At 59.6% G+C, this 55,099-nt stretch carries 52 protein-coding genes and 1 tRNA gene; 24 read left to right on the top strand and 29 right to left on the bottom strand.

Features of this window, described 5'->3' with window-relative positions:
* The coding region (locus tag BT204_RS26050) for an RHS repeat domain-containing protein (RefSeq protein ID WP_139271552.1) at positions 1-2,366 on the bottom strand (2,366 nt) is incomplete at its 3' end.
* A 273-nt stretch (positions 2,367-2,639) separates the two neighbouring features.
* On the opposite strand from BT204_RS26050, the gene BT204_RS26045 reads away from it, so the two are divergent.
* The gene (locus tag BT204_RS26045) at positions 2,640-3,725 is read left to right on the top strand and encodes a DUF1615 domain-containing protein (protein WP_034127058.1); all 1,086 of its coding nucleotides are present in this window, start codon (positions 2,640-2,642) and stop codon (positions 3,723-3,725) included.
* On the opposite strand, the gene BT204_RS26040 is transcribed toward BT204_RS26045, so the two are convergent.
* The gene (locus BT204_RS26040) at positions 3,726-4,520 is read right to left on the bottom strand and encodes a DUF4349 domain-containing protein (RefSeq protein WP_072448762.1); all 795 of its coding nucleotides are present in this window, start codon (positions 4,518-4,520) and stop codon (positions 3,726-3,728) included.
* Positions 4,521-4,677: 157 nt separating this feature from the next.
* On the opposite strand from BT204_RS26040, the gene BT204_RS26035 reads away from it, so the two are divergent.
* Positions 4,678-5,100, top strand: coding sequence for a PaaI family thioesterase (locus tag BT204_RS26035; RefSeq protein WP_072448760.1), 423 nt, complete (start codon positions 4,678-4,680; stop codon positions 5,098-5,100).
* Positions 5,101-5,342: 242 nt separating this feature from the next.
* Here the strand turns inward: BT204_RS26035 and BT204_RS26030 are convergent, their stop codons facing one another.
* From BT204_RS26030 to BT204_RS26020, 3 genes are read right to left on the bottom strand one after another with little or no spacing between them, the layout of a single operon-like run.
* Positions 5,343-6,524, bottom strand: a complete 1,182-nt coding sequence (locus BT204_RS26030) for an acetyl-CoA C-acetyltransferase (protein WP_057710150.1) — start codon at positions 6,522-6,524, stop codon at positions 5,343-5,345.
* A gap of 11 nt (positions 6,525-6,535) precedes the next feature.
* Entirely contained in the window at positions 6,536-7,195 is a 660-nt protein-coding gene (locus tag BT204_RS26025) for a CoA transferase subunit B (protein WP_005786928.1), read from the bottom strand.
* 31 nt (positions 7,196-7,226) lie between these two features.
* Positions 7,227-7,925: a CoA transferase subunit A gene (locus BT204_RS26020; protein ID WP_003190329.1), complete on the bottom strand. Its 699-nt coding sequence runs from the start codon at positions 7,923-7,925 to the stop codon at positions 7,227-7,229.
* A gap of 133 nt (positions 7,926-8,058) precedes the next feature.
* Here BT204_RS26020 and BT204_RS26015 point away from each other — a divergent pair, with 133 nt between their 5' ends.
* On the top strand, positions 8,059-8,961 hold the full coding sequence (locus BT204_RS26015; RefSeq protein ID WP_034127061.1) for a LysR family transcriptional regulator: 903 nt from the start codon (positions 8,059-8,061) through the stop codon (positions 8,959-8,961).
* Between the two features lie 58 nt (positions 8,962-9,019).
* Here the strand turns inward: BT204_RS26015 and BT204_RS26010 are convergent, their stop codons facing one another.
* From BT204_RS26010 to BT204_RS25980, 6 genes are all read right to left on the bottom strand, one after another.
* Positions 9,020-9,349 carry a hypothetical protein gene (locus BT204_RS26010; RefSeq protein WP_072448758.1) on the bottom strand — a complete coding sequence of 110 codons (330 nt, stop codon included), beginning with the start codon at positions 9,347-9,349 and terminating at the stop codon, positions 9,020-9,022.
* Positions 9,350-9,944: 595 nt separating this feature from the next.
* Positions 9,945-10,790 carry an NAD-dependent protein deacetylase gene (locus BT204_RS26005; protein ID WP_054922038.1) on the bottom strand — a complete coding sequence of 282 codons (846 nt, stop codon included), beginning with the start codon at positions 10,788-10,790 and terminating at the stop codon, positions 9,945-9,947.
* A 9-nt stretch (positions 10,791-10,799) separates the two neighbouring features.
* Entirely contained in the window at positions 10,800-11,240 is a 441-nt protein-coding gene (locus BT204_RS26000) for a CBS domain-containing protein (RefSeq protein WP_034127063.1), read from the bottom strand.
* Positions 11,241-11,369: 129 nt separating this feature from the next.
* A complete protein-coding gene (locus BT204_RS25995) occupies positions 11,370-13,319 on the bottom strand; it encodes a DNA topoisomerase III (protein WP_072448766.1) in 1,950 nt (649 codons plus the stop codon).
* 221 nt (positions 13,320-13,540) lie between these two features.
* Complete coding sequence (locus BT204_RS25985) at positions 13,541-15,163, bottom strand: MFS transporter (RefSeq protein ID WP_072448755.1); 1,623 nt, start codon at positions 15,161-15,163, stop codon at positions 13,541-13,543.
* A gap of 94 nt (positions 15,164-15,257) precedes the next feature.
* Complete coding sequence (locus BT204_RS25980; RefSeq protein ID WP_072448753.1) at positions 15,258-16,925, bottom strand: GMC family oxidoreductase; 1,668 nt, start codon at positions 16,923-16,925, stop codon at positions 15,258-15,260.
* A 128-nt stretch (positions 16,926-17,053) separates the two neighbouring features.
* Here BT204_RS25980 and BT204_RS25975 point away from each other — a divergent pair, with 128 nt between their 5' ends.
* Positions 17,054-17,947 (top strand): LysR family transcriptional regulator, encoded by an 894-nt coding sequence (locus tag BT204_RS25975; RefSeq protein ID WP_034127066.1) that lies wholly within the window; start codon positions 17,054-17,056, stop codon positions 17,945-17,947.
* Positions 17,948-18,079: 132 nt separating this feature from the next.
* On the opposite strand, the gene BT204_RS25970 is transcribed toward BT204_RS25975, so the two are convergent.
* The 4 genes from BT204_RS25970 to BT204_RS25955 form a co-directional block, all read right to left on the bottom strand.
* Positions 18,080-19,939 (bottom strand): DUF3857 domain-containing transglutaminase family protein, encoded by a 1,860-nt coding sequence (locus BT204_RS25970; protein ID WP_072448741.1) that lies wholly within the window; start codon positions 19,937-19,939, stop codon positions 18,080-18,082.
* Between the two features lie 147 nt (positions 19,940-20,086).
* Positions 20,087-21,187, bottom strand: a complete 1,101-nt coding sequence (locus BT204_RS25965; protein ID WP_072448739.1) for a DNA alkylation repair protein — start codon at positions 21,185-21,187, stop codon at positions 20,087-20,089.
* A 19-nt stretch (positions 21,188-21,206) separates the two neighbouring features.
* A complete protein-coding gene (locus BT204_RS25960) occupies positions 21,207-22,553 on the bottom strand; it encodes a glutamine synthetase family protein (RefSeq protein WP_072448736.1) in 1,347 nt (448 codons plus the stop codon).
* Between the two features lie 11 nt (positions 22,554-22,564).
* A complete protein-coding gene (locus BT204_RS25955) occupies positions 22,565-23,122 on the bottom strand; it encodes a helix-turn-helix domain-containing protein (RefSeq protein WP_072448734.1) in 558 nt (185 codons plus the stop codon).
* 269 nt (positions 23,123-23,391) lie between these two features.
* Between BT204_RS25955 and BT204_RS25950 the strand changes: the two genes are divergently transcribed.
* The 3 genes from BT204_RS25950 (at position 23,392) to BT204_RS25940 (ending at position 25,691) form a co-directional block, all read left to right on the top strand.
* Positions 23,392-23,883, top strand: a complete 492-nt coding sequence (locus BT204_RS25950) for an REP-associated tyrosine transposase (protein ID WP_054922054.1) — start codon at positions 23,392-23,394, stop codon at positions 23,881-23,883.
* A 217-nt stretch (positions 23,884-24,100) separates the two neighbouring features.
* Positions 24,101-24,409 carry an RcnB family protein gene (locus BT204_RS25945; protein WP_054895758.1) on the top strand — a complete coding sequence of 103 codons (309 nt, stop codon included), beginning with the start codon at positions 24,101-24,103 and terminating at the stop codon, positions 24,407-24,409.
* A gap of 88 nt (positions 24,410-24,497) precedes the next feature.
* Positions 24,498-25,691 carry an MFS transporter gene (locus BT204_RS25940; RefSeq protein ID WP_034127072.1) on the top strand — a complete coding sequence of 398 codons (1,194 nt, stop codon included), beginning with the start codon at positions 24,498-24,500 and terminating at the stop codon, positions 25,689-25,691.
* Here the strand turns inward: BT204_RS25940 and BT204_RS25935 are convergent.
* Both BT204_RS25935 and BT204_RS25930 read right to left on the bottom strand, forming a co-directional pair.
* Positions 25,654-25,926 (bottom strand): DUF1652 domain-containing protein, encoded by a 273-nt coding sequence (locus BT204_RS25935; RefSeq protein ID WP_003190355.1) that lies wholly within the window; start codon positions 25,924-25,926, stop codon positions 25,654-25,656. The genes BT204_RS25940 and BT204_RS25935 overlap by 38 nt on opposite strands.
* A 102-nt stretch (positions 25,927-26,028) precedes the next feature.
* Entirely contained in the window at positions 26,029-27,525 is a 1,497-nt protein-coding gene (locus BT204_RS25930) for a PAS domain S-box protein (RefSeq protein WP_014717983.1), read from the bottom strand.
* A gap of 203 nt (positions 27,526-27,728) precedes the next feature.
* Here BT204_RS25930 and BT204_RS25925 point away from each other — a divergent pair, with 203 nt between their 5' ends.
* The 9 genes from BT204_RS25925 to BT204_RS25885 all read left to right on the top strand — a co-directional run bounded on the left by BT204_RS25925 (position 27,729) and on the right by BT204_RS25885 (position 39,939).
* Positions 27,729-28,697, top strand: coding sequence for a hypothetical protein (locus BT204_RS25925; protein ID WP_019821429.1), 969 nt, complete (start codon positions 27,729-27,731; stop codon positions 28,695-28,697).
* A 78-nt stretch (positions 28,698-28,775) separates the two neighbouring features.
* A complete protein-coding gene (locus tag BT204_RS25920; protein WP_034127075.1) occupies positions 28,776-29,396 on the top strand; it encodes a transglycosylase SLT domain-containing protein in 621 nt (206 codons plus the stop codon).
* A 258-nt stretch (positions 29,397-29,654) separates the two neighbouring features.
* Entirely contained in the window at positions 29,655-29,999 is a 345-nt protein-coding gene (locus BT204_RS25915; RefSeq protein ID WP_034127076.1) for an FKBP-type peptidyl-prolyl cis-trans isomerase, read from the top strand.
* An 11-nt stretch (positions 30,000-30,010) separates the two neighbouring features.
* On the top strand, positions 30,011-30,610 hold the full coding sequence (locus tag BT204_RS25910; RefSeq protein WP_034127077.1) for a GNAT family N-acetyltransferase: 600 nt from the start codon (positions 30,011-30,013) through the stop codon (positions 30,608-30,610).
* 650 nt (positions 30,611-31,260) lie between these two features.
* Positions 31,261-33,966: a magnesium-translocating P-type ATPase gene (gene mgtA / locus BT204_RS25905; protein ID WP_054895754.1), complete on the top strand. Its 2,706-nt coding sequence runs from the start codon at positions 31,261-31,263 to the stop codon at positions 33,964-33,966.
* A gap of 163 nt (positions 33,967-34,129) precedes the next feature.
* Entirely contained in the window at positions 34,130-34,846 is a 717-nt protein-coding gene (locus BT204_RS25900; protein WP_003190369.1) for an MgtC/SapB family protein, read from the top strand.
* A 288-nt stretch (positions 34,847-35,134) separates the two neighbouring features.
* The gene (locus tag BT204_RS25895; protein ID WP_034127079.1) at positions 35,135-35,761 is read left to right on the top strand and encodes a response regulator transcription factor; all 627 of its coding nucleotides are present in this window, start codon (positions 35,135-35,137) and stop codon (positions 35,759-35,761) included.
* Between the two features lie 6 nt (positions 35,762-35,767).
* The gene (locus BT204_RS25890; protein ID WP_072448732.1) at positions 35,768-39,382 is read left to right on the top strand and encodes a transporter substrate-binding domain-containing protein; all 3,615 of its coding nucleotides are present in this window, start codon (positions 35,768-35,770) and stop codon (positions 39,380-39,382) included.
* A 134-nt stretch (positions 39,383-39,516) separates the two neighbouring features.
* A complete protein-coding gene (locus BT204_RS25885) occupies positions 39,517-39,939 on the top strand; it encodes a hypothetical protein (protein ID WP_054922070.1) in 423 nt (140 codons plus the stop codon).
* 124 nt (positions 39,940-40,063) lie between these two features.
* Here BT204_RS25885 and BT204_RS25880 read toward each other — a convergent pair whose 3' ends face one another.
* A complete protein-coding gene (locus BT204_RS25880) occupies positions 40,064-41,143 on the bottom strand; it encodes a 3-deoxy-7-phosphoheptulonate synthase (protein ID WP_072448730.1) in 1,080 nt (359 codons plus the stop codon).
* Between the two features lie 617 nt (positions 41,144-41,760).
* Between BT204_RS25880 and BT204_RS25875 the strand changes: the two genes are divergently transcribed.
* Together BT204_RS25875 and BT204_RS25870 are read left to right on the top strand one after the other, a co-directional pair.
* On the top strand, positions 41,761-42,510 hold the full coding sequence (locus BT204_RS25875; RefSeq protein WP_054895750.1) for a carbon-nitrogen hydrolase family protein: 750 nt from the start codon (positions 41,761-41,763) through the stop codon (positions 42,508-42,510).
* Positions 42,511-42,957 (top strand): GNAT family N-acetyltransferase, encoded by a 447-nt coding sequence (locus BT204_RS25870; protein WP_057978354.1) that lies wholly within the window; start codon positions 42,511-42,513, stop codon positions 42,955-42,957. It begins immediately after the preceding gene.
* A 35-nt stretch (positions 42,958-42,992) separates the two neighbouring features.
* Here BT204_RS25870 and BT204_RS25865 read toward each other — a convergent pair whose 3' ends face one another.
* A complete protein-coding gene (locus BT204_RS25865; RefSeq protein WP_044273192.1) occupies positions 42,993-43,232 on the bottom strand; it encodes a DNA-binding protein in 240 nt (79 codons plus the stop codon).
* An 82-nt stretch (positions 43,233-43,314) separates the two neighbouring features.
* Between BT204_RS25865 and BT204_RS25860 the strand changes: the two genes are divergently transcribed.
* The 5 genes from BT204_RS25860 (at position 43,315) to BT204_RS25840 (ending at position 47,027) form a co-directional block, all read left to right on the top strand.
* On the top strand, positions 43,315-43,680 hold the full coding sequence (locus BT204_RS25860) for a helix-turn-helix domain-containing protein (protein ID WP_054895748.1): 366 nt from the start codon (positions 43,315-43,317) through the stop codon (positions 43,678-43,680).
* Between the two features lie 151 nt (positions 43,681-43,831).
* Positions 43,832-44,473 carry a response regulator transcription factor GacA gene (uvrY, locus tag BT204_RS25855; RefSeq protein ID WP_003190387.1) on the top strand — a complete coding sequence of 214 codons (642 nt, stop codon included), beginning with the start codon at positions 43,832-43,834 and terminating at the stop codon, positions 44,471-44,473.
* 1 nt (position 44,474) lies between these two features.
* Positions 44,475-46,298, top strand: a complete 1,824-nt coding sequence (gene uvrC, locus BT204_RS25850) for an excinuclease ABC subunit UvrC (RefSeq protein WP_019821446.1) — start codon at positions 44,475-44,477, stop codon at positions 46,296-46,298.
* Positions 46,299-46,330: 32 nt separating this feature from the next.
* The gene (pgsA, locus tag BT204_RS25845) at positions 46,331-46,891 is read left to right on the top strand and encodes a CDP-diacylglycerol--glycerol-3-phosphate 3-phosphatidyltransferase (protein ID WP_003190391.1); all 561 of its coding nucleotides are present in this window, start codon (positions 46,331-46,333) and stop codon (positions 46,889-46,891) included.
* 60 nt (positions 46,892-46,951) lie between these two features.
* Positions 46,952-47,027, top strand: a tRNA-Gly gene (locus tag BT204_RS25840).
* A gap of 209 nt (positions 47,028-47,236) precedes the next feature.
* On the opposite strand, the gene yecR is transcribed toward BT204_RS25840, so the two are convergent.
* From yecR to BT204_RS25820, 4 genes are all read right to left on the bottom strand, one after another.
* Positions 47,237-47,539: a YecR family lipoprotein gene (yecR, locus tag BT204_RS25835; protein WP_054922080.1), complete on the bottom strand. Its 303-nt coding sequence runs from the start codon at positions 47,537-47,539 to the stop codon at positions 47,237-47,239.
* Between the two features lie 74 nt (positions 47,540-47,613).
* The gene (locus tag BT204_RS25830) at positions 47,614-48,030 is read right to left on the bottom strand and encodes a hypothetical protein (protein WP_057978349.1); all 417 of its coding nucleotides are present in this window, start codon (positions 48,028-48,030) and stop codon (positions 47,614-47,616) included.
* 42 nt (positions 48,031-48,072) lie between these two features.
* The gene (locus tag BT204_RS25825; RefSeq protein WP_057978347.1) at positions 48,073-48,681 is read right to left on the bottom strand and encodes a hypothetical protein; all 609 of its coding nucleotides are present in this window, start codon (positions 48,679-48,681) and stop codon (positions 48,073-48,075) included.
* A gap of 275 nt (positions 48,682-48,956) precedes the next feature.
* Positions 48,957-49,256: a hypothetical protein gene (locus BT204_RS25820; RefSeq protein ID WP_054922084.1), complete on the bottom strand. Its 300-nt coding sequence runs from the start codon at positions 49,254-49,256 to the stop codon at positions 48,957-48,959.
* A gap of 359 nt (positions 49,257-49,615) precedes the next feature.
* Here BT204_RS25820 and BT204_RS25815 point away from each other — a divergent pair, with 359 nt between their 5' ends.
* Entirely contained in the window at positions 49,616-49,903 is a 288-nt protein-coding gene (locus tag BT204_RS25815) for a helix-turn-helix domain-containing protein (protein ID WP_072448728.1), read from the top strand.
* A gap of 49 nt (positions 49,904-49,952) precedes the next feature.
* On the opposite strand, the gene BT204_RS28240 is transcribed toward BT204_RS25815, so the two are convergent.
* From BT204_RS28240 to BT204_RS25785, 6 genes are all read right to left on the bottom strand, one after another.
* Positions 49,953-50,177, bottom strand: coding sequence for a hypothetical protein (locus BT204_RS28240; protein ID WP_232241649.1), 225 nt, complete (start codon positions 50,175-50,177; stop codon positions 49,953-49,955).
* 597 nt (positions 50,178-50,774) lie between these two features.
* Positions 50,775-50,951: a hypothetical protein gene (locus BT204_RS27980; protein WP_172415513.1), complete on the bottom strand. Its 177-nt coding sequence runs from the start codon at positions 50,949-50,951 to the stop codon at positions 50,775-50,777.
* 534 nt (positions 50,952-51,485) lie between these two features.
* On the bottom strand, positions 51,486-53,306 hold the full coding sequence (locus BT204_RS25800) for a phospholipase effector Tle1 domain-containing protein (protein WP_204840109.1): 1,821 nt from the start codon (positions 53,304-53,306) through the stop codon (positions 51,486-51,488).
* Positions 53,303-53,794, bottom strand: a complete 492-nt coding sequence (locus BT204_RS25795) for a DUF3304 domain-containing protein (protein ID WP_072448726.1) — start codon at positions 53,792-53,794, stop codon at positions 53,303-53,305. Before BT204_RS25795 ends, BT204_RS25800 begins: the two co-directional genes overlap by 4 nt.
* A gap of 190 nt (positions 53,795-53,984) precedes the next feature.
* Positions 53,985-54,890, bottom strand: coding sequence for a DUF4123 domain-containing protein (locus tag BT204_RS25790; RefSeq protein ID WP_202889068.1), 906 nt, complete (start codon positions 54,888-54,890; stop codon positions 53,985-53,987).
* A partial coding sequence (locus BT204_RS25785) for a DUF2345 domain-containing protein (RefSeq protein WP_139271549.1) occupies positions 54,887-55,099 on the bottom strand: 213 nt, incomplete at its 5' end. The genes BT204_RS25785 and BT204_RS25790, both read right to left, overlap by 4 nt.

The raw sequence follows: 55,099 nt of genomic DNA, 5'->3' as shown, positions 1-55,099 counted from the left end.
TAGTCAGTAACCTCTCCATCGGGATCGGTCCTACGCGTAACATCGCCTTGCTCATTACGCTCATATTTCCAGACCGCCTCCCCACGCCTGACAACCCGTACAAAACCGTTGTCATGCTCGTAGGACGTTGGCTCATCATCCCGCGGAAACAGCGCCACCAAGCGTCCGGCATCGTCGTACTGATAGGCCGTCACCGCGCCCATCGGGTCTTGCTCGACGGTCAGTCGGCCCTGGTCGTCGTAGGATTTAAAGTGCGTGGCGCCGTCCGGATCAATCCTCTGCACCAGCCGCGCCCGCTGGTCATGGACATACACCTCCTGGCTACCATCGGCGTTATGCACGGTGACGCGCCCGTCATCGCCCCAGGCATAACGCGTGTCCATCTGCGAAAAACTCGCCCAATGCCGCACGCAGCGCGCCGCCTTGCCCGCGTGTTCCCATTCCCAAAAGAAACTCGCGCCACCGGCCAGTTGGCGTTCAAGAATGACGTGCTGATCGTCGTACCGATAACGCTCGCTTTCCCCGACAGCATTGGTCGCGCAGACCAGTCGGCCAGCTTCGTCATAGGTGTAGGAAACGATGTTCTGCTCGGTTTCCCAAACGTAGGGCTCACGCCCTTTGGCGCGATGAACCTGGTAGTCCACCGCGACGATGCGGTCCAGCTCATAGCGCAGTAGTAGGGAACGACCAGCACCGTTATCCAGCCGCTCAATCCGTCCTGAGCGATCACGGCAAATGCGCAGACGGTTGTCATACGCATCGCTGATGGAAACCAAGACACCGTTACGAAAGTGATAAAACCGCGACGCCTGGGCCAGCACCAGTTCATCAGGCGCCGAACCCAAGTAGATCGCCGCTTCGGCCAGGCTGTTAGTAATCGCCGGTCGAGCTGAAGTCGGCAAGGGCAGGGTGGTCGAGCGGTTCTCATGATCGGTCCACACCACCGAATCGCCCGACACCGCAAGCCGATGGGCCAGCCCATGACTCCAACCAAACCCCAACCCACAATCCACATCCACCGCACTGGTGCGATACAGCCGCGTCCACGCAAACGGCAAAATCCCGTCCAGTGCGCCGTCGGTGAGTATCAGCAATTCCTCGCCGGTGACCATCGACACCGGGCAGCCGTTGGTAACGGTCTTGTCCGCTGGCGCCGCCGCATCGCCTTTAGGATTTGAAGCCACCGCCGGCACATCATCGACAGGCTCCTGACGGACCAATGTCGTGCGCTGGGCCTTGCCGCGCACCATCGGCACCGGGTTCGAAACCAGTGTGTCGCCTGCCTTCAAGGGCACCACTGGCACTACCTTGACCGGCGTCGCCGCACTGCTCAGCAACACCGGCTTTGCGGCCTCCACATGCGCCCCTAACCCTGGCCCCACCACTTGCTTGGCCAGCAATTCCAACAACGCCCGCGCCCGCCCGGATTTAACGTGACTGAGCACACGAGCCCCCAATCGCACCACCACGCCCATCCCACCCAAGACGCGAATCAGCAGTAGATTGATCAGCACCTCACCGGTAATTTCACCCCACAGTTCCGCCATCTCTGGCGGCGGGAGCATGCGCATCCAGCTGACCAGCGCCGACAGGTAGATAAACAGCAGCGGCTCGTCACTGAGTACCAACAAGCCCTGGGCTATCGCATCACTGCCCAGGGTCAGCAGTTCGTCGAGCTCAGTTTGCGAAAGGTAGTGCATTAGCTTTTCGCTGTTGGGCTTGAGGTCCGCCAGCAGCGCAGACAGTTCGCCAATGTTGTCCCACAGGCTGTAAAGCGCCTTGCCCAATCCACTGACAAAGGCCGCCTCCAGCAGGCGGCGCCGCTCAAGCGGGCGGGCGTCTGTGTAGTTTTTCCACTGGGCCTGGAAGGTGTCGGTCCACTCTTTGTGCAGCCGGGCTTCCAACGCTGTGATCACTGAGTGGTAGGACGTATACAGCGCCTTGAGGTGATCCTGGGAAACGTTGGGGTAGAAACTCACCCGGTATTGCTGGTTGCGATCGCACTCGGTGACTTCGAGGATGCCACTGGGGCCGATGGTCTTATGGAGGGGCTCGCCCAGCGGGCCGCCGTTTGGATCAACGCGTTGCACGATCACCGGGGTGTTGCCGATGGGTACGAACCTCGTGCTCTGGAACATATGCACCAGGGTCAAGGTACCCGTGGCCTGGCAGGTGGCGACGGTGCTGCTGGGAAACAGGGAGCGATTGACCGGGGCAACCAGCGCGACGTCATCCCCGACCTTGAACACCTGTTCGACGTCCAGCGCGGAGAAGCTCCAAAAGCTTTTGGCCCACTCGTCAAAGGTGTTCAAGCAATCGCGAAAGTCACGGAAGACGCCCTCGACGTCGACCGTTTCCACGTTCATTGGCGTCAGCGCCAGCCTGCCAATGGCCGGGTTCAAGTGGCGGCCCCGTCAACCGCACGCGTCACGAAAAAAACCATCTGCACTCCCTCGCACTGTTTGATCAGGCGAGGGACTTTGCAGAGGTTTGCCGGGGTGAGGAGTAGAGCTTATCCGGCAGTTGTGTGGGATGTTTCAGTTACTGCCACGCACTGGGTTCGGCATGCCGACGAACCCCGGTTAGACTTACCTGTCGATATCAGCACTGCCCGGCCCGTCGTTAACCAAGGAAGCCTCATGTATTCAACGCGTCTGCTGCTCTGCCTTATTCCTTTACTGGTACTGGCCGGGTGCTCAACTTCCCGTGGCCCCCAGCAGCCCGAGCGCAGTGAAGCCGAGGTGAAGGCGCAGATCGTGCGCCTGCTGCCGGCCAAGGTCGCGGACCGCAACGGCTGGGCCCAGGACATCTACACCGCGTTCGACACCCAGAAAATCTACCCCAGCACCGAAAACATCTGTGCGGTGCTGGCGGTGACCGAGCAGGAGTCCACCTATCAGGTCGACCCGCCAGTGCCGGGCATGGGCAAGATCGCCCAGGATGAAATCTTGCGCCGTGCCGGCAAGGTGCACGTGCCGGCATTCGTGGTGCGCAGCGCCTTGCAACTGCGCTCGCCCACCGGCAAAACCTACGCCGACCGTTTGAATGCCGCCCGTACGGAAAAGGACCTGAGCGCGATTTTTGACGACTTCATCAGCATGGTGCCCCTGGGCAATACGCTGTTTGGCGGGTTCAACCCGGTACACACTGCTGGCCCCATGCAGGTCAGTATCGACTTTGCGCAGAAACAGGCGCGGGGTTATCCCTACACGGTGGACGGCACGATTCGCCGCGAAGTGTTCACCCGTCGCGGCGGCATGTACTTCGGCATCGCCCACTTGCTCGGTTACCCGGTGAGCTACGATCAGCCGCTGTACCGCTTTGCCGATTTCAATGCCGGTTGGTACGCCAGCCGCAATGCCGCGTTCCAGGCCGCGGTCAGCCGTGTTTCAGGCAAAGAGCTGGCGCTGGATGGGGATTTGATCCGCTATGGCTCATTGTTGCCCGGCACCACCGAGTTGGCGGTGCGTTCACTGGGGGCGAAGTTGGATATGCGCAACCCGAGCATCCGCAGCCAACTGGAGCAGGGCGAGCAGTTGGATTTCGAGGACACCACCTTGTACAAGCGCGTCTTCGCCTTGGCTGACCAGGCGGCCGGCAAGCCGCTGCCACGGGCGATCCTGCCGGGTATTGTGCTCAAGAGCCCGAAGATCACCCGCAACCTGACCACGGCCTGGTTTGCCAAGCGCGTGGATGAGCGCTACCAGCGCTGCATGAAGCGCTGATCAACTGCGGCGCTTGACGAACCGGCGCCACAAGCCCACCCACAACCACACCACCGGGAACGCCAGGATCACGAAGGGCAGCACATAGCTGGCACGTTCCAGGGCGTCTGCGGTGCCGTTCACCAGGTTGTCTCCCAGGTTGCTGAACATCCGGGTGAACCTTGACACCTGGTTGGCGCCGTCCGAGGAGCGGAAGTTCAAGGTCATGCGGTTGGTGTCGAGGCGGCGTTGCTGGCCGGCGGCAACCTGGGCCAGTTCCTGCAGCTCGTTTTCAATGCCGGCTTGCTCTTTGCTCAGGACGATCAGGTCGCTGACGGTGATGTCCTTGCGCTTGGCCAGTTCATCGAGGCGTTGCTGCTGGGCTTGCAGGCGGTCCTGGCGACGGCGCACATCCGCCACGGCATCGGCCAGGTCTTCGGCAGTGGTGATGCGCTGGCCGAGCTTACCGCCTTCTGCCGCCAGGGCGACCATCGGTTCCACACCCGTGGGCGCGATTCGCAGGATGATCTGGCCGCCTTGGCCGTCTTCGGTGATGCCAAGGATATTGCAGGCACCAAAGCGCGCCGTTTCGCACGCCTCACGAGTGGCCTGCATACGCGGCGCAAGCAGGGCGCCGGGCAGGGCCAGGGCCAATTCATGCTCATAGGCCAGTTGCGCCCCGGCCTTGCCCTGTTCGCCATTGATGACGGTGGCGCGAGAGTGGTCCGTGGGGGAACAACCGGCCAAGGCCAGGCCGGCAAGCAAGATCAACAGCGGCGCGCGAAGCGGGTGGGAGTTGCCGTCCAGGTGGCGCATGGCGTTTCCTTGAAATGTGCAGGAGAAATTGGCCGAGATTAAAGCGGGTCTGGCCCATTAACGCAAAGCATTGCCCGGGATTTGCCCGGCTGATGGTGGTGGCTGTCGGGTCGGGGCTGGCGTACACCTCAGGCCTCACCCCAGGGAAGCATCCGCCATGAACGTTCAGACTGTCCCCCAAGGCTTTGTCCCGTTGCCGCGCAGCAGTCCGTTGCTGGAACTGCTCGGCCCGGCGTATTGCCGTGGCGAAGGTTTGCAATTGGAAGTCGGCTTGCGCGCCGATCATCGTCACGCCAATGGGCGCGGTACGGTACATGGCGGGGTGCTGGCGACGCTGGCCGATATCGGCATGGGGTACGCCATGGCGTTTTCCAGTGAGCCGCCGTTGCCGTTGATTACCGCCAGCATGACCGTGGATTACCTGGGCGCCGTGCAGGTAGGGGAGTGGATGGTGGTGCGTCTGGAAAGCCACAAGCGCGGACGGCAGATGGCGTTCGCCACGTTGAGTTTGCAGGTGGTGGAGCGGGTGGTGCTGCGGGCGAGCGCGGTGTTCGCGGTGCCGCAAGCTGACAGGCAGTGAGATCAAATGTGGGAGCTGGCTTGCCTGCGATAGCGGTGTGTCAGTTAGCAATGGTCTGACTGATAGACCGCTATCGCAGGCAAGCCAGCTCCCACATTTTGATCGAGTTCATTCAGGGGGATCGATATAAAGAAAAGGCCTGGCTTTTCGTGGAGCCAGGCCTTTTCTATGTTGCTCTATTGGCGTGGGGCTGCTACGCAGCCCAACGGGAGCAAGCTCCCTCGCCACAATAGCGATCCGATTCAGTTGCGTTCGAGCGCCAGGGCGACACCTTGGCCGCCGCCGATGCACAGCGTTGCCAAACCTTTCTTGGCATCGCGCTTGATCATTTCGTGCAGCAGGGTCACCAGTACGCGGCAGCCTGAAGCACCGATCGGGTGGCCGATGGCGATGGCGCCGCCGTTGACGTTGACCTTCTGCGCGTCCCACTCCAGCTCTTTGCCCACCGCCAGTGATTGCGCGGCGAAGGCTTCGTTGGCCTCGATCAGGTCCAGGTCCGCAAGCTGCCAACCGGCCTTGTCCAGGCAGCGGCGGGTGGCCGAGACCGGGCCGATGCCCATAATGGCCGGGTCGACGCCCGCGTTGGCGTAGCTGGCGATACGCGCCAGTACGGGTAGGCCGAGTGCCTTGGCTTTGTCGGCGCTCATCAGCAGCACGGCCGCAGCGCCGTCGTTCAGGCTGGAGGCGTTGCCGGCGGTGACGCTGCCGTCTTTCTTGAACGCAGGCTTGAGCTTGGCCAGGGATTCGGCGGTGGTGCCGGCGCGGGGTTGTTCGTCCACCGCGAAGGCCACCGGGTCGCCTTTGCGCTGGGGAATCAGGATTGGCGTGATCTCATCGGCAAAGCGTCCGGTTTCGATAGCGGCGGCAGCTTTTTGCTGGGAGGCGGCGGCAAAGGCGTCCTGGGCTTCGCGGCTGATGCCGTACTTGTCCACCAGGTTCTCAGCGGTGATACCCATGTGGTAATCGTTGAACGCATCCCACAGGCCGTCGGTGATCATGCTGTCGATCATCTTCGCGTGGCCCATGCGCAACCCGGTGCGTGCGGCAGGCAGTACGTACGGGGCCAGGCTCATGTTCTCCATGCCACCGGCAATGATCACCTCGGCGTCGCCGCAACGAATGGCCTGGGCGCCCAGGTGCAGGGCCTTGAGGCCCGAGCCGCAGACCTTGTTCAGGGTCAGGCTCGGCACGGCATGGGGCAGGCCGGCAAGGATCGAAGCCTGGCGCGCCGGGTTCTGGCCGCTGCCTGCGGTGAGCACCTGGCCGAGGATCACCTCATCCACTTGCGCCGGGTCCAGGCCGGTCTGCTCCAGCAAGCGACGGATCACGGCGGCGCCCAGTTCCGGGGCCGGAATGTTCGCCAGCGAACCTTGGAAGCTGCCCACGGCGGTGCGGGTGGCAGCAACAATCACGACGTCTTGCATGGAATCTGTCCTCACTGGAAGTGCATTTCTGGAACGTGGTCCGGGACGATCAGTTTACCGGCGGTCTTGCTCACAATCTCTTCAACGCTGACGCCAGGTGCGCGTTCCTTGAGGACAAAAGCGCCATTTTCGATTTCCAGGTACGCCAGGTCCGTGAGTACACGCTTGATGCAGTTGGCACCGGTCAGCGGCAGGCTGCATTGGCTGAGCAACTTGGACTCACCGTCTTTGGATGCGTGAGTCATGATCACAATGATGTTTTCTGCGCCGGCCACCAGGTCCATGGCACCGCCCATGCCCTTGACCAGCTTGCCGGGGATCATCCACGAAGCGATGTTGCCCTGTACGTCCACTTCGAATGCGCCCAATACGGTGAGGTCGACATGCCCACCGCGAATCATCGCGAACGACTCGGCGGAAGAGAAGATCGAGGCGCCGATGCGTGCGGTGACGGTCTGCTTGCCGGCGTTGATCATGTCGGCGTCGATGGTTTCTTCGGTCGGGAACGGGCCCATGCCAAGCAGGCCGTTTTCCGATTGCAGCATCACTTCCATGCCGTCGGGGATGTAGTTGGCCACCAGGGTCGGAATGCCAATACCGAGGTTCACGTAGTAACCGTCCTGCATCTCGCGGGCAACGCGTTGAGCCATTTGTTCGCGGGTAAGCGCCATGATTGTTTCCTCTTGTTGTTCTGGACGGGGATTATTTGCGGACGGTGCGCTGTTCAATGCGCTTTTCGAAGGTGCCGCAGATGATCCGGTCGACGTAGATGCCAGGGGTGTGGATCTGCGCCGGGTCCAGCTCGCCCGGTTCGACGATTTCCTCGACTTCGACCACGGTGATCTTGCCGGCGGTGGCGGCCAGCGGGTTGAAGTTCTGGGCGGTGTGACGGTAGATAACGTTACCGAAGTGGTCGGCTTTCCAGCCTTTGACGATGGCAAAGTCGCCGGTGATGGACTCTTCCATCAGATACGGGCGACCCTTGAATTCGCGGGTCTCCTTGCCTTCGGCAACGGGGGTGCCGACACCGGTGGCGGTAAAGAAGGCCGGGATGCCGGCACCGCCTGCGCGCATTTTTTCTGCCAGGGTGCCTTGAGGAGTAAGCACCACCTCAATCTCGCCGCTGAGCAGTTGTTTCTCGAAGAGGGCGTTTTCACCCACGTAGGAAGCGATCACTTTGCTGATCTGCTTCTGTTCCAGCAGCACGCCCAGGCCGAAGCCATCGACGCCGCAGTTGTTGGAAACCACCGTCAGGTCGCGGGTGCCTTTGCGCTTGATTTCGGCAATGAGGTTTTCCGGAATGCCACACAGGCCAAAACCACCGGAGAGCACGGTCATGCCGTCTTCCAGGCCTGCCAGCGCTTCTTCATAGGACGCCACGCGTTTATCGAAACCTGCCATATGCACCTCTTTTATTGTTTGTGGTCCAGCCAGTGAGTTGAGTGTTGCGCCAGCGGATTGATTTGTTAAGTTGTTTTTTAAGGTTGATTGATTTAGAAAACAGCATAGTTCAATCGTCGTCCGGAGCTGCGTCATGACCGTTAAACAGATGCGTGCCTTTCTCGCCGTCGCGCAAAGCCTGAGTTTTGCCGCGGCCTGCGAGCGTTTGCACCTCTCTCAATCGGCGTTGAGCTTGACCATCAAGGGCTTGGAAGAAGGCTTGGGCGGGCGCCTGTTCAGCCGTAATACCCGTAACGTCGCGCTGACCCCTGAAGGCGAGTCCCTGCTGCCCCTGGCCCGCCGGTTGATTGCCGATTGGGACAACGCCGAAGACGAACTGCGCCAGCGTTTTACCTTGCAACGTGGCCGCGTCACGGTGGCCGCCATGCCCTCGTTCGCGGGGAACCTGTTGCCGCCGATCCTGAAGATATTCCGCGCCCGTTACCCTCAGGTGAACGTGACGGTGCATGACCTGATCAATGAACAGGTGCTGGAGATGGTGCGCGACCGTCAGGTGGAGCTGGGGGTGGCGTTCGAGCCATCCGATGGTTCGTCATTGGCGTTCACGCCGTTGTACCTGGATCGCTTTGTCGCCGTGGTCCCGGGGGATTCACCCTTGGCACAGCGTGCTGAAATCGACTGGAAAGCCTTGTTGGAGCAGCCGTTCATCACCCTGCAGCGGCCTTCCACTGTGCGAGTGATGCTGGAAGAACACCTCGGTGCCTTGCAGATGAAACTGCCCGTTGCCTTGGAAAGCCATCAACTGGCGACGGTGGGCAAGATGGTTGCCAGCGGTTTGGGGGTTAGTGCAGTGCCAGCGTTATGCGCCAGGCAGATGGAGGAGGCGGGAGCCCATTGCATTACCTTGACTGGCCCGGTGATCGAGCGACCAATTGGGGTGCTGACCAAGCCGGGGCATGAACTGTCGGCGGCGGCGCAGGTGCTGTTTGATATCTTTCGGGATGAGGCGGGGAAGGGCAGGTTTCCAACTTTTTAAATCAGTAAATACAAATGTGGGAGCTGGCAAGCCAACTCCCACATTGATTGAGTACTACTTAGTAGTAACGGTCGATCACTTTAACTTGCGAGCTGTCTTTGAAAGACGCCCAGGCATTGTTAAGTGTGTCGAACACTTGCTCGATAAAGTTGCGATCAGCGGCGGCCTTCTTGCCGACATAACCCTGGCCACGGCGGTACATCTTCAGGCGCGCCGCCAGCTCATGGTTGTTACGGTCAAACTCGGCTTCTTCGGTATGGGGCGCCAGGCAGTCAATTTGCACTTCGCCCGATTTGCCAATCCACAGGATATGGTCGTCGAGTGTGTCTTTCTGCGCTGCGAACATCTCAGCCAATTCATCGATAGTTGGTTGGTTGTTCAAATTCATGTGTAAGCCCCTTGACCAGTTGGCGATCTATCAGTTGATTCGTTAATACCAGTAAGTTGTCTCCGGTCACTAAAACCGGGCGTCAGCGACGGGCTGCCGAATACGGGCAGGGTCTTGAAGCTGATGCATGTAGTCTTGCTGATGAACTGCTACGCAATGCTCTGATTGCGAAGACAAGCCGCGTTTGAGCGCCTTGTACCTGTCCCTTCCGGGGCCGGTCACTTCATCAATCTGCCTTGTGGGCAGTGCACATCCGGAAAAACAGCTCGGCGGTCAGACGAGCCTGTTCGAAACGCTTGTTACCAACGCTCCCGATCCGAGAGACGTCTAGATCATGCAAGGACAAAAAGGTTACGTCAACGGTTATGTAGTGATTATTTTTGCTCACTACATAAATTGCCGTGGGGACGGGGGAATACGCGAAAACGTGACTTGGGCGTCATTTTCTGTGCGGTGGGTCGCGGGATTTTGGTGGCGGATTTACGCCGAACCCTGTGGGAGCTGGCTTGCCTGCGATGGCGGTGCGTCAGTGGGTACATGTATGCCTGACACACTGCTATCGCAGGCAAGCCAGCTCCCATATGTTGATGTGTCGCTATCTCAATCTCTCGGTCAATAAGGGTAACAGTTGCTCGCAAGACGCCTGGATCTTCACCTGCAACAACTCATCCCCCCGAGTCTTGCCCAGGTTGATGGCAATCACCGGCTTACCCTGTTCAACCATCGCCTTGCACAGGCGAAACGCCGAATAGGCCATCAGCGACGACCCCACCACCAACAGCCCTTCGGCATGCTCTACCGCCGTCATTGCCTTGAGCGCCGTCGCCGGCGCGACGTTTTCGCCAAAGAACACCACATCCGGTTTCAGCCGTTCGCCATTGCAGTGCGGGCAGCGGGGTACCTGGAAGTGCTGTTCAAACGCCGGATCAAGCAAGGTGTCGCCATCCGGCGCTTGCACCGCATGAACCTGTGCCATGTGCGGGTTATCGACCTCCATCTGCCGCTGGATCACGTCGCGCTCGCTGCGCAGTTGGCAATCCAGGCACAGCACCCGATGCAAGCTGCCATGCAGCTCGATCACATCCTGGCTGCCGGCCTGGTCATGCAGGGTGTCGACGTTCTGCGTGATCAGCCCGCTGATATGGCCACGGTGCTGCAGCGTCGCGAGCGCCAGGTGGGCCTTGTTCGGCTGGGCAATGCGCACCCGTGGCCACCCCAGCATCGCCCGCGCCCAGTAGCGGCGCCGCGCCTCGGGAGTGGCGAGGAACTCCTGGTACATCATCGGTGGCTTGCCCCGGCGTACACCTTCCCCGTCCCGGTAATCCGGGATACCCGAAGATGTACTTATCCCTGCGCCGGTCAGCACCAGGAAACGCCGGCCGGACATGGCCCGGTGCAGAGTATCGAGGTGGTCTTCCTGATGGTCCAGCGTGTCGAGCATGGGTTCCCCCTATTCGCCGCGGATGTACTGTTCCAGTTGCTGGATCAAGGCCGCTTGTTCGGCAATTGCTTCCTTGACCAGGTCACCGATAGACAGCAGGCCCAGCAGTTTGCCGTCTTCGACCACCGGCAGGTGGCGCAGGTGACTGTCGGTCATGATGTTCATGCATTCCTCGACACTCTTGTGAGTATCCACAGTGATCACCGGCGAGCTCATCACCTCATGGACCTTGGTGGTAACTGACGAGAGGCCCTTGAGCATGATTTTACGTGCGTAATCCCGTTCACTGATGATGCCGACCACCACGTCATCCCTGACCACTGGCAAGGCACCGACGTTTTTCTCCGACATCCGCACCAGCGCTTCAAATACGGTGTGGTCCCATTTGATCGTGTGGACGTCCTGGTTTTTCTGGTCCTTGGCTTTCAGCAGTTGTGCAACGGTTTTCATGGCGGCCACTCCGGTGTTGTTGTTGGTAGTCCAGATCCCCTACAGAATCCTAGACCGAACCCGCCGGAGCAAGGGCCAATGCGGCGTTAAACCTGTCGAAAAACGTCATGTGCCAGTCTTTTTTGGTATTTATCCCGCATTTGCCGGCTTTTTTCCGCGCTTGGGGTTGGTGCCAGCTTTACGTGGGGCGGCCTTGCGCTTCTTTTTCCACGGCGTCGCACCTCGGCCAGCCGGGCTGGCGGGGCCAGTGATAGTCATGCGCATGCCGTTACAGCGTGCCACCTGCTTGCTCATCCAAGCCGCTTGCTTGGCGACGAATTCCTCCAGGCTCATTTCGCCGCTTTGCACCATGTCCAGTGCCTGTTCCCAGATGGCGGTGGTGCCGGGGTCGGCGATGGCGCGGGGCACCGCGTCGATCAGGCTGAACGCGGCCGGGGTTGCTGACAGGGCCTTGCCGTTTTTCACCAGATAACCGCGATCCAGCAAGCCCTGGATGATCCCGGCGCGGGTGGCCTCGGTGCCGATGCCAGTGGTGTCCTTGAGTTTTTGCTTGAGCAACGGGTCCTCCACCAACTTGGCGACGTTTTTCATGGCCTTGATCAGGTCGCCTTCGGTAAAGGGCTTGGGCGGCTGGGTCCACAGGTCTTTGAGGTTGACCTTGGCCACGGCGTAGTCGTGGCCCTGCACCAGCGTCGGCAAAGCTTGGGGCGCAGGCGCTTCGCGACCTTTGGCGGGTGCCAGCGCTTCGGGCAAGGCGCGTTTCCAGCCCGGTTCAATAATGACTTTGCCCACCGCGCGCAACGCCTGGCCGGCACAGTCGAAATCGGCCTGGGTGCGGTCGTATTCATGGTTGGGCAGGAACTGCGCCAGGTAGCGCGCACGAATCAGCGTATAGACCGCACGGTGCTTGCCGGTCAGTTGGCTGACCTCCTTGCCGGCTCCGGTGGGGATGATGCCGTGGTGGGCGCTGACTTTCGCGTCGTTCCAGGCCCGCGAACGGCGCCGAGGGTCGATGTGCGACATCAGCTCGTTGACCGCCGTGTCCGCACGGCCCAGCGCCGCAAGGATCTTCGGCGCTTCACTGTGCTGGCTCAATGGCAGGTAGCCGCAATCGCTGCGCGGGTAGGTGATGGCCTTGTGGGTTTCGTACAGGGATTGGGCGATATCCAGGGTTTCCTGGGCACCCAGGCCGAGCTTCTTCGAACAGATCTCCTGCAAGGTGCCGAGGTCGAAGGGCAGGGGCGCCACTTCGCGGATGCGCTCGGTACGCAGCTTCACCAGCCGCGCCGTGGCGGCGTTGAGCATGGCGTCGGCGGTGTCCCGCGCCAGTTGCGGGTTGAGGCAACGGCCCTGGTCGTCACAGGCATCCTCAGGGGCGCGCCATTGGGCGGTGAAGGTGATGTGATCGTGGCGCAGGTCGACATCAATGGCCCAGTAGGCCACCGGCACGAAGTCGGCAATGCTGCGATCACGGTCCACCACCAGGCGCAGGGTCGGGGTTTGCACCCGGCCTACCGGGAGTACGCCCTGGTAACCGGATTGGCGCCCCAGCAGGGTAAACAGGCGGCTCATGTTCATACCTATCAGCCAGTCGGCGCGCGAGCGCCCCAGGGCCGAGTGATACAGGCTGAAGGTTTCTGCACCGGGTTTGAGCGCCGCCAGGGCCTTGCGAATGGAGGCGTCGTCAAGTGCCGACAGCCACAACCGCTGGATCGGCCCGCGGTAGCGGCAGTGTTCCACCAGTTCACGGGCGATCATCTCGCCTTCACGGTCGGCGTCGGTGGCGATCACCAGTTCCTGGGCTTCCCCCAGCAAGCGCTTGACGGCCTTGTATTGGCTGGCGGTCTTGGGCTTGACCAGCATCTTCCACTTTTCCGGGACGATCGGCAGGTCGGCCAGCACCCAGCGTTTATATTTGGCGTCGTAGGCATCGGGCGGTGCGGTCTCCAGCAGGTGGCCGATGCACCAGGTGACCGTGACTCCATTACCCAGCCAGCACCCATCGCCGCGGCGGCTGGCGCCGAGCACGGCCGCGATATCCTTGGCCTGGGAGGGTTTTTCACAGAGGTACAGCCGCATGGTCATCACATCAGATCGGGTTGATGCCTTGCAGGATGCTTATTTGAAGGGGTTTGAGCAACCATTATCTGTATGGATGTACAGCAATTTGTGTGGGTGCCATACGCCGCTGTAGGAGCGAGCTTGCTCGCGAAGGTCGTTAACGATGACGCGGGGCGCCTGGTGCCCCGCGTTGCTCTCAGGTTCTTCGCGAGCAAGCTCGCTCCTACAGGGCAGAGGTATCAGTTGTTTTCGATATCCACGTGCCGGGTTTCCTTGAGGCAGAACAACCCGACGATCAGGCTCACGCCCGTCACCACCACCGGGTACCACAACCCATAGAAGATATCGCCGGTGTACACCACCAAGGCAAACGACACCGTCGGCAGAAACCCGCCAAACCAGCCGTTACCGATGTGGTAGGGCAGGGACATCGAGGTGTAGCGGATGCGCGTCGGAAACAGCTCAACCATCAGCGCTGCCAACGGCCCGTAGCACATAGCAGCGATGAAGATCAGCACCACGATCAGCACCACCACCATCAGCTTGTTGACCTGGGCCACATCCGCCGATGACGGGTAACCGGCCAGGGCCACGGCGCCACGCAGGGCCGCTTCATCAAAGCCGTCGATACGCACATCGCCGACGCTCACTTGCACCGGGCTGCCCACAGGGGCGGCGGCGCTGCTGTAGGGCAGACCCTGTTTGACCAGGAAGGTCTTGACCTTGTCGCACGGGCTGTCAAAACGGGCCTTGCCCACCGGGTCGAACTGGAAGGTGCAGGTGGCCGGGTCGGCCAGTACGGTGATCGGCGCCTGTCGGCTGGCCTGGTCCATTGCCGGGTTGGTGTAGTGCGCCAGGCCCTTGAAGATCGGGAAGTACAGGGCGGTCGCCAGCAGCAGGCCGAGCATCAGCACTGGCTTGCGCCCGACCTTGTCCGACAGCCAACCAAACAGGATAAAGAACGGCGCGCCAATTACCACGCTGATGATCAACAGCATATTGGCCAGGGCCGGGTCCATGCGCAGGAATTGGGTGAGGAAGAACAGCACATAAAACTGCGCCGCGTAGAAGGTCACCGCCTGCCCGCCGTTGATACTGAACAGCGCGATCAGCACCACCTTGAGGTTTTCCCATTTGCCGAAGGACTCGCGAATCGGCGCCTTGCAGGCCTTGCCTTCCTCTTTCATCTTCAAGAAAGCGGGCGATTCGTGCAGGCTCATGCGGATCCAGGTCGAGATGCCCAGCAGCACGATGGAAAACAAGAACGGAATGCGCCAGCCCCACACTTCGAACTGATCGCCGGTGAAGTAACGGCAGGCCAGCACCACCAGCAGCGACAGCAGCAGGCCGAGGGTGGCGGTGGATTGAATCCAGCTGGTGTGCAGGCCGCGCTTGCCCGGTGGCGCATGCTCGGCCACGTAGGTGGCGGCGCCACCGTACTCACCGCCCAGCGCCAGGCCCTGCAGCATGCGCAGCACAATGAGGATGATCGGCGCAGCAATGCCGATGCTGGCGTAGGTCGGCAGCAACCCGACGCAGAAGGTTGCCACGCCCATCAGGATGATGGTCACGAGGAAGGTGTACTTGCGCCCGATCATATCGCCCAGCCGGCCGAACACCAGCGCACCGAATGGCCGCACTACAAAGCCTGCGGCAAAGGCCATCAAGGCAAAGATAAACGCCGTGGTGTCGTTGACCCCGGCAAAGAACTGCTTGCTGATCACCGCCGCCAGGGCGCCGTAGAGAAAAAAGTCATACCACTCGAACACCGTCCCCAAGGAGGAGGCGAAGATGACCTTTCTTGATTCGTTGGCGGTACTTGCACTGGCCGCCGAGCCCAGGGGTTGAGCATGTTCTGACATCGGGTGTCCCTCACAGTGATTATTTATTGTTGTTCCACTGTCGGCGCTGACCTCGGCGCCGCTATTTTTTCAACGTCTTCAATATCGTTAATGATTACGCGGGGTGCCTTGTAGTGCGCGGTGCCGTTGGGTTTTTCGCGAGCAAGCTCGCTCCTACAGTGTTTGGGGACAGGATGAGCTGCGCGGCCTTCTCCGCGATCATCAGCGTGGGTGAGCAGGTATTGCCGGAGGTGATGCGCGGCATGATCGACGCATCCGCAATGCGCAGGCCGGGAATGCCGTGTACGCGCAGCTGGCTGTCGACCACGGCGTCTTTGTCATCGCCCATGCGGCAGGTGCCCACCGGATGGAAAATCGTGGTACCGATCCGTGCAGCGGCCTCGTGCAGTTGTTCTTCAGTTTGCAGGGCTTCGCCGGGCAGGTATTCCACCGGTTTGAACTGGCTCAGGGCCGGAGCGGCGACGATGCGCCGGGTCAGGCGAATAGCGTCGGCGGCCACGCGCAAGTCTTCGGGGTGGCTGAGGTAATTAGGCTGTATCAGCGGCGCATCCGCCGGGTTGGTCGAACGGATATCCACCCGGCCGCGACTTTGGGGGCGCAGGTCGCAGACCGACGCGGTAAATGCCGGGAAGCCGTGCAACGGTTCGCCAAAGCGTTCCAGGGACAGTGGCTGCACATGGTATTGCAGGTTGGCGGAGGTTTGCTCCGGGCCGGAGCGGGCAAACGCGCCAAGCTGGCTGGGCGCCATCGACAGCGGGCCGCTGCGGTCGTACAGGTAGCGCAGGCCCATGCCCATCTTGCCCCACAATGTGCCGGCGATCTGGTTCAGGGTGCGGGCATTTTCCAGCTTGTAGATCAGGCGCAGTTGCAGGTGATCTTGCAGGTTGCCGCCAACGCCTGGCAGCTCGTGCACCACGTTGATACCCAGCGGCTTGAGCACATGGGAAGGGCCGATCCCTGAGCGTTGCAGAATGCCCGGCGAACCCACCGAGCCGGCGCACAGTACGATCTCTTTGCGCGCCTTCCAGCTCAGTGCCTGGCCGTGTTGGCGTCCCAGTACCTGCGAGGCACGACCGTTTTCCAGTAGCACACGCTCAACCTCTACCTCAGTCAGCACGGTGAGGTTGGGGCGCTGGCGGATCGGCTTGAGGAACGCCTTGGCCGCATTCCAGCGCACACCGGCTTTCTGGTTGACCTGGAAGTAACCGCAGCCCTCGTTGTCGCCCTGGTTGAAGTCATTGATATTGGCGATGCCGCTTTGGGCAGCCGCTTCACGAAACGCATCGAGGATCGGCCACGACAGGCGCTGTTGCTCGACGCGCCACTCACCGCCCTCGTTGTGGAATTCAGAGCCGCCGGCAAAATGGTTTTCGCTCTGTTTGAACAGCGGCAGTACGTCTTTCCAAGCCCAGCCCGCGTTGCCCGCCGCCGCCCAGCCATCGTAGTCCTGGGCCTGGCCACGCATGTAGATCATGCCGTTGATGGACGAGCAGCCGCCCAGCACTTTGCCCCGTGGGTAACTCAAGGCGCGCCCCTGCAGGCCGGCTTGAGGTTGGGTCTTGAAGCACCAGTCGGTGCGTGGGTTGCCGATGCAGAACAGATAGCCGACGGGGATATGGATCCAGGGGTAGTTGTCGCGGCCACCGGCTTCCAGCAGCAGGACACGGTGAGCCGGGTTGACGGACAGACGATTGGCCAGCAGGCATCCGGCAGGGCCGGCGCCGACGACGATGTAATCGTATTCAGCAGTTGCATTGGGCATCTGGGGTCTCGCTTGTTTTTCTTATTGGGCCCATCCTAGTTGTTAGTTTTCGTCTTAAAAATGTTAGTTTTTACCCACCCGCTGTGCGTTTTTAAACAACGCCGGCGGGCCCAGGCTCTGGAGGCGATATGTTCGACTGGAATGACCTGCGGTTTTTTCTCGAGTTGCAGCGCAGTGGCCGCCTGCTCACCGCCGCCCAACGCCTGAAAACCACGCATGCCACCGTGGCGCGGCACATCGACGCCATCGAGAAAAGCCTCGGCACGGCGCTGTTCGTGCAGCACGCCCAGGGCTATGAACTGACGCCTGCCGGCGAAGCATTGCTCAAACATGCCGAAGCTATGGAAAACGTGGCACTGCTGGCCGAAGACGAGCTCACCCACTCTGCGGCGCCCCTGGGCAAGATTCGCCTTGGTGTAGCCGAAGGGCTGGGCGTGATGTTTCTGGCCGCACGCATGGGCGGGTTGTTTGAACGCTATCCAGGTTTGGAGGTGGAGCTGGTCGCGGTGCCGCGTTTCGTCAGCATCCTCAATCGCGAAGCGGAGATCAGCATTCACTTGGAACGCCCCAGCGCCGATCAACTGGTGACGCGCAAACTCACCGATTATCGTCTGGCGCTGTACGCCAGCCGTGCCTACCTGGCGCGTAACCCGCCCATCGAAAAACGTGAAGACCTCTCTGCCCATGCCTGGATCGATTATGTCGATGACCTGCTGTTCAGCCAGGAATTGAAGTTCCTCAACAGCTTCTGCCGTAGCCCCCGGGTGGTGTTCCACAGCACCAGCGTGATCGCCCAGCACCAGGCGGCGCGTTCGGGGTTGGGCATTGCGGTGTTGCCATGTTTCATGGCGGCTGGGGATGGAGAGTTGGTGCCGTTGCTACCGGCGGAGGGTATCCAGCGCAGCTATTGGATCAGTTCGCGCCGGGAGCTGCACAAGTCGGTGCGGTTGCGGGTGTTGTGGGATTATGTGGTGGAGCTGTGCGCAAGGGAGCAGGGCTTGTTGCTCGGCGAATCCCGCTGACACACACGGATTAAAATGTGGGAGCTGGCTTGCCTGCGATGGCGGTGTGTCAGTCACCGATGGGCAAGCTGACCGGCCGTCATCGCAGGCAAGCCAGCTCCCACATTTGGATCGTGGTGTGTCAGGGACAGTCTAGAGCTTTACTACCTGATGCACCTGCTCGGCACAGGCCCGGGCCTCTTCAATCATCTTTCCGAACGCATCGCTGGTGACTTCGGCATGGGTCAGCCAGCGCTTTTTCTGGCTCAGGCGATAGTGATAGCGCAGCGAGCCGTTCTCCAGTTTTCCGTCCAGGTCGAGGTTGTACCAGGGCGAGCGTACCTTGCAGCCGGGGATGGCTTTTTCCATCTTCCCGCCTGCCAGGGTGTAGGTGTAGTCATAGGTTTCAGGATTGCCCAGATAAATGTCGGCCTGTTGCCCCTGGCGGCGATAGTTGATGTAGCCCTCCCAGCGGTCTTTCAAGGACGGGTCGGTGTAGACATAGTCATTGGCCAGTTTTTCCAGGGCGCGCTGATCGTTCATGCGGGCGGTGACGCTGTAGCCGTCATGTACCACAAAGCGGGTGGGTTCGCGGGTGATCTGGCAGTCGCTGATATCGTTGCCGAAGTTGGCGCAGATGTTCTGGTCGGTGGCGGTGGTGCCTTGCTGGCGGTCTGCGACGCTCAGTTGCATCAGCGGCAGGCGGCTGAAGGTAATAGTCGCCTTGACCGCGCCATCTCCCTCTTTGCCGTACTGCACCTGTTTGTCCAGGCGTATCGAGACTTCGGGGCGCTCCAGTGGGATGTGTTCTTCGCGCACCTGGCCCTGCGCATCGTTGACCAACACCCAGCGGTCCTGAATATCGGGCATGGTCTGGCCAGGGGCGAAGACCGGGTTGGTCGGGTCAAGCCACCACACCTGGCCATTCACTTCGGCACGCACGATGGCGTGGTTCGGCGCCTGGGTGCCGGGGATCAGCAAGGCATCGACCACGTCGCCACGGCTGACCCACGCGGTCTCAGCCTTGATGCCACTGGCTTTGAGCATGGCCGTCAGCAGCGTCGCCAGGTCCTTGCAGTCGCCGTAGCCGTGCTGCTCGATTTCCGCCAGGCTGAACGGCACATAGCCGCGCTCGGTCGCGCGCCAGTCACCCAGGTAGCGGTAGTGATCATTGATGTGCTGCATCATTGCCGCGACTTGCTCAGCTGGCGCCAGGCTGCGTGCGGCGGCCACGGCGGCGGCGGCTTGCGCCGGCAGGGTGGCGCCGAGGATCTGGTTGTAACGCTGGGCGAAATCACCGAAGTACGCCTGGCGGTCCACGGCGCTGCCCACTTCCAGGCGTGGGACGCGCAGTAGTGCGGCGGCGGAGGATTCATTGATGTAGTTGAGGTAGGTCGGGGCTTTTTGCACCACATCCAGGGTCTTGCCGTTGCTCGAAGGCGTTACCTTGAAACCGTCGAACAATTCACTTCGCCACTGGATCGGCCGTTCGGCGGTAAAGCGCGCCTTGAAGCGATCGCGGCGGGCTGAGCTGGGCCCGAATTTGAGCACATAGTGGAATTGGGTCATCAGCGGTTTGGCCGGGTAATGCTGGCGTACCGTGTAGCGGATCTGCGTGCCCACGCGCAGGTTGGGGAAGGCCAGGGAGGTTTGCTTGTCGCGGCTGAAGCCTTGGTCCGGGTTGGGTGCGCTGCGGGTATCGATTTGCGTGGCGGCCAGGGCGACGGGCTTGGCGCCAGGCTGGGTGGACTGAGCGCTGACCACTTCAAAGGTGTCGGCTTCGGAGTAGTCGAAGTCGATGCGCGAAAGCATTTCGCGGCCGTTGGCCTTGAGGATCGTGTAGCGGTAAGTGGTGGTGCAGTCGGTGCTGGCGTCGCGGTTGAAGTGGCAGTGCAGCTCGGTGTCACTGGCCAGCGGGGCTTCGGCTATGGGTTGCAGGGCTGCGCTGACGGAATGGGAAACCAGCCCCAGGCTGATGGCAATCAAAGGGCGGTGAAACGAAAAACGGTACATGGGCGCCTCGGGTGACACATTGAAACAGCTACCCGGCGGGTAGCGAGAAGGCGCCGGATGATAATGGATCTCAACGGCAAAGGCCAGGATTGTTCGACAATTTATCGGGCTGAAAGGCCCGTGCTAGAGCCTTTTGTTTGATTTGTGTCAAGGTTTCAGCAGTTCGAACTCTGCACTGGCCAGGCGTTCACCGTTGATCAAAACATGTATCCGATGCGTGCCGGGGTAGTGCTTGCGCGTGGTCAATTCGCGGATGTGCTGCTCGCGGTTGATGGTCTGCCGTTCGCCGGCGCCCAAGGTAAAAGCCTTGAGCTTGAACACTTTGGATGCGCTGTGGCCAGCGCTTTTTACGTAGTCGATGGCGTAGTCCACCACCAGTTTTTGCGCGTGCGTGGCGGTGGATTCCAGCTGGAATGACAGATTGATCCGCTCGCCCAATCGGATCACGGCGGGGGTGACGCTCAGTCCACGGATCGTCACCTCAGCCTTGGCTCCGGCCCCCATGATCGTCAGCGCGCGGGTGTCGCCTTGCTTGATCAAGCTGCGCAACGCATGGCGAGCGATCCAGGCGGTGTGGGCGTTGGCCAGGTTCCAGCCTTCGATCACGTTGAGCACCCAGTCGGGGTGGTCCTTGGTGATGTCATTGAGGTGGTTGGCCACCGACTTGCGCACATAGAGGCTGCTGTCGGCCCTGAGGTTATCCAGGATCGACGCACATATCTTGGGGTTGGCCTGCACGTTGGCGAGGCGAAACGACCAAGGCAGGCGAGGGCGTGAGCCTTCACTGGCCAGGCGGCGTACGTGTTCGTTGCCATCCAGCGACCATTGCTGCATCACTGCCAAGGTGCGCTCGAAGTCGTGCAGTAAGAAGTGGCGAATGGCGAACTCGGCCGAACCAAAGGTGGTGAAAAACTTCAGCGCGGCCATTGAACGTTTGAAATCACCCAGGCCATAACTCGCCACGTAATGCGCCAGGAACAGGCTGACAAAGCCGCTGTTGATGCGCGGTGCCAGAGCGTAAAGCAGCTTGAGGGTTTGCGCATAATCCAGCGGGATCACCGCGTGCAGGCTCTCGCTGACCCGGGCCATGCGTTGCATCACCGATAACTCGGCCAGCCCGACGCAAGCGTGCTGGAGAAAACCCTTGGCGTCGAACGCCGGGTACACCACAGTCATTTCGGTGGCGATGTGCTGCAGGCGTTCGATGTTGAAGATTTCCTTGAGGGCCGGGGCGGCTTGGTCGCTCATCTGCATTTCCATGGTGGGGTCAGAGAAACCAGCGATATTCTCGCGCATGGATCTCTTGTTGAAAGGCCAGGTGATCCTGGCGTTTGTTCTCGCAATACACGTCGACAAATTCCGCGCCCAGCTTGTCGCGCAGTATTGGTTGCTGCTGCATGGCACGCACGGCGTCGAGCATTTCCACCGGGAAATCGGTGCCGCTGTTGCGGTCTTCGTTCAATGGCGCGATGGGTTCGCGCTTGGCCTCAAGCCCGTGCTCCAGGCCCACCAGGATTGCCGCCAGCACCAGGTAAGGGTTGGCATCGGCGCTGGCCAGGCGGTGCTCGATCCGCAGGTTGCGCGGGTCGGACTCGGGGATGCGCACACAGGCATCGCGGTCTTCAAAGCCCCAGCTCGCCCGCGTCGCAGCGTTGACCGTGCCGCCCAGGCGACGGAAGGCGTTGTGGTTGGGCGAGAAGATCGGCATGCAGTGGGGCAGCAATTCCAGGCAACCGGCTACGGCGTGGCGCAATGGCCGCTGCTGATGGGTCGCTAGCAAGTTATTGCCCGCTGCGTCGTAAAGGCTGACATGCACGTGCATGCCGCTGCCGGGAAATTGCAGATAGGGTTTGGCCATGAAGCTGGCGCGGTAACCATGCTTGAGCGCAACGCCACGGGTGCTGCGGCAGAACAGGGCGGCCCAGTCGGCGGCGCGCAGGCCGTCATCGCAGTGGCCGAAGTTGATCTCGAACTGGCCGGGGCCGATCTCGGCGGTGATCACCGTGATGTCGATGCCTTGGTCCTTGGCGGTTTGCGCCATGTCGTCGAGCACGTCGCTGAAACGCGACAGCCGTTCGATATGCAGGTTGGGCTGGTCGTCGGCATCCCCACTGAGCGGGTCGCGGGCGAATTGCGGCAGGCCGTTTTCCAGCTGTTTATCGAACAGGTAGAACTCCAGCTCAAACGCCACCACGGGATGAATGCCCTGATGCTGCAAGCGTTCCAGGACCTTGGCCAGGACTTCGCGGGGTTCGAACTCGATGGGCGCTTCGGTGCCGTCCGAGGTGATGAGCATTTGCCCCAATGGCTGCGACTCCCAGTTCACCGGTTTGAGCGTGCCGGGCACCAATCGGCGATTGGCATCCGGGTCGCCATCGTTGAAGCAGTAGTCGCCAATCTTGAACAACCCCCCCTGGACCCCCAGCAATACCGCATTCTGCGGCAGCTTCAGCGGGCTGCCAGCGGCGACTTTTTCAAGCATCTCCACGGGGTAGCGCTTGCCGTAGAAATGCCCGGGAATGTCCAGGGCGATCAGGTCGACATAGCGCACGTCGGGGTGGTTCTGGCGAAAGCTGCGTACTTCGGCCAGCAACGTGGAGGAATGGCTTTTCACGGGTGCAGCTCCTAGTTGTAAACCCACAAGACGCGGGCGGGCAGGTCGGTCAGGTTGGCGTAGCGGCAGTGGGCGAAACTGGCGAGGTGGAAACTGTCGCCGGGGCTGAGGGTGACTGGCGCGGCTTCGTCATCCACCCACAGGGTCAACTCGCCTTCGAGCACAAATCCGGCCTGTTCGGCACGGTCGCTCATGCTCTGTTCGCCGCTGTTGGCACCGGGGGCCAACAGGCTGTCAAGCATCGAGAACGCACCGTTCATGCTCGGCGACACCAGGATGTCGGTGATGCCATTGGCGTAATACACCGTGCGCCGCTCGTTGGGGCGTGTGACCCAATCCACCGCCTTGGGTTTGGGCAGGCTGTAGAAATAGGTGGTGGGCACATCGAGGGCGTGACTGATGGCGGTTAAATCGGCCACGGTCGGGCGCGACAGGCCACGTTCGACCTGGGACAGAAACCCCACCGACCGTTCGATTTTTTGCGCAAGTTGGGCCAGGGTGAGCTTCTTGTGCTTGCGCAGGTCGTGGATCAGCGCCGCGAGGGTGGCGAGTTCTTCTTGAGGGGTCATGAAATTTAATTCGAATAATTTCATGAAAAATTACACGATTATTTTCACGCTCGCAAACCCTATGCACAAACCCTTGTGGCGAGGGAGCTTGCTCCCGCTGGGCAGCGAAGCGGCCCCAACCCATTCACCGCATGCGTTCAGTGGATGCGCGGTGTGGCTTTTTGGGGCTGCTGCGCAGCCCAGCGGGAGCAAGCTCCCTCGCCACAGAGGATTGGGAAATATGGGGAAACTGTATTGGGCAGGGACATCTCAGGTGCCTGCTAGGTTGAATGGACCATTCAACCATTCAGGGGAGCAAAGGATTGCTTCACAAGCCCAACTCTCATTTGTTGCGACGTGGCCGTTATTCAGAACCTGGTCGAGCTTATTTGGTGACTGCCGTGGTTTATCAACGTCGCCCGGTATTTGCCGATCTTTACCTGGGGCGGCTATTGGTTGCCGAGCTCAAACGAGCCCATGACCTTGGACTGGTCAACTCGCTGGCTTGGGGCATTATGCCGGACCACCTTCACTGGTTATTTGAATTGCGAGGCGCGACGCTGCCTGAAGTGATGAAACGGGTGAAGTCGCGCAGCACACTGACCATCAACCGAGCCCGTCGCACGCACGGTGCTTTTTGGCAGTACGGCTATCATGATCGTGCGGTGCGGGCCGATGAAGACCTTATCAAGGCTGCTCGCTACATCATCGCCAACCCACTGCGAGCCGGACTGGTCGAGCATGTTGGCGACTACTCGCTCTGGGACGCCGCCTGGCTATAACGGTGTACCCCCCTGTGGCGAGGGAGCTTGCTCCCGCTGGGCCGCGAAGCTGCCCCAAAAAGCCCGACCGCGTACCCACTGAAAACATGCGGTGAATGGATTGGGGCCGCTGCGCAGCCCAGCGGGAGCAATCTCTGGCCACAGGGAAATACGGCTGAATGATTACGCGCCGCCGCGGTCGGAATCTGGGTACGCACCATTAATTGAAGGAGCACCCATGAAGTCGAAAACCTTAGCCGCTTGCCTGCTGGTCGCTGCCAGCTTTTCCTCCGTCAGCGCTGTAGTGCAGGCCGGCGATACCCCTCAGGAAACCGTGCAACCTTCAAACATCAACGCTCGTGATTTGAAAGAAGGCGACCGCGCTCCGGATATCCTGATGCGCAAGGAGTCGGCCATCAGCGATTGGAAAAAGCGCGGCCTGAAGCAGCCCGAAGAAGAAAGCCAGTGGGCGCGCGTAGGCGACAAGTACGTCCTGCTCAAGACCACCAACGGCACCATCCTCGAGATTACGCCAGTCAAGAAATAATCCCGCCGGGGCATCTGCTCGTTTCATGTTTCTTGCGTTAAGGTAACCGACCGCAATGGTCGCGTTACCTTTGAAGAACGAGAGCAGGATGCTTGCCACCATCAGAAACTACCCCCGCACCGTGAACCTGTTGCTGTGCGCCACGTTGCTGCTTACGCTGGCCAAGGCCATCACTTTTCCTTATCTCGTGATCTACCTCACCAGCCATTTCGCCTTGGACATTACCCAGGTCGGCCTGGTAATCGGCAGTTCGCTGATCGTCGGTTCGCTACTCAGTGTCTACGGTGGTTTCCTGGTCGACCGCATCAATAGCTATCGCCTGTTGCTCGGCTTGAGCCTGGTGTTTGTGCTGGGGTTTATCGGCACGGTGCTGGCGCAAAATATCTGGTCGTTCTATGGCTGCCTGATCCTGATCAACCTGGCCTACGCCGTCATCGATATTGCGGTGAAAGCCGGCTTCGCCAGCCTGCTGCCCGAAGACGCGCGCAGCGAAGTGTTTTCCATCAAATACACGCTTACCAATATCGGCTATGCCGTGGGGCCGTTCTTTGGCGCGATGGTGGCCAAGCTGGATATCAGCCTGCCGTTTATTCTGTCGGCGCTGTTGGGGCTGGGGTTTTTTCTGCTGTACGGGCGCTGGGGTGACCGTAACTTGGCCACGGTGGACGCCACGCAAAAGCCGCTGCCGTTCCTTGCCGTCGCCCGCGTTTTGCTGCAGGACCGTCGCCTAGTGTGCTTCACCCTCGGCGGTTTACTCAGCGCGGTGGTGTTCGGCCAGTTCACGGCCTATCTGTCGCAATACCTGGTGACCACCACGACCGCCGAATACACCTACACGGTGATCAGCGCGGTGCTGACCACCAACGCCGTGCTAGTGATTGCCTTGCAGTACTTGATTGGCCGGCGCATCTCGCACCGTTACCTGAGCCAGTGGCTGATCGCTGGCTTGAGCATGTTCATGCTGGGGTTGATTGGCTTCGGGCTGTCCACCAGCGTGGTGGGCTGGGTGCTGGCGATGGCGGTGTTCACCGTCGGGGAGATCATCGTGTTTCCGGCCGAATACATGTTTATCGACCGAATTGCCCCGGACCACCTGCGGGGCATGTATTACGGGGCGCAAAACCTGTCCAACCTCGGTGCGGCGCTGGGGCCGGTGCTGTGTGGGCTGGTGTTGGCCAGCCTGCCGGCCCATTACATGTTCTACATGCTGGGGGCGTTTATCGTTGCCGGCGGGGTGTTTTATTTCATGGGAGCGGCGATAAAGGCAAATCATCCAGCGTGAGCTTGCCGACGTTGTTGCTTTGCAGCTCGTAGCGCAATTCATCCACCATTTTCGCTACTTCCTGCGGGGTCTGCAGGCGGTTGGTGCTGATGCCAGTAACCACCAGGTCGACGCGGCCGGTCTCGGCATCGTAGACCTTGAGGGTCAAGGACGCGTCCCGGCACAGGGTGAATTCGCACGTCAGCGGTGACAGGCCTTCTTCGATGCAGTTGCGCAGCTGAGAGAGGGTAAACATGCGGGTTCCTTCTAGGCATAAATACGATCCCTTGAAGGTTATTGCTTGCACCGCCGCTCAATAAGGCGAATTCGCACTAGACGCACTAGTGCATTTGCAGGGTCAGGGCTTGTTTTTCAGGCGCAAATCACCGGCAAACAGCCCGCGTTCACGAGCCCAGACGATCGCAGCACTACGGCTGTGCACCCCCAGCTTGGAATACACCGTGGCCACATGATTACGCACGGTGTTGGGCGCCAGTTTCAGGCGCGAGGCGATTTCTTTGTCCGCCAGGCCCTCGCAGATCAGGCCCAATACATCGCGCTCGCGGGCGGTGAGGTCGGTGAAGGAAACATTCGGCAGGTTGGGGCTGTTGACGCTCTTGGCGTTGGCCAGCTTCTCGATCAGGGTCTGGCTGAACCAGGACGCGTCCTGCATGACTTCCTCGATGGCCGCCACCAGTTCCAGCTCCGAGCGTTTGCGCTCGGTGATGTTCATCAGCACCATCAGGTAGCAGGGGACGTCCTGGATAATCACGGTGTCGGCGGATACCACGCAGTCGATCACCTCGTTGCCTTTCTTGCGCACCTTGAGGTCCTGGCCTTCAAGGTTGCCGGCTTTTTCCAGGGTGGCGAACAACTGCGCGCCGGCCTGGGGGCTGTCGATGAAGTTGATGTCTTCGATGGATTTGCCGATCAATTCCTCGCTGATGTAGCCGGTGATGCTCATGAAGGCTTCGTTGATGTCTACTACCTGGCGGTTGTCGGCACTGCATACCAGGGTCGGCACGGGCGTCAGGCGGAAGGATTTGGCGAAGCGTTCTTCGCTCTGGCGCAGGGCGATCTCGGCTTTGCGCCGAGGCTCCAGGTCGGTGAAGGAAAACAGCATGCAGTCTTCCTCGTTCATGTCCAACGGTTGGCCGGCGACGATCACCAGTTTGCTGCCACCTTCGGGCAGTCTCAGTTCGGCCTGCATCTGCGGGATGGTCGCGCCTTCGCCCAGGCGCTGGATCGCCAGGTCCTTGCGCTCGGCCTGTTCTAGCACATCCAGTTCATACACAGATTTGCCGATGACCTGGTCGCGGTTGTAGCCGGTCATCTCCAGAAAACCCTGGTTGACCTTGATGTAGCGCAGGTCGCTGAGGCGACAGATCACCGCGGGCGCCGGGTTGGCGTTGAAGGTTTTCTCAAAGCGTTGCTCGGCGCTGGCCCATTCGGTGGCGTCGCTGAGGATCAGTACCAGCAACTCAGGTTCACCCTGGGCATCGGTCAGCACCAGGCTGCGCAGGCGATGTACCCAACTGCGGTGTTCGTCGTCGGCGGGTGTGACTTCCACCACCACATCGCTGAACTCTTCGCCGGCAGCCACGCGGCTGAGGGGGTAGCTGTCCAGTGGCAAGGGATGGTTGTTGCGATAGCGCAGGGCAAAGCGTTTGGCGTACGCCTCGGTATTGGCGCCCAGTTCCTTGACCTCGCTGACCCCATGCATGGTCAACGCCGCTTCATTGGCCCAGAGAATGGTCTGGTCGACCTCGGCCAGAATCACACCGTCGGACAGCCCGGAGATGATGGTTTGCAGTTGGCGGCGGTTGGTTTCTTTGGCGAGAACATCCTGGGTCATAACGTCTCCGATTAGGGCAGGGCAAGGCACATTGGGTTACGACATCCTGGCTTCAGGATAGTGCAGAGTAATTACCCACGGGGCAGTGCGAATGCACCAGACCACCTGGTGCATATGGGCCAGGACTGAACGTATGTCGTTTCGCCACACTCACACCCATCAAGGCACATTGCCTTGCTCCTCAATTTGAAAAGGACCTTTGTATGACCACTGTCTATGAAACCAATCGATCGCTGTTTCGAGTGTCGTGGAGCTCGGTATTGGCCGGTAGTGCAATCGCACTGGTCACCTACCTGGTCTTGAGTGTGTTGGGCACCGCCATTGGCGCCAGTGCCGTTGACCCGATGGAAGCGGGCAACCCGTTGAGCGGTTTTGGCACGGGTGCGGGTATCTGGTTGTTTGTATCGACTCTGGTCGCCATCGCGTTGGGCGCGTTCGTGGCCGGCCGCACCGCGCCGGATCGTGGCGGCCTGCATGGGGTGCTGACCTGGACCTTGACCACCTTGCTCACCACTTGGCTGTTGGCGGGCCTGGCTTCCAGCGTGGTCGGTACGGCCGGCAACGTGGTGGGTAAAGGTCTGTCTGCTGCGGGCAGTGGCATTGCTGCCGCCGCGCCGGGGATTGGCAATAGCATCAAGCAACAGTTGAACGAGCAGGGCATCGAGTTGGACTGGAACAGCCTGCAAGGCCAACTGGATACCTTGCTCAAGCAGAGCGGCAAGGCTGAACTGGACCCTGCCAATGTCGAGCAGAAAGCCGATCAGGCAGCTGCCGATGGCAAGCAGTCGGCTACCGATGCAGCGACCAATCCTGCCCAGGCCGGTGATGAGCTCAAGCAATGGTTCGAACGTGTGAAAGCGTCCGGCGAGCCAGCATTGAATGCAGCGGATAAAGAGGCGCTGGTCAACATCGTCGCGGCCCGCACTGGCAAGAGCAAAGAAGAAGCCACGCAGATCGTCGACAACTATGCCCAGGCTTATCAGCAAGCCATGCAAAAGGTCGATGAGCTGAAAAAGCAGGCTGAACAGAAAGCCCGTGAAGCCGGTGAAGTCGCTGCCAAGCAACTGTCCCGCGCGGCCTGGAGCACCTTGGCCATGCTGCTGTTGGGTGCGGCGTTGAGCTTCTTTATTGGTCGTATCGCGCTGACTACCCGTCGCGTGCCTTTGGCTTAAAGATGTCTGCGGCAAGGACGCCGCCTGTGTGAAGGGGTAAAATGCTGGCATTTTACCCTTATCCCACAAAGGTGACCCTTGAGCGCAGGCAAAGCCGTCGGACTGTTATTACTCACTTCCCTGTTGGCGGCGTGCGGCACCTCGCCGCCACGCACGCCCAACGACCTCTGCGGTATCTTCCGCGAAAAAGACGACTGGTACGACGCCGCCAAGGTCACGCAAAAGCGCTGGGGCGTACCGATCCAGGTGCCGTTCGCCATCATGTATCAGGAGTCGGGCTTTCGCCACGACGCCAAGACCCCGCGTAAATACCTGCTGTGGATCATCCCTTGGGGCCGCGTCTCCACCGCTTCCGGCTATGCCCAGGCCAAGGATGAAGTATGGAACGACTACCGCAAAGCCACCGGCCGCAGCGGCGCTGATCGCGAAGACTTCGACGACGCGATCGACTTTATCGGCTGGTACATGGACAAGACCTACACCATCAACGGCGTCTACAAATACGATGCCTACGGCCAGTACCTGAACTACCACGAAGGCTGGGGCGGCTACCGCCAGCGCACCTATGCCAGCAAAGCCTGGCTGCCGCCGGTAGCGAGCAAGGTACAGGCGCGTTCGCAGATGTATGCGCGCCAATATGCCGGGTGCAAGGATGAGTTGGGGCGCGGGTTCTGGAGCCGGTTCTGGCATTGGTTGTAAAGGGTCGACACGGCGACCTCTGAATGCATGCAGATTCAATGTGGGAGCTGGCTTGCCTGCGAAAGCGGTCGTGCAGTCACAGGTGCATTGACTGACACACCGCCTTCGCAGGCAAGCCAGCTCCCACATTGGATTGCGCTAACGCGGCTGTATGCATTCCAGCGAACGGTCCACCATCACGTTGGCCATTTCCCTGCACTTGCCAAACCCCTCCGATTCTGGGAAAACCCCAGCCTTTGACCCTTCAATGAGAACCCCATGAGCAACGACGAACTACAGGTCACCGACATCCGCCTGGGCGACGGCAAAGCCGTGGTCAAAGGCGCGCTGATCACCACCCAATACACCGGCACCCTGGAAGATGGCACGGTGTTCGATTCCTCCTGGGAGCGGGGCAAACCGTTCCAGTGCGTGATCGGCACTGGCCGCGTGATCAAGGGGTGGGACCAGGGCTTGATGGGCATGCAGGTTGGCGGTGTACGCTCGTTGTATGTACCGGCGCACCTGGCCTATGGCGAGCGCTCGATGGGCGCGCATATCAAACCCAACAGTAATCTGCGCTTCGAAATTGAATTGCTGGAAGTGCTGACACGGGATGATTGAAGAGGTTGAACATGGACGTTGATCCACAGGTGTTGCCTGGCAGTTTCCTCGAAGGCATTCGGGTGGTTGAGCTGCTTGGCTGCGATGAAGCTGAGCTGCAGCAGTTTTTTGAACAGGCGCCGGCTTACTTCATCGCGGTGAATGGCGAACCGGCTACCCCGACCGAAGCACGGGAAGAATTACGCGGCCAATTACCCGCCGGCTGGCATTGCAGCCGCCTGTACTGGCTGGGTTACCGAGATGCGCAGGGCCACCTGGTCGCCGTGGTGAATATCGCCGCGGATTTGCTCGCTACCGGGGTGTGGCACATCGGGTTGCTGCTGGTGCATGCGCGCTGGCACGGCAGCGGGCTGGCGCAGCGCTTGCACGCGGACCTTGAGGCCTGGGCGGTGGCGAAGGGCGCCCAGTGGCTGCGGCTGACGGTAGTGGTGGGCAATACCAGGGCCGAGCGTTTTTGGCCCAGACTTGGCTATGTACAGGTGCGTACCCGCGAGGGCATCACGATGGGTCGGCAGGTGAATAAGGTGTCTATCCAGGTAAAGGGTGTTGCCAGCGCGAGCATTGAAGACTACGTGGCGTTGGTTGAAAGGGATCGACCTGATACGCCATAGCCAGGGATGTACATCAATCCCAGGTAGACGCTGATCGAGCTGACGCACCGCGATCCAAATGTGGGAGCTGGCTTGCCTGCGAAGACGGCCTGACAGTCAACACAGTTGGACCGTGTACATATCCATTCCTGCGGTAACGGCTACTCAGGGTTCCGCTTTTACAGCGGCTCACTTTTGAAAAGCCGGACTGCCGGCCCAGACAAAAGTAAGCAAAACGCTCTTTCCTGAACCCATCCTGAAGAATCTTCTTATTCACCAGGCTGGCACTTTCCTACGGTTTACTCCGCCAACATCGGGGCGTAAGCTTCGCGCGTTTTCATCAATAGCGGAGACCCTCAGTGGGTACTTGTTCGAGTGACAGTCGTCGGCCGGTTTCGGTAACCGGCCTCTACTTGGCAAGGTAACGCGCATTTTCCAGATGCCGTTGTCTCGCCTCATAAAGCGAGAAGCGGCATCCCGGCGGTGGCCACTCCTGGCAACTGCCTGATTCCCTCTCATCGACGCTGACCAGCACCTGGGTAACGCCTGGATGCTACGGACGCGCCTGCCTGTTACGGCGGGCGGGCCAGGTTCGGCTGTGCCTGTGTGACGGGCGCGGTGTGGACGGGCAGTACCTGCACGACGGTTTTTCCTCGCGCAGGAGTTACACCATGAACCTCACTTTGCTCAAAGAGTTCTTCGCCGGTTTCCTGCGGACCCGGCATATCGCCCGGCATTTTCGCCGCCTGGCGATGCTGGAAACCGTGACCGATGCCAGCGTCAGCCGCGAAGTACCGCCCAGCCTGGCGCAGACACTGGTGGCCTCTGCCAACCGCAGCACTGTGCAATTGCTGGGCGTGCTGGGCAGCCACGCCGAGGGCTTGAGCACTCAGGAAGCCGACGCCCTGCGCGTGCAATACGGCCTTAACGAAGTCGAGCACGAACAGCCGCTGCCGTGGTGGGTGCACCTGTGGCATTGCTACAAGAATCCGTTCAACCTGCTGCTGACCCTGTTGGCGGTGATCTCTTGGCTGACCGAAGACATGAAGGCCGCCACGGTGATTTTCTCCATGGTGGTGCTCTCGACCCTGTTGCGCTTCTGGCAGGAGGCCAAGTCTAACAAGGCCGCCGACGCCTTGAAGGCCATGGTGAGCAATACCGCGACGGTGCTGCGCCGCGAGTCTGCCAAGCGCATTGAACTGCCGATCAAGCAACTGGTGCCAGGCGATCTGATTGTATTGTCGGCCGGCGACATGATCCCCGCGGACTGCCGCGTGCTCAGCGCCAAGGACTTGTTCGTCAGCCAGGCGGCGATGACCGGCGAATCCATGCCGGTGGAAAAGTTCGCCCACCAGCAGGACGCCCACACGCGCAACCCGCTGGAGCTGGAGAACATTCTGTTTATGGGCACCAACGTCGTGTCCGGCGCCGCCACGGCGGTCATCCTCGCCACCGGCAACAGCACGTATTTTGGTGCCTTGGCGCAACGCGTCACGGCGACGGACCGTGCGACCACCTCGTTCCAGCAGGGGGTCAACAAGGTCAGTTGGTTGCTGATTCGCTTTATGTTCGTGATGGCGCCGCTGGTGCTGTTCATCAACGGCTTCACCAAGGGCGACTGGACCGAGGCGTTGCTGTTCGCGCTGTCGATTGCGGTAGGCTTGACCCCGGAAATGCTGCCCATGATCGTCACCTCGACCTTGGCCAAGGGCGCGGTGTTTCTGTCGCGCAAGAAGGTCATCGTCAAGCGCCTGGACGCGATCCAGAACTTCGGCGCCATGGACGTGCTGTGCACCGACAAGACCGGCACGCTCACTCAGGACAAGATTTTCCTGGCGCGCCATGTGGACGTGTGGGGCCAGGAGTCGGACGACGTGCTGGAAATGGCCTATCTCAACAGCTACTACCAGACCGGCCTGAAAAACCTGTTGGATGTGGCCGTGCTCGAGCATGTGGACATCCATCGTGAGCTGAAAGTCGGTACCGCGTTCCACAAGGTCGACGAGATCCCATTCGACTTCAACCGCCGCCGCATGTCGGTGGTGGTGGCCGAGGAGCACCAACCGCACCTGTTGATCTGCAAAGGGGCGGTGGAGGAAATTTTGTCGGTATGCAATCGCGTGCGTCATGGTGACGTCGATGAGGCACTGACCGACGAACTGCTGGCGCGCATTCGCCAGGTGACCGCGGCCTTTAACGAAGAAGGGCTGCGGGTGGTGGCGGTAGCGGCGCAGCCGATGCCGGCAGGACGTGACACCTACACCCTGGCCGATGAAAACAACCTGACGCTGATCGGCTACGTGGCGTTTCTCGACCCGCCCAAGGAAAGCACCGCGCCCGCCCTCAAGGCCCTGAAGGCCCACGGCGTGGCGGTGAAAGTGTTGACCGGCGACAACGAACTGGTCACGGCGAAGATCTGCCGCGAAGTGGGCCTGGAGCAACAAGGCTTGCTGATGGGCAACGACATCGAGTCGATGAGCGACGCCGAACTGGCCCTGGCCGTGGAAACCACCAATGTGTTTGCCAAGCTCACGCCCAGCCACAAGGAACGCATCGTGCGGCTGCTCAAGGCCAACGGACATGTGGTCGGCTTTATGGGCGATGGCATCAACGATGCTCCGGCGCTGCGCACGGCGGATATCGGGATTTCGGTGGACAGTGCGGTGGACATCGCCAAGGAAGCGGCTGACATCATCCTGCTGGAGAAGAGCCTGATGATCCTGGAGGAGGGCGTGCTGGAAGGCCGGCGCACCTTCGCCAACATGCTCAAATACATCAAGATGACCGCCAGTTCGAACTTCGGCAACGTGTTCTCGGTGTTGGTGGCCAGTGCCTTTATCCCGTTTTTGCCGATGCTGCCGATGCACCTGCTGGTGCAAAACCTGCTGTATGACATCTCGCAGATTGCGATTCCGTTCGACAACGTCGATGACGAGATGCTTGCCACGCCGCAACGCTGGCAGCCGGGGGAAGTGGGGCGCTTCATGTTGTTTTTCGGGCCGATCAGTTCGATCTTCGACATCACCACGTTCGCACTCATGTGGTATGTGTTTGATGCCAACACTCCAGACCACCAAACGCTATTTCAATCCGGCTGGTTTGTGGTGGGGCTGCTGACCCAGACCCTGATCGTGCACATGATCCGCACGCCAAAAATCCCATTCCTGCAAAGCCGCGCAGCGCTGCCGTTGATGTTGATGACCGGCGTGATCATGGCCGTGGGGATATTCCTGCCGATGGGGCCTTTGGCGCACTACTTCAAATTGCAGGCGCTGCCGTCGCTGTACTTCGTGTTCCTGCCGGTGATTTTGCTGGCTTACATGGCGCTGACTCAGGCAGTGAAGGGCTACTACATTCGCAGGTTTGGCTGGCAGTAACAGGTTCCATGCAACATCGCAAATCCTGTGGGAGCCGGGCTTGCCCGCGATGACGGTGTATCAGTCGCCAGATTCATTGGTGGTGTACCGCTATCGCAGGCAAGCCAGCTCCTACAGGGACCTGCGAGTTACCAATGTGCCGCTGCATTCATGGAGATTTCTTATGCAGGCAATCAACAACATCAACCTCAACTCCCTGGTCGACACCGTGGTCAGCCTCAGCGCTGCGTTTATTCTCGGTGGCCTCATCGGGTTCGAGCGCCAGTACCGCCAGCGCACCGCCGGCTTACGTACCAATGTGCTGGTGGCGGTGGGCGCGGCGATCTTTGTCGACATGGCCAACCGACTGGGCGGTGCGGAAGGCGCGGTGCGCGTGGTCGCTTATGTGGTGTCGGGCATTGGCTTCCTGGGGGCGGGTGTGATCATGCGGGAGGAGGGAAATGTGCGCGGGCTCAACACGGCCGCAACCCTCTGGGCTTCGGCCGCGGTGGGCGCCTGCGCCGGTGCCGACCTGATCCTCGAGGCGTTGCTGGGCACGCTGTTTGTGCTGGCGGCCAACACCTTGCTGCGGCCGATCGTCAACAACATCAATCGTCAGCCCTTGGACGTGGTGTCGGCAGAGGTCACCAATATCCTCTATGTCATTGCGCGCCGCAGTCAGCAACAGGCCGTGATGGTGTTACTGGAAGCCGAGTTGGCACGCTGCAACTACCCTGCCAGCGACGTCGACGTGCGACCGTTCGGCAGTGACGAAGTGGAAATCGAGGCCATCCTCGCCGCCACGTCGGTGGATGGCGACGAACTGGACGCGCTGGTGGCGCGCCTCTCAACGTCAACCCTGGTGGTGCAGGCCTTCTGGAGTCCGAGCACCACCGACTGATCCTTATGGGCTGGCCAGGATTGGCTAAGCTTGCATGTGGAAAAATCCTACATGTTGTCCGGATTATCCCTTCGGTTGAAACATCATTGCATTGCTAAAGTTGGGTACTTGCGGCTGTTGCGCCGTTGAGGCCCGGCGTCCGTCGCTCTGTTGAGTTAATTGAAAAGGCCAGACACTGCTTGGTTACCGCTCCAAGGAAGCAGTGCCGCTTGTCGGAACTGTCATTTCTCACAGGTACCCAGGTCCGGCGTGATGTGTAAGGGTATTTTGTCCACATAAGGAAGTTTTATGAGCAAAGCATTAATTGTGGATGACCATCCGTTTATCCGGGCAACGGTCAAACACCTCCTGCAATTGGAGGGGTTTGATGAGATTTTTCAGGCGGGGGATGGCGCTGACGCCATGCAGTTGGCGAGGGAGCAACGTCCCGAGCTGATTATCCTCGACCTGGCGATGCCTAAATTAGGCGGGTTGGAGGTTATCAGCCGCATCAAGGCGTTGGGCTTGCCGTGCAAGATTCTGGTACTGACCTCCTACCTGGCGGTATTTTTTTCTACCCGTTGCATGCGTTCCGGCGCGATGGGGTTCGTCGCCAAGACCGGTGAGCTGGATGAGCTGCAAAAGGCTATCAAAGCGATCATGTCGGGCTACAGCTGCTTCCCCAGTTTGCCGACCAGTTCGGTGCGCCGCGATGATCTGCAAGAAACGGAACGGCAGATGATCGAGTGCTTATCGGACCGTGAGTTAACCGTGTTGCAAATGTTGGCCCTGGGGCTGGGCAACAAGGAAATTGCCGAACAGATGCTGCTCAGCCACAAGACCATCAGCACTTACAAGACTCGACTCAAGGAGAAGTTACGCATGTCTTCGGTAGTGCACTTATCCAAGTTTGCCCAGCGCAACCATCTGATCTGAATTGAGATGATCACCACCGCGTTTATAAGGTTCACCACGATCTTCTGGATGAGCCTGTTACCTCAGATCGCGGTGGCCCTGGATGAGCCCCATGCTTTGCGGCTGTTGGGGCATTCACGTATTGACACCCCGCAAGTAGCACTGGACGAGTCTGATTGGCGCTGGCTGCGCGAGCGGCGCACATTACGGATGGGGGTTTCTGCTCCCGATTACGCGCCTTTTGACTTGACCAATAACAACGACGAGCTCGAAGGTATCACCGCCGATTTTGCCGCACTGGTGGGTCAGGCCCTGCATATCTCCATAGAGGTACGGCGTTACGATACCCGCGATGAAGTGATCGAAGCCTTGAAGCAGGGGGGCGTGGATTTTCTCGGTTCCGCCAATGGCTACGAAGCGGCCGACCCGCAACTGCTTTTGTCTCGCTCCTACGCCAACGATCAACCGACCCTGGTGACTCGCAGCGGCGATAGCCAGGTGTTGAACGACGACCTGGCGGGCAAGCGCGTAGCGATGCTGTATCACTATATGCAGCCCGACGCCGTTCGGGCGTTTTACCCCCAGGCCCAATTGGAGTTGTTTGCCTCGACTTTCGAAGCCATTGGTGCCGTAGCGTTTGGTCGCGCCGACGTCTATTTGGGGGATGCTATCAGCAGCAACTATCTGATCAATCGCAATCACCTCAACAATGTACGTATGGCGGATTTTTCCGGCTTGGAAGTCAACCCGTTTGCGTTTGCCGTCGCCCGCGAAAATACACGTTTACTGCCCATTCTCAATGCCGCGCTGGAGGCGATTCCCGCCAGCGAGCAGATGGAAATCCTGCGCCGCTGGAGCGGAGGTAACCTGGGGATAATCGGCGTTGACCGGTTGCATTTGAGTGCCAGCGAACAACGCTGGGTGCAAAAGAATCCAAGGGTCAGAGTCGCGGTACTCAATGACTTTCTACCGTTATCTTTTATTGGTGATCAAGGCCAGTTCGAAGGGTTGAGTGCCGAGGTACTATCGCGTATCAGCTTGCGTACCGGCTTGAAGTTCGATGTGGTCCCGGGCGGCTCATTGCCGCGCCAGATCAATATCGTCAGTGCGGGTACGGCGGACATGCTGGCGGTCGTCACGCCTAGCGCGGAGCGTGCTGAAAAAGTGCGCTTTACCCGGCCCTACCTGACCAATCCCTTTGTGCTGGTAACCCGTAACGGTCCCCACAGCCCGCTCACGCTGGAGGACATGGTCGGCAAACGCCTGGCCATGGTGGTCGGCAATGGCCTGCATGAGGACATAGCGAAAAATTTTCCAGGTGTGATGTTTGTCGACGTGGAGAACCCCCAGCAAGCCATGGCGCTGGTGGCCAATGGTGACGCCGACGGCGCGGTCAACTCGTTGATCAGCGCACGTTATCTGATCACCCGGTATTACCGCGACCGCTTGCGTGTCAGCAGCACGGTTGGCATTGAGCCTGCACGCGTGACCTTTGGGGTAAATCGCAGTCAGTTGGAGCTGTATTCGATCCTCGACAAGGCGCTGCTGAGCATCACCCCTCAGGAAATGGACGAACTGATTGGCCAGTGGCGTAGCGAGGTCATCATCGAGGACAGCTATTGGTTGCGTTATCGTAATGTGATTCTTCAGGGCTTTGGGTTGGCGGCGTTGTTGTTGGCCATCACGCTGGGCTGGGCGATTTACCTGCGCAGCCTGATTCGCAAGCGCCTGCAGGCCGAGCGAGCGCTGAGCGATCAGATGCGGTTCATGAGCGTATTGATCGACGGCACGCCGCACCCGATTTACGTGCGTGATCGCCAAGGGCGATTGATGGCCTGCAATAACGCCTACCTCGACGTGTTTGGCTACAAACTTGAAGACGTGATCGGCAGGACCGTAGTGGAAACCGACATCGAAAACCCGCCACAGGCCCGGTCGTTTCATGACGATTACCTGCGCTTGATGGCCGGCGGCGAGCCGCAGATTCATGATCGAATCCTCAAGGTGCCCAATGGCGATGTGCTGACCATTTACCAGTGGATGCTGCCGTATCGCGACGGCGACGAGAAGGTGGTGGGCATGATTGCCGGTTGGGTAGACGTAAGCGAACGGCACCGGCTGCTCGGCCAGCTACAGGAAGCCAAGGACGATGCCGACGCCGCCAATCGCGCCAAGACGACCTTCCTGGCGACCATGAGCCACGAGATCCGCACGCCGATGAACGCCGTGATCGGCATGATCGAACTGGCCTTGAAAAATGCCGAGCAGGGACGGGTCGACCGCGATGCTCTGGAGGTGGCCTCGGTGGCTTCGCGGGGTATGTTGGAGCTGATCGGCGATATTCTCGATATAGCGCGGATCGAGTCCGGGCATTTGTCACTGACCCTGGAGCCCGCCAACCTGCATGAGTTGTTGGCGTCGGTCGCACGCGTATTCGAGGGGCTGGCCCGAGCCAAGGGGTTGGCACTGCAGGTTGAGCTGGACCCGTTGATTGACCAGGCGGTGCTGGTCGACCCGCTGCGATTCAAGCAGGTGGTCTCGAATCTGCTGAGCAATGCCATCAAGTTCACTCCCCATGGGCAGGTCAGTTTGGTCGCGCAGGCGGTGGTCGAGGGCGATCGCTTGGCCGTGCAGTTATGGGTGCAAGATACCGGCATCGGAATCAGCGTCACCGACCAGCAGCGGTTGTTCAGTGTGTTCATCCAGGGCAGCAATAACCAGCAATCGGCACGCAGCGGGTCTGGGCTGGGGTTGGTGATCAGCCGCAGCCTGTGCGAAATGATGGGCGGCCAATTGCACTTGAGTAGTGTGTTGGGGCACGGCACTCGGGTGGACGTGACGTTGACCCTGGTCATGACCGCCACGCTGCCAGCCCCGATTGAGCCTGTGCAAGAGGCGGCGCCTGAGGGGCGCGCGCTGAGCATTCTGGTGGTGGACGACTACCCGGCCAACCGCTTGCTGCTGGCCCGACAGTTGAGCTTTCTGGGCCACCGTATCATCACGGCCGAAGACGGTGTCCAAGGGCTTGAACAGTGGCGAACGGGGCAGTTCGACGGCGTCATTACCGATTGCAATATGCCGTTCAAGAACGGCTATCAGTTGGCCCAGGAGATTCGCGCACAGGAGCGTGAGCGGGGTCTGGGGCCCTGCCTGTTACTCGGGTTCACCGCCAACGCCCAGCCGGAGGAAGCCGAGCGCTGTCGGCAGGCTGGCATGGATGGCTGCCTGTTCAAGCCCACCGGGCTGGACGACTTGCGGGCGGCATTGGCGTCGCGTTCAGTTGGCACGAGCCCGCGACCCTTGGTTACCTTCAACTTGAGCACCCTGGTTGCGCTGACCGGGGATGATCATGCCGCGCTGGTCGAATTGCTGGCGCCGTTACTCGAAAGCCTGGAGGCGGATCGTGCCTTGCTGCCACGGCTGGCAAGCCAGGCAGACTTTGCCAAGTTGCACGACCTGGCTCATCGTGCCAAGGGAGGCGCGCGGATGGTCAAGGCCAACCCATTGATCAGTGTATGTGAGGCATTGGAGGCGGCGTGTGAACAGCGGGACCGTCAGGCATTGGGACCAGCGGTTGAAAGCGTGGGTGAGGCGATCGATGTTTTGCATCATGGCTTAAGCGCTTATTGCAATCAGCCCTGACTGTGGTTGATCGCCTTTCGGAGGATTTGGGAAAGTTCTTACATGAACGGGGAATAAGCCTGATTTTTTCGTCGGCATATGTCTGGAAAATGGGCGACGCTCACTGTCGAGCACTGCCTGCCCAGGGGTTTGCCATGCCGAACAAAGCATTGACCATCCTGATTGCCGATGAACAGCATCTGCAACGCCTGTACATCGAGAAAATGCTCAACCAGTTGGGCTATTACCGGATCGTGCCGGTGCAAACGTTCGAGGAGTTACGGATTCTCACCGCTATTCCTGCCGACCCATTCGATGTGCTGATTATCAATGCGGCGCTGATGGCCCAGGCTTACGAAGCTCAGCCTCAGGTGCGTCATGTGCTGGTCTACGATCACCTGGATCTGGGTGCGCCTTGCGGTGTAACGCCGGTAATACGGGTGCGCCTGCCGGGCGTGCCGGACAACGTCAATCTTGAACATTTCATGGGCATCGTCGACCCCTCGGAGGTCTTCCACGACCTGCGAGTGTTGCCGTGGCTGCGGGAGTTATCCCGCATGCCGGTGGCCAGGGCCTAGCCGCGTCCCTTAGGGAGCTTGCCCCCGCTGGGGCGCGAAGCGGACCCGCTTTTTGTCTAAAATGACGGGGGCTGCACCCCGTCCAGCGAGAGCAAGCTCCCTCCCGGATTTTGATTTTCACCGATCAGTCGGCTTTGCGGTGTTCCCGCAACTGCTCAGCGGCACTGCGTAACAACTGCTCGGTCCCGTCCCAACCCAGGCAACCATCGGTCACCGAAACGCCGTATTTCATCGACGCGCTCAGCGGCTGGCAGCCTTCGAACAGGTGACTCTCAAGCATCATGCCGACCAGCGAGGTATCACCTTGCAGGCGCTGCTCCAGCACGTCATTGAATACCGCCGGTTGGCGCAGCGGGTTCTTGCCGCTGTTGGCATGGCTGCAATCGACCATGATCCGTGCCGCCACCTTGGACTTGGCCAGGTCGTGCTTTACGCCGGCCACGCTTTGCGCATCGTAGTTGGGCCCACGGTGGCCGCCGCGCAGCACCAGGTGGGTGTCGGGGTTGCCGGGAGTCTGGATGATCGCCGGGTGGCCCTGGCTGTCCACGCCGAAATGGCGATGCGGGTGAGAGGCTGAGCGCATCGCATCGCAGGCAATGGCGACGCCACCGTCGGTGCCGTTCTTGAAGCCCACGGGCATGCCCAGGCCGCTGGCCATTTCGCGGTGAATCTGCGACTCGGTAGTGCGTGCGCCAATGGCGACCCAAGTGAGCAGGTCATCGAAGTAGCCGGCGGCCATGGGTTGCAGCAACTCGGTGGCCACCGGCAGGCCCAGGCGCAGCATTTCACGCATCAGTTCGCGGGACAGGGTCAGGCCGGCGGCCATGTCATCGCTGCCGTCCAAGTGTGGATCGTAGGCCAAGCCTTTCCAGCCCACAGTGGTGCGCGGTTTCTCGACGTAGGCACGGATCACCAGCAGCATCTGGTCGCTGACTTCAAGCGCGAGCTTCTTCAGATTGCGCGCGTATTCCATGGCCGATTCCGGGTCGTGGATAGAGCACGGGCCGACAATCACCAGCAAGCGTGAGTCTTCGCCATTGAGGATGGCGCGCACGGCTTGGCGATGGGCGTGGACTTGTTCGTTGAGGAACGGGCTGAGCGGGAGTTGGTGCTTGAGTTCAAGAGCGCTGGGCAAACGCTGGGTCAAGGCTTCATTGGCGCTGTTGAGGGTAGAGACGGGCAAAGCGGCGACGGAGGAGTTCATATTCAAGGCTTCCTGGGCAAGCGGCGGGCGATTCCCGCACGCTTGGCCTACTGGGGTGTTCGACAATTGGCCGTATCGGCTACGTGTGTTGGCTTGCCACCACGGGGTGACCGGTCGGAGGCGGCAGGCTGTCCCGAACGGAGCTGGCTAAATCGCCATGCAGTGCAAGTGTCGTAGCGGTAATAGGTGGCGTAGTTCATGGTGTGATTCCTTTAAGTGAGCGTGAAAAACAAGTTATCAGGCGCTGAAAAAACAAAACCCCCGGTCGGGGAGCCGACCGGGGGTTTAGATTTCTCTGGTAGGCGACCCCTTGAGTAGTGGGCGCCGATTTCAGGTATCAGGCGCGCCAGTGGCTAAACCAATACCCAAAATAAAAGCCGGCCAGTGCGCTCGAACCGTTCACACGGATAGCCGACACCGAGCGCAAGGCGCTGGCAGCAGGGCAAACCTGAGTGTGGGTGAGTGGCAACATGGGGCTCTCCAAATGATGAGGGGAGCTTACTAGAGGCGTGCGGGTGGATTCAATCAGTAATTTCTATTGCGTGGTAGTACTTACCGCTATGGGGTAAGTGTGGATATGCTGATAACTCTCAACCAGTGATTGCCAGGACGCGACCATGACTGCCTTGACCCTTGCTGCGGCGCAAACCGTTTCCATCCCGGGCGATGTCGCTGCCAATATCCAGCGGCACCTGGCGTTGATGCGGGCCGCGGCTGAACAGGGCGTGCAATGCCTGGTGTTTCCAGAACTGTCACTGACGGGCTACGAGCCGTTCCTGGCGGCCGACTTGGCCATCGACCCGCAAGACGCCGTGTTGACGCCGTTGCGTGAGTTGGCGCGGGAGCTGCGGTTGACGGCTGTGGTGGGCATGCCGGTGCGTCTGGCGCCACAAACAGGTGTGCTGATCGGCGCGCTGGTGCTTGGGGCGGACGGTTCAGTAGGCGTCTACACCAAGCAGCATCTGCACCCCGGCGAAGAGCTGGCATTTGCCGCGGGGCAGGGCGGTGAGGCCCTGGAATTGGCAGAGGAGCGTATCGCATTGGCAGTGTGTGCGGACTTTTCCCAGGCCAGCCATCCACGTCAAGCGGCGGCAGCGGGCGCCACGGTGTATGCCGCCGGCGTACTGATCAGCGAGGGAGGCTACGCGGCGGACAGTGCTTTGCTTGAAGGCTATGCGGCCGAGCATGGCCTGTTGGTACTGATGGCTAACCACGGTGGCCCATCTGGAGGCTGGGCTTGTGCCGGTCGCAGTGCGATCTGGACCGCCGATGGCAACTTGCTTGTTGCCGCCCCCGGTGTCGGCGACGCGTTGGTGATCGCCCGTCGCGATGGCGGGCAGTGGACCGGCCAAGTGGTTGCCCTCTGAATGAGGTTTCATTTGCGCCGGGCCACCGAGCAGGACTTGCCGTTTGCCCGCACCCTGACCCAGCAGGCCATGAGCTATTACTACCGTCAGAACGGTTTGTTGTGGTCCAACGACGGCTTCGACGTGGCCTGGGCGGGCCGCGAGAACTGGCTGATCTGCAACGATGATGGCGTCATGGGCTTTATCAGCCTGAGCCGCGACGGCAAGGCCCTGTATATCCGCGAGCTGCACCTGCTGGAATGCTGCCGCAAGCAGGGCGCGGGCACATGGGTGCTGGAGCAAATGGCGCTCAAGGCACGCGTCGAGGGCCTGGGCTTTCTACGTTTGACGGTGTTCAAGACCAACCCGGCAAGAAGGCTGTATCAGCGCCTGGGGTTGAGCATTGTCGGTGAAGAGGATGGCTTCTGGCGGATGGAGCGTGAGTGTCGCGCACTCACATCGGACTAAAACAGGCACGTCCTACAAATAAGCGCATACTGCTGTCAGCTAGTGCTTTGTTCATCGTGGGATTGAGCTTCAGGTTCATCCACGATAACGCCCTCTTTCATGCCCAGAAGTACCGCCACTTTATGGGCTTCTCCACGCCTTCCCTTTTTTCGCCCGGCGAGCACTTGATAGGTGGTTGCCGGGTCTACGCCATGCTCCCGGGCGAATGCTTGAACTGACTTTCCTTGATGTTCCAGCCAGGCCTTGGCTTGTGCAGCAGTACGGATTCCGGGCATAGTTCAAAACCGTTCAAGTTTGTTTAACGAAGTGATAGTTTGACACCTCTTGGGGTGTGCCAATTTAGGATCATACATCCAAATGAGTGGAATCGGTTCGCGCTTAAGGCAAGAAAGAGAGCGACTTGGCCTGTCGCAGAAAGTTTTTGGAGAGATTGGAGGCGTTGAAGCGAACGCCCAAGGCAAATATGAAAGCGGTGGTCGTGCACCCAAGGCCGACTATTTGTCTCGCGTCGCCGAAAAAGGAGTGGATATCCTGTACGTATTGACCGGCAGCCCAACGCCGATCCAGCTGGATAACCTGAGCAAGATCGAAGAAAAAGTGTTGGGCAATTACCGAGCGATGTTCAAGGAAGACCAGGACGCAATCCGTCGCTTGACCAGTACCTTGGCTGAGCATTCATCCGTGGTGAACGGAAAAGCCAAGTCGCACCCCCAGGATTCCTGACCTTTAGCCCAGGAAACAGTGCTGTTCGCCAGCCGGCGAACAGCCGCAGCACGTTGAATCTCTATATATATGACACTTGCAACTAGGTCTGCGCCTTGGTTTTTTGCTAAGGTGTTCAGCAACCTATAAGACCATATCGCGAGGTGTCTGCTTGATTAGGGTGCTAGTAGTCGATGACCATGATCTCGTTCGTACAGGCATTACACGAATGCTGGCTGACATCGACGGCCTGCAAGTAGTCGGCCAGGCGGAGTCGGGGGAGGAATCCCTGATCAAGGCCCGGGAGTTGAAGCCCGATGTGGTACTGATGGACGTCAAGATGCCTGGGATTGGCGGTCTTGGTGCCACGACCAAGCTATTGCGCAGCCACCCGGACATCAAGGTCGTGGTGGTCACGGTGTGCGAGGAAGACCCGTTCCCCACCCGTTTGCTGCAAGCCGGTGCCGCCGGCTACCTCACCAAGGGCGCAGGCCTGGCCGAGATGGTGCAAGCCATTCGCCTGGTATTTGCCGGCCAGCGGTATATCAGCCCGCAGATTGCCCAGCAATTGGCGATCAAGTCGTTCCAGCCCACCAGCGATTCGCCATTTGATGCGCTGTCGGAGCGGGAAATCCAGATCGCCCTGATGATCGTCGGTTGCCAGAAGGTGCAGACCATCTCTGACAAGCTGTGCCTGTCGCCCAAGACCGTCAATACCTACCGTTATCGTATCTTCGAGAAGCTTGCCATCAGCAGTGATGTTGAATTGACCCTGCTCGCAGTGCGCCACGGCATGGTGGACGCCAGCGCCTGACATGACCACACCGTTTGATCCGAGTGCCTTTCTCTCCACCTGCAGTGGCCGCCCCGGCGTGTACCGCATGTTCGACAGCGAGGCGCGCCTGCTTTACGTGGGCAAAGCCAAGAACCTGAAGAACCGTCTGGCGAGCTACTTTCGCAAGACCGGCCTTGCGCCGAAAACCGCCGCTTTGGTGGCGCGTATCGCCCAGGTCGAAACCACCATCACCGCCAATGAAACCGAGGCGCTGCTGCTTGAGCAGACGCTGATCAAGGAGTGGCGGCCGCCTTACAACATCCTGCTGCGTGATGATAAATCCTACCCTTACGTGTTTTTATCGGATGGCAACTTTCCGCGCCTGAGCATTCACCGCGGGGCAAAAAAGCAAAAGGGCAAGTACTTCGGGCCTTACCCCAGCGCTGGGGCGATTCGTGAAAGCCTGAGCCTGCTGCAAAAAACCTTTTTTGTGCGTCAATGCGAAGACAGCTTCTACAAGAACCGCACCCGGCCGTGCCTGCAATACCAGATCAAGCGCTGCAAGGCGCCCTGCGTGGGCCTGGTGGAACCTTCGGAGTACGCCGAAGATGTGCGCCATTCGGTGATGTTCCTCGAAGGGCGCAGCAACGCACTCACCGACGAGCTGTCCGGGGCCATGGAGCAGGCCGCCAGCACCCTCGATTTCGAAAAGGCCGCCGAACTGCGCGACCAGATCTCCCTGCTGCGCCGTGTCCAGGACCAGCAAAGCATGGAAGGCGGCACCGGTGACGTCGACGTGATCGCCGCGTTCGTCAACCCGGGCGGCGCCTGTGTGCACCTGATCAGCGTACGAGGCGGGCGGGTATTAGGCAGCAAGAACTTCTTCCCGCAGACCGGTATCGACGAAGACGTGGCAGAGGTCATGGCCGCATTCCTTGGCCAATACTACGTCAGCAGCCCTGAGCGGGACCTGCCGTCTGAACTGATCGTCAACGTGGTGCACGAAGACTTCCCCACCTTGATCGAGGCCATCCACGAGCTGCGCGGCCGCGAGCTGGACATCAGCCACCGCGTACGCGGCACCCGTGCCCGCTGGCAGCAACTGGCCGTCACCAACGCCGAACAGGCCCTGGGTGCACGCCTGGCCAATCGACAGCACGTCGCTGCACGCTTCGACGCCCTGGCCGAGGTCCTCAACCTGGACGAGCCGCCCCAGCGCCTGGAGTGCTACGACATCAGCCACTCGAGCGGAGAGGCCACGGTGGCCTCTTGCGTGGTATTCGGGCCGGAAGGGCCGATCAAGGCCGACTATCGGCGCTACAACATCGAAGGCGTTACCGCAGGCGATGACTACGCCGCCATGCACCAGGCGCTCACGCGGCGATTCAGCAAGTTGAAGGACGGGGAGGGCAAGTTGCCCGATATCCTGCTGGTAGACGGGGGCAAGGGCCAGTTATCCATGGCCCGTGACGTGCTCAACGAACTGGCGGTGCCCGACCTGATCCTGCTCGGTGTGGCCAAGGGCACCACGCGCAAGGCCGGTTTCGAGACGTTGTACTTGAATGATGCCGCCCATGAGTTCACGTTGAAGGGCGACTCACCCGCACTGCACCTGATTCAACAAATCCGCGACGAAGCGCACCGTTTCGCCATTACCGGCCACCGCGCCCGCCGTGGCAAAACCCGGCGAACCTCAACCCTGGAAGGGGTTGCGGGGGTTGGCCCGACGCGGCGTCGCGACTTGCTTAAACATTTTGGTGGCTTGCAGGAGCTCTCCCGTGCCAGCATTGACGAAATAGCCAAAGCACCCGGTATCAGTAAAAAGCTCGCTGAATTGATTTATGCCAATCTGCATAGCGAATAGAATGCCTTCTCACCTCGTAGCCAGTTGTGCCGATGAATATCCCTAATCTGATCACCGTTCTACGCGTCCTGCTTATCCCGATTTTCATTTTGTTGTTCTATTTGCCGTATGAATGGAGCTACGTCGCGTCCAGTTCGGTATTTGCCTTCGCAGCCGCCACCGACTGGCTCGACGGCTACTTGGCACGCCGCCTGGAACAGAGCACGCCCTTCGGCGCGTTCCTCGACCCCGTGGCCGACAAACTCATGGTGGCCGTCGCCCTGGTGCTGCTGGTGCAGGAACACGGCAACCTGTGGCTGACCCTGCCGGCCGCCGTCATCATCGGCCGCGAGATCGTCGTCTCGGCCCTGCGCGAATGGATGGCCGAAATCGGCGCCCGCGCCCACGTGGCCGTCTCCAACATGGGCAAATGGAAAACCGCCGCGCAGATGCTCGCGCTGGTGATCCTGCTGGCCAACCCGTCGGACTTCTCGTTCTGGGTCCTCACAGGCTACGCCTTGCTGCTGGTCGCGGCCGGCCTGACCTTGTGGTCCATGCTGCAATATCTGCGTGCGGCCTGGCCCCATCTGCGAACCACCGTTGAAAAGAAATAAAACTTTTTTGAATCAAGGGGTTGACGGGTGCTGAGGATTCTATAGAATGCGCATCACCAAGCGGGAATAGCTCAGTTGGTAGAGCACGACCTTGCCAAGGTCGGGGTCGCGAGTTCGAGTCTCGTTTCCCGCTCCAAGCATTAATGAAAAAGCCACTCTAACGAGTGGCTTTTTTTTGCTTGTGATTTACGGAATAGACGCTTAGGCGTCTTTTTTGTTTGTGCGCACAACCGTAGGGGACGCGCTCAAGTTCGTATGTTACCAGATCCGCTCAGTTCGCCTGGGTCGCCAGGCCAACTACTGTTCGCTCAACTTCCCGATGCGCCTCGACGCCTTGGGAGGGTGTCACTTCTGGCACCGATAATCCTGAGTAACGGTGGTTTCCAGGCAGTGGAATTGCCCCATCGTGTGGCACACGGATTTTTGCGCGCCTGCGCGCTCAGCGCGCGCGTAGTTCCAAAACTGGCAGCGCCCCGTGGCAATCGCCAACCCTTGGGACTCCCGGATCTGCGCGTACTCAAACGGCGTCCGTACGTAGAAGAGTTGCACAAGGCCGTCGGACGGGTTGCCGCCGGTGGCCTCCCAATATTTCGGCGTTGCGCAGCCTGCAAAGAGCGGTAGGGCGATGGCGACGATGATGGATTTCATTGTCGAGGACGATCCTTCATGGAAATGACATTTGTCAGGTGTTTTTTTGTTAGCCAGCCTTAGCGTAGGTCGCCTTAAGGCGGCCCAAATTTGACCGACTGGCAGCCACTGGACAGCAGCAACTCGCCTTCATCGGCTTCAAACCCGACAATCTTTCTGTCCTGATCGACGATGATGGAAAGGATGCAGCGATTCGGGTTATTGACGGTTGCCCAATAGTTGGTGTGCACCATCACGTTGCCCTGCCTTTCCGCGCTTTGTGCCACCACCTCATTGCTGTTGTAGGACGTGTCGCGGTACCACTGCATCACCACATGCTGGTCGTCAGCGGTGCGATCCATTTTTTGGGGTGGACCAAAGAAATTGAGGGCGTCCTGCGCCGGGCGGCCTTTCCATTGGCTGCGCGCGTACATTTCCGGGACGGTGTCAAAACTGACGCAGCCGGTCTGCAGCAGTACGAGGGCCAAGGCCAATGCGCCTGTGTATTTCATGTTGATCACTCATTATTCAAGCGTGCCGGTTGGCGCCGGAGGTCATTTTTTCTCAGGTGCGCCCAAGAGGAAATTGAGGTCGCGCATCACGTCCTCGGTGCTGCTCTTCTTGGACTCAATGCGGATCGGCTGATTACCCGGCAACTGATTGAATAGGCCTTGCTGCGTGATCGCTACCAGTTGTGCGTTGTCGATGGAGCCAACGCCCATTGGCATCATGGCGTTGGACTTGCGTTTGCCTGGTGCGCAGGCGAAGTCATAGCCATGCTCCAGCCAGCTCTTGGGCACCGGCACCCAGCGTTTAGGCGCCGGCAGCACCGTGGTGGCCCCGGCGCGCAGGTAGGCGGTGGCCGAGTTCACCCTGAGCTGTCGTTGCGCGCATTGCAGCTCCAGCGTGTAGCTCACGTAGTTGGGGCTGTTGGGACTTTCGAACACCTGCACGACCGTCAGCTGTGTGTTTTGCGGGTCTTGTTGTGTGGCTTTTACCGACTGTGTATCGGCGAAGAACAGGTCTCTGTTAGGCGTGTCGCCGGTGCCAAAGATCATCCACCAATCGGTGGCCAGCGCGGGGGCTGCGCTTAGCGATAAGAGGGCGAAGGTCGAACCTGCGAGCAGGCGCTTTCGCAAACCGAGGGTGATGTTGTTGTACATGGTCAATCGACTCCTGTCGTGGACGCTGGGAGGGCCAAGGCTCAATCAAATGAGCGAGTGGGCACATCCTAGGCAGTGTCATCCGTGGGCTTCAATAACGTGGGCGCAATCAGGACGCGTCCTGCGAACCCATGCGCTGGGTCTGTAGGAGGTGTCTTTCAATGGCGTTGTGGGGGCGGTATCACGGTAGTGAAAACGCTCCAGAAATTGGAGGGTGGCACGCCGACGTCCATCCACATAGCCGGTGCGTGCGATGCCCGCACCGGTTGTCAGGGTTACTTCGTGCAGGTCAGGCGCGAGTACTTCGGCGGCTCAAGCAGGATGCCTGGAGTCATGACCGTCGAGCAGTTGAACACACGGCCCTTGGCGGTCGTGGCTTTGAAGTTCAGTTCAGCGCCGCCCAGGAAGTCCTCCTTGCTCTTGGTGACCGGGCCCATGGTCAGCTCATCCGTAGAGGCCAAGCCAATCGCCTCTGCTGTGACTTTGTGTATCTGCAATACGTTGGGATTGGTGGTGCAGCCGGCCAGCAGGCTGGTCAGTGCGAGCAGGAGGAGGGCGGTTGAGGTCTTGGTCATGGGTGTGGCTCCTTGCGAGTGGCGGCGACCAGAAATTGTGCGCCGTGCCGCCTGTGGGAATAATGAGGGGACAGAGATTTTCCCTACGGCGGCGGAGTCTAGGAGTGCGTAGTGGGACCCACAATCACCTGGAGGAAATCGAGACGGAAGCTACGGTGGAGCATGTTGGGGCTGACGGAAATCGGCTACAACAACCCAAGCGGTTATCCGGCTCTGCCACGCCGCATGACGCGCCCAATGCTCACCCGAATGAACTATGCGCCATGGGAACTGGAACCGGTGAACGCGGCGTTTATACTCAGTGAACCCGCAGTGTGAAAGAGGCAAAAAAACACATGGAGCTACACAAGGAGCAAGGAATGGGCTACGGGCAGGGGAAAGAAGCGCGCACAGGGCGACGATCAACGACGCTTCGCGCTGCCAGCGCGGAATGTTCCGGCGTGCGTCTGCGGGTAGTGCTGTCGGAGTGCAAGATCGCGCCAATGGATTTCGCGCTATTTCTGAAGATCAGCCCCCAGCGGCTGACCAATTGGTTTTCTCGTGGTATCCCGCACTCGCAGCTCGATAAGTTAGCCAGGCTGTTGAGCGTTAATGCACAGTGGCTGGAAACAGGGGCTGGCGAGAAATTCCCGGCGACAAGCGAGTAGCGAAGCCCTGCGCGAGCACATGGCAGAGAGCCCTCGACAGGCTGGGGGCTCAAGGTCTGGTGGTTGATTGAGTTACGACGCGACGGTTCGCAATATCAGGTGGGTCGCCGTAGCGGCGATGCTCTGCGCGCACATCGCCCCAATCACCGCAGATGTGCCGGCGCACATAGGGCAGCGGGTCGAGCAGATCCTGCCGGATCAGGGCGTCCACACAGCGGGAAATGGTCAGGCCACCGAAGGGGAATCGAGGCTGGAGGGTGACGAAGGCGGGCATGGGGAGATGCAGATCCTCCACGGCGATGGGGCTTCAGCAGGCATGCTCTAGCTGGGTAGAAAAGTCCATCGCGAGGGTGTTAGTGACTGGCTGCCGGCTAGATGTCCAACCCGCAGGTACTTCCATCGTTCGCTGACCCATGACGGCATCACTTTTTATGGGTGAGGGTGTTCGCCTCGCTGGTTTCCCTGACCGCAAACATCAGGCAGCGCACTGCTTCACGATCCTGTTCCGACAAGCAACGGTAGTAGTGGACCAGGCGCTCTTCCTCTCGGTTGAGCTGTCGGGGCCGCAGGGCTGTACCGATGGCGGTACGTAATGAGGGAAAAAATGAGGTATTTAGCATGATCCAAGTTCTTCATGAGGTGAATGGAGACGCGGGCTTCTTGCCCAGAACAACTGAATACATAACGTTTATTGTAGAAAAGGGCTCGTCATTTTTCGTGACTGCTGAGTTTTTCAGAAGGGGCTGTCGGAAGGGCTTGGCAACGATGTAGGAGTGATCTTTCAAACCCGGTTGAATGAAGGTGCGATTGAGCGGAGAGCCCGCCAAACTGGCCTCCATGGTCAGATTGGCGGTGGGGAGGTGCGAATCTGTCAGAAACGGGACACCTCCTTGAAGGCGCAGGTCAAATAGCGCATCGCCACCCGGTCGGTTTCCGACAGCGTGCGGAAGTGTTCAATCAAACGTGCTTCTTCATCCGTGAGGATGCGCAGCCGGCGTCTTTGCCAGAATACAAAAAACAGATGTGAAACCCCTTTACTTGACAGCATGAACTTCGTCCTATGTTGCGAAAAGCCAGCTGATTATGTCGGGTAGCTCGACCCTGCCTGGGTAGTCTGATCAAATAAATGACGGGGCATTTGAGGTGAGTGTAGAAACCTGTTTTGAACTGTGTGAAATATTTTTCTATAGGTGGTTTTGCTGTCAAAAGTCGGGTGTGACTCCGACCTAGACGCGTTCTGTTGACTACGCTTGATGGCCCTAGTCGTTACTGCACAAGAGGAAATGAAGAGAGCCCCGGAAACGGGGCTCGAAGAGGACAGCGATCAGGTATCGAGCAGCGGTAAACTCTCCAGCGGCTCGGCACCGGGATCAAAAATAAGAGTCGGTGTGAACTCAAGTATGCGATGAGTACGACAAACCCGATCGGCGATCTGGGGGGCACTAACGTCTTCGCAACATACTGCGTGTTCGGCTTGTTATGTGCATCACCTCTGCATGCAGCACTTGGCCGTGTTCGCCTATAACACGACGATCTTAGCTACTGCCCATTCCATCAAGAGAAAGCGCCCGATGGGCCACGCTCAACGCCCCATCGTGTTACCTAGCTGCTGGAAAGCACCGCCGACGGATGGAACATTGCCCGACGGAGCCTTGGCCGGGTCACGGCAATCCTGCGGTCTGCTCCCGGCCACGCTGAAGACCGAACGATAGCGTAGATACCCGACGGTCTTGAATTTAGGGATGTTCAACTCGGTCCTGGTATACAGGTAGAAACCGGCGAGCGAGTCATGTACATACTTGTCGAACAGCACGGTACTGGCTTCAGGCACTGGCGTTCGGTTCAGCACTAGCTCCGCCAGGTTGCGAGTTTCGGTAGGTAGGCGAGCGTAATTGTTCGCCGCCATTGATGGATGGGGGGTGGGCTCAAGTATCAACTGTCCGGTCCTGCGCGCCACCTCAATGCGCTTCAGCGTTGCCTGGTGCGCAAGCCATTCTTTACGATCCTGCGCAAGCTTGGCTACCAACTGGCTGAAGTCGCGGTGGGCGTTATTTAGATCATAGAGATCCTCGGCGTCGCACTGCTTATAGAATGGCTGCTGTTTCAGGTTCTCAGGTCCCTTCCAGAAACGTTTACCCTTCCAGGCCACGTACTGTTGGGAATGCTTGCGGATCTGCTGCGCATGTGGGCCAGCTTCGATAGTATGATCTTTCAACCACGTATTGTAGTCGCGGATCAACTGAGGATGACAACCGAAGTGCTTAGCCTCTATCGGATCTTGTCTGATCTCTTCGATGGTCATGAGCAGTACACCTGCCTTAATCGCCTCGTGGTGCATGTCGATCAACGGGATCTGCGACAGCTTAGCCGTACCATCCGCCTTGCTATCCACAAAGTCCTTTCCCTGTCCTCCCGGCGAGTAGCCTCCGCCCACATCCGAATGCATCCCAGGATATAGTCTCTCCTCGCCGCTTGTGGCGAGGTCCAGCGGGAAATTGATGCGCTGCTCGTGCAGGGCCGCAAAATGCACGGATTGTTTTGCCTCCGGGTGAACACTCATCAATGCGCCCGATGCCCAGTTCCACTTGCCATCCGACACCCTGCTCATTGATGCCAAGCCAACTGAGGCGACGGTGTCGAAGATGCCGAGGAAGTTAACGTACAGGGGAACTCCCGCGATATTGTGTCCGCAGCCGATGCCCCATGCGTCGGTGAATGCATACAGACGGTGTAAAAAGGCGCGCGCCTGCGCCGCGCCGCGCGAAAATCCAAATACGGATACGTGGACTGATTTTATGTGCTTCGGTCCACCCTTCACCACTTCTTCCAATTGGGCGGCCCGTCTTTCAAACTTGACCTTGCGGATCACGCTCTCAACTGGCGCAAAAATAAACATTTCTTTAACGGCGGTCTCCATCTGATCGCGGTGAATCAGTTGATCATCAGCGACGTATTGGTGAATCGAGTTAAAGACTTGGAGGATAGCCCAGTTGATTCGTTCTGCGCCGTACCTGGCGGCTGCGCCGCCAAGCATGTCGCCTTCTTCGCTAGAGTCACCAATGTCTGAAAATGGAGTTCCAACTCCCGGGATATAGTAATTGAACGTGCCACTTGACTCTTCCTGTAACCTTACATCGTATAATCGTGCGACGTTGCTATGTCCGTTCCGCTCACGCTGTGTCTTTTTACTGCGACGTTTCCCGTGTACATAGGTGCCAGCCCAATCCTTGTTGTTGCCAGTGCCGTCAAAAAAAATATTGACATGTACTTGTCCTTGACATTCTGAACCTTTCTCACGTCGGCAGGCCAACGCCTTGGCCCTCCGCTGGGCCTGTGGTCCTGTGAGCGATCGAAAACCACTTGCCGGCATTGATTGCGCACCGGTAGCTGTACGAGCGTTCATGATTTTCTCCCCTGATTTCGCCACTCATCTCTGATCGGATCCTCACCTTCGTTCAAACCTGCTTCAGGGCCTGTTAAAGGGTAATCCGGATGCCCAAGAGAAAGTGATGTCACAAAGATTTTCACGTCTCCGTTGCGCAAAAAGTGGACTGCCATCCGTGAAGCCCTCGCGTCGTATTCTGGAACGGCCACTACCTTTTGCTTAAAATTTTCCAAATCGGTGGTCCATTCAATCGCGACCTCATAGCCAGGGTGCCACCTGTCGGGTATTGACGTACAGCAACTGGTACTGCCACCGCCCCGGTGAGCGCGAATGAAACTTTCCCCTCCACCCCCATCCAGAACAAACTGAACGATCGTGGTATCCGTATGGTTATAGCCGACCACACCCACAGAACTCATTTTTGAACCTGGCCTGCAAGCCACTGCCGTCAGGCTCAGGAGAAACAAAAGACCAAGCAGCCAGAGCCAGATTGGTTTCAGACGCATTCCCACTTCTCCATTTTTGTTGTGATAGCTCTGCACGAGTGCACCAGCCTTTCATGATGTGCAATCTTGGCCTCGTTATGCTGGCAGCATGAGCGCCTGCACCTCGTAATGTCTTCTCGATTAGGTTCTAGCTGTGGCGCTTTGGGCAATTTGTGCAAGCCATCTTCCGGCAGGCACCCAGAATGGCGCGTTAAGACTCTTTGCATTGCATGTCCTGTAGGTCATTAACGCCGTCGGGCGCCTTTGCCGAAGAGGTCTCCCACAAAGGTGTACCACTCAGCCAAACATCCTCTGACAGGCTCAATGCCCAGTCGGAGAACGACAGATCACAGTCATCACTTTTGCCGGCAAGACGCTCCCGCACCGCCGGGTGGTTCCGGCATCCGCCCGAGGTGTACAGCGCCAGCAAAAGGTACTGCACATGGTCATCGACCTGATCTACGCCATGCGCGACGGTGTCCTGCATGTGAAGGGCTACGAACGGGTGCAGCACGTGATATGGAAGCCTGCGCATCTCATCAGGAATCACTCGTCGTAGTTGCGCGATTGCCACGTCGGGCTCGCAGGCATCGAGCAACCGGGCGTACTGCGTTTCATCCAATTGAAGCGGTGGCAGAGCAGGGAGACCTTCCAGAGGTACGTCCATGAGCAACCATTCCTGTCGCTCACCGAAGCGGTCGTAGTAATGGAGCTGTTGCACGTGATCCAGAAATACGGCCCGTTGCGCTGGCGTCATCAATGACAGCAGCTCGGGAAGAACACGGGTGTCGTACCAGCGCAGCAGCATTTCGCGGCCACCTTTCTCCGGTACCTTGACGAGATGGAATACGTGGAAATGCTGTGCAAGCGTCTCTAGGTCCAGGGCGCTCCACCAAAAACTAACGGCCGGCTTAGTACTTCCTAAGGCTTCTATTTCCGCCACCAGCTTCGGCAGCGGCGTAGTCTCGGGATACTCGACGAGCAGCGGCGCGATATCCTTCAGGCTGGCCTCCGCATGCCCTTCGAACAGCGAGCGGTAAGGCACGCCCAGCCTGGCCAGCCGCTCATGGAAACGGGGTCGTTGTGCGCTGTCGATGATGGCATAACGTCGTATCACACCAATACCCCCGGAGTACCTTGGCGCATGGCATCCAGAATACAGCTCTTGCAACTGCTGCGCGGGAACTGAGGAAATGCGAAAAACTGTTGTGTTGGGCCGGTGAACGATTTCTTGCTGGCATACACCTTGATCGTCCCCGGACAGGCAAACGTAATGTTGCCGCCTTCCATCGTCAGGCTGGCGCCCCCATCCACCGCTAGATGGAG

Source organism: Pseudomonas sp. NFPP02, assembly GCF_900119355.1.
Lineage (GTDB): Bacteria > Pseudomonadota > Gammaproteobacteria > Pseudomonadales > Pseudomonadaceae > Aquipseudomonas > Aquipseudomonas paracarnis.
Note: the sequence above shows the minus strand (reverse complement) of the source record. Positions and strands in the feature narration are given on the sequence as shown.

Coding starts and splice junctions, on each gene's coding strand:
- yecR (WP_054922080.1), bottom strand. CDS start 47,539: ATGAAATCCATCATCGTCGCCATCGCCCTACCGCTCTTTGCAGGCTGC.
- BT204_RS26000 (WP_034127063.1), bottom strand. CDS start 11,240: ATGAAAACCGTTGCACAACTGCTGAAAGCCAAGGACCAGAAAAACCAG.
- BT204_RS25895 (WP_034127079.1), top strand. CDS start 35,135: ATGAGCAAAGCATTAATTGTGGATGACCATCCGTTTATCCGGGCAACG.
- BT204_RS26005 (WP_054922038.1), bottom strand. CDS start 10,790: ATGCTCGACACGCTGGACCATCAGGAAGACCACCTCGATACTCTGCAC.
- BT204_RS26045 (WP_034127058.1), top strand. CDS start 2,640: ATGTATTCAACGCGTCTGCTGCTCTGCCTTATTCCTTTACTGGTACTG.
- mgtA (WP_054895754.1), top strand. CDS start 31,261: ATGAACCTCACTTTGCTCAAAGAGTTCTTCGCCGGTTTCCTGCGGACC.
- BT204_RS26030 (WP_057710150.1), bottom strand. CDS start 6,524: ATGCAAGACGTCGTGATTGTTGCTGCCACCCGCACCGCCGTGGGCAGC.
- BT204_RS25995 (WP_072448766.1), bottom strand. CDS start 13,319: ATGCGGCTGTACCTCTGTGAAAAACCCTCCCAGGCCAAGGATATCGCG.
- BT204_RS25800 (WP_204840109.1), bottom strand. CDS start 53,306: ATGAACGCTCGTACAGCTACCGGTGCGCAATCAATGCCGGCAAGTGGT.
- BT204_RS25865 (WP_044273192.1), bottom strand. CDS start 43,232: ATGCCCGGAATCCGTACTGCTGCACAAGCCAAGGCCTGGCTGGAACAT.
- BT204_RS25890 (WP_072448732.1), top strand. CDS start 35,768: ATGATCACCACCGCGTTTATAAGGTTCACCACGATCTTCTGGATGAGC.
- BT204_RS26040 (WP_072448762.1), bottom strand. CDS start 4,520: ATGCGCCACCTGGACGGCAACTCCCACCCGCTTCGCGCGCCGCTGTTG.
- BT204_RS25985 (WP_072448755.1), bottom strand. CDS start 15,163: ATGTCAGAACATGCTCAACCCCTGGGCTCGGCGGCCAGTGCAAGTACC.
- BT204_RS25950 (WP_054922054.1), top strand. CDS start 23,392: ATGGACCATTCAACCATTCAGGGGAGCAAAGGATTGCTTCACAAGCCC.
- BT204_RS25955 (WP_072448734.1), bottom strand. CDS start 23,122: ATGACCCCTCAAGAAGAACTCGCCACCCTCGCGGCGCTGATCCACGAC.
- BT204_RS25965 (WP_072448739.1), bottom strand. CDS start 21,187: ATGAGCGACCAAGCCGCCCCGGCCCTCAAGGAAATCTTCAACATCGAA.
- BT204_RS25915 (WP_034127076.1), top strand. CDS start 29,655: ATGAGCAACGACGAACTACAGGTCACCGACATCCGCCTGGGCGACGGC.
- BT204_RS25935 (WP_003190355.1), bottom strand. CDS start 25,926: ATGTTTACCCTCTCTCAGCTGCGCAACTGCATCGAAGAAGGCCTGTCA.
- BT204_RS25860 (WP_054895748.1), top strand. CDS start 43,315: ATGAGTGGAATCGGTTCGCGCTTAAGGCAAGAAAGAGAGCGACTTGGC.
- BT204_RS25940 (WP_034127072.1), top strand. CDS start 24,498: ATGCTTGCCACCATCAGAAACTACCCCCGCACCGTGAACCTGTTGCTG.
- BT204_RS25795 (WP_072448726.1), bottom strand. CDS start 53,794: ATGCGTCTGAAACCAATCTGGCTCTGGCTGCTTGGTCTTTTGTTTCTC.
- BT204_RS25830 (WP_057978349.1), bottom strand. CDS start 48,030: ATGAAATACACAGGCGCATTGGCCTTGGCCCTCGTACTGCTGCAGACC.
- BT204_RS26020 (WP_003190329.1), bottom strand. CDS start 7,925: ATGGCAGGTTTCGATAAACGCGTGGCGTCCTATGAAGAAGCGCTGGCA.
- BT204_RS25980 (WP_072448753.1), bottom strand. CDS start 16,925: ATGCCCAATGCAACTGCTGAATACGATTACATCGTCGTCGGCGCCGGC.
- BT204_RS25815 (WP_072448728.1), top strand. CDS start 49,616: ATGGGCTACGGGCAGGGGAAAGAAGCGCGCACAGGGCGACGATCAACG.
- BT204_RS26015 (WP_034127061.1), top strand. CDS start 8,059: ATGACCGTTAAACAGATGCGTGCCTTTCTCGCCGTCGCGCAAAGCCTG.
- BT204_RS25930 (WP_014717983.1), bottom strand. CDS start 27,525: ATGACCCAGGATGTTCTCGCCAAAGAAACCAACCGCCGCCAACTGCAA.
- BT204_RS27980 (WP_172415513.1), bottom strand. CDS start 50,951: ATGCTGTCAAGTAAAGGGGTTTCACATCTGTTTTTTGTATTCTGGCAA.
- uvrC (WP_019821446.1), top strand. CDS start 44,475: ATGACCACACCGTTTGATCCGAGTGCCTTTCTCTCCACCTGCAGTGGC.
- BT204_RS26035 (WP_072448760.1), top strand. CDS start 4,678: ATGAACGTTCAGACTGTCCCCCAAGGCTTTGTCCCGTTGCCGCGCAGC.
- BT204_RS26010 (WP_072448758.1), bottom strand. CDS start 9,349: ATGAATTTGAACAACCAACCAACTATCGATGAATTGGCTGAGATGTTC.
- BT204_RS25880 (WP_072448730.1), bottom strand. CDS start 41,143: ATGAACTCCTCCGTCGCCGCTTTGCCCGTCTCTACCCTCAACAGCGCC.
- BT204_RS25820 (WP_054922084.1), bottom strand. CDS start 49,256: ATGACCAAGACCTCAACCGCCCTCCTCCTGCTCGCACTGACCAGCCTG.
- BT204_RS26025 (WP_005786928.1), bottom strand. CDS start 7,195: ATGGCGCTTACCCGCGAACAAATGGCTCAACGCGTTGCCCGCGAGATG.
- BT204_RS25885 (WP_054922070.1), top strand. CDS start 39,517: ATGCCGAACAAAGCATTGACCATCCTGATTGCCGATGAACAGCATCTG.
- BT204_RS25825 (WP_057978347.1), bottom strand. CDS start 48,681: ATGTACAACAACATCACCCTCGGTTTGCGAAAGCGCCTGCTCGCAGGT.
- BT204_RS25900 (WP_003190369.1), top strand. CDS start 34,130: ATGCAGGCAATCAACAACATCAACCTCAACTCCCTGGTCGACACCGTG.
- BT204_RS25870 (WP_057978354.1), top strand. CDS start 42,511: ATGAGGTTTCATTTGCGCCGGGCCACCGAGCAGGACTTGCCGTTTGCC.
- BT204_RS28240 (WP_232241649.1), bottom strand. CDS start 50,177: ATGCCCGCCTTCGTCACCCTCCAGCCTCGATTCCCCTTCGGTGGCCTG.
- pgsA (WP_003190391.1), top strand. CDS start 46,331: ATGAATATCCCTAATCTGATCACCGTTCTACGCGTCCTGCTTATCCCG.
- BT204_RS25925 (WP_019821429.1), top strand. CDS start 27,729: ATGACCACTGTCTATGAAACCAATCGATCGCTGTTTCGAGTGTCGTGG.
- BT204_RS25975 (WP_034127066.1), top strand. CDS start 17,054: ATGTTCGACTGGAATGACCTGCGGTTTTTTCTCGAGTTGCAGCGCAGT.
- BT204_RS25970 (WP_072448741.1), bottom strand. CDS start 19,939: ATGTACCGTTTTTCGTTTCACCGCCCTTTGATTGCCATCAGCCTGGGG.
- BT204_RS25910 (WP_034127077.1), top strand. CDS start 30,011: ATGGACGTTGATCCACAGGTGTTGCCTGGCAGTTTCCTCGAAGGCATT.
- BT204_RS25875 (WP_054895750.1), top strand. CDS start 41,761: ATGACTGCCTTGACCCTTGCTGCGGCGCAAACCGTTTCCATCCCGGGC.
- BT204_RS25945 (WP_054895758.1), top strand. CDS start 24,101: ATGAAGTCGAAAACCTTAGCCGCTTGCCTGCTGGTCGCTGCCAGCTTT.